General features: G+C 58.9%; 54 protein-coding genes, 6 tRNA genes and 1 pseudogene (1 of these 61 only partly in view). 45 read left to right on the forward strand and 16 right to left on the reverse strand.

Features of this window, described 5'->3' with window-relative positions:
• The first annotated feature begins 236 nt into the window (after window positions 1-236).
• From DWV20_RS03925 to DWV20_RS03950, 6 genes are all read left to right on the forward strand, one after another.
• Window positions 237-326, forward strand: a tRNA-Leu gene (locus DWV20_RS03925).
• Between the two features lie 59 nt (window positions 327-385).
• Window positions 386-2,731 (forward strand): GAF domain-containing SpoIIE family protein phosphatase, encoded by a 2,346-nt coding sequence (locus DWV20_RS03930; protein WP_118256418.1) that lies wholly within the window; start codon window positions 386-388, stop codon window positions 2,729-2,731.
• 81 nt (window positions 2,732-2,812) lie between these two features.
• Window positions 2,813-3,559, forward strand: a complete 747-nt coding sequence (locus tag DWV20_RS03935; RefSeq protein WP_117635453.1) for an anti-sigma factor antagonist — start codon at window positions 2,813-2,815, stop codon at window positions 3,557-3,559.
• A gap of 105 nt (window positions 3,560-3,664) precedes the next feature.
• Window positions 3,665-3,740 (forward strand) — tRNA-Gly (locus tag DWV20_RS03940).
• A gap of 35 nt (window positions 3,741-3,775) precedes the next feature.
• Window positions 3,776-3,849: transfer RNA gene (locus DWV20_RS03945), tRNA-Cys, on the forward strand.
• Between the two features lie 42 nt (window positions 3,850-3,891).
• Window positions 3,892-3,967: transfer RNA gene (locus DWV20_RS03950), tRNA-Gly, on the forward strand.
• 618 nt (window positions 3,968-4,585) lie between these two features.
• Here DWV20_RS03950 and DWV20_RS03955 read toward each other — a convergent pair.
• Window positions 4,586-5,707 carry an IS110 family transposase gene (locus tag DWV20_RS03955; protein WP_147346307.1) on the reverse strand — a complete coding sequence of 374 codons (1,122 nt, stop codon included), beginning with the start codon at window positions 5,705-5,707 and terminating at the stop codon, window positions 4,586-4,588.
• Between the two features lie 440 nt (window positions 5,708-6,147).
• Here DWV20_RS03955 and DWV20_RS10040 point away from each other — a divergent pair.
• The 9 genes and pseudogenes from DWV20_RS10040 to folB form a co-directional block, all read left to right on the forward strand.
• Window positions 6,148-6,981, forward strand: a pseudogene (locus DWV20_RS10040) (alpha-amylase family glycosyl hydrolase); the annotation flags it as partial.
• 506 nt (window positions 6,982-7,487) lie between these two features.
• Complete coding sequence (locus tag DWV20_RS10045; RefSeq protein ID WP_233539768.1) at window positions 7,488-7,778, forward strand: DUF3459 domain-containing protein; 291 nt, start codon at window positions 7,488-7,490, stop codon at window positions 7,776-7,778.
• A 143-nt stretch (window positions 7,779-7,921) separates the two neighbouring features.
• Window positions 7,922-7,997, forward strand: a tRNA-Gly gene (locus DWV20_RS03965).
• Window positions 7,998-8,000: 3 nt separating this feature from the next.
• Window positions 8,001-8,075, forward strand: a tRNA-Val gene (locus DWV20_RS03970).
• A gap of 680 nt (window positions 8,076-8,755) precedes the next feature.
• Window positions 8,756-10,978: an anaerobic ribonucleoside-triphosphate reductase gene (gene nrdD / locus DWV20_RS03975; protein ID WP_118256420.1), complete on the forward strand. Its 2,223-nt coding sequence runs from the start codon at window positions 8,756-8,758 to the stop codon at window positions 10,976-10,978.
• Window positions 10,979-11,404: 426 nt separating this feature from the next.
• Window positions 11,405-11,986 carry an anaerobic ribonucleoside-triphosphate reductase activating protein gene (gene nrdG / locus DWV20_RS03980; protein WP_118256421.1) on the forward strand — a complete coding sequence of 194 codons (582 nt, stop codon included), beginning with the start codon at window positions 11,405-11,407 and terminating at the stop codon, window positions 11,984-11,986.
• 66 nt (window positions 11,987-12,052) lie between these two features.
• The gene (folE, locus tag DWV20_RS03985) at window positions 12,053-12,610 is read left to right on the forward strand and encodes a GTP cyclohydrolase I FolE (protein ID WP_118256422.1); all 558 of its coding nucleotides are present in this window, start codon (window positions 12,053-12,055) and stop codon (window positions 12,608-12,610) included.
• A 2-nt stretch (window positions 12,611-12,612) separates the two neighbouring features.
• Complete coding sequence (locus DWV20_RS03990) at window positions 12,613-13,194, forward strand: HD domain-containing protein (RefSeq protein ID WP_199411440.1); 582 nt, start codon at window positions 12,613-12,615, stop codon at window positions 13,192-13,194.
• A 43-nt stretch (window positions 13,195-13,237) separates the two neighbouring features.
• Window positions 13,238-13,723, forward strand: coding sequence for a dihydroneopterin aldolase (gene folB / locus DWV20_RS03995; protein ID WP_117758571.1), 486 nt, complete (start codon window positions 13,238-13,240; stop codon window positions 13,721-13,723).
• Window positions 13,724-13,729: 6 nt separating this feature from the next.
• Here folB and DWV20_RS04000 read toward each other — a convergent pair whose 3' ends face one another.
• A complete protein-coding gene (locus tag DWV20_RS04000) occupies window positions 13,730-14,458 on the reverse strand; it encodes a M48 family metallopeptidase (protein ID WP_158566310.1) in 729 nt (242 codons plus the stop codon).
• 137 nt (window positions 14,459-14,595) lie between these two features.
• On the reverse strand, window positions 14,596-15,609 hold the full coding sequence (locus tag DWV20_RS04005; RefSeq protein ID WP_117758569.1) for a dipeptidase: 1,014 nt from the start codon (window positions 15,607-15,609) through the stop codon (window positions 14,596-14,598).
• A 120-nt stretch (window positions 15,610-15,729) separates the two neighbouring features.
• Here DWV20_RS04005 and DWV20_RS04010 point away from each other — a divergent pair, with 120 nt between their 5' ends.
• From DWV20_RS04010 to DWV20_RS04020, 3 genes are all read left to right on the forward strand, one after another.
• Window positions 15,730-16,158: a peptidylprolyl isomerase gene (locus tag DWV20_RS04010; RefSeq protein ID WP_035138874.1), complete on the forward strand. Its 429-nt coding sequence runs from the start codon at window positions 15,730-15,732 to the stop codon at window positions 16,156-16,158.
• A gap of 3 nt (window positions 16,159-16,161) precedes the next feature.
• Window positions 16,162-16,740: an urease accessory protein UreE gene (locus DWV20_RS04015; protein ID WP_117716538.1), complete on the forward strand. Its 579-nt coding sequence runs from the start codon at window positions 16,162-16,164 to the stop codon at window positions 16,738-16,740.
• 83 nt (window positions 16,741-16,823) lie between these two features.
• Complete coding sequence (locus tag DWV20_RS04020; RefSeq protein ID WP_118094503.1) at window positions 16,824-17,621, forward strand: HAD-IIB family hydrolase; 798 nt, start codon at window positions 16,824-16,826, stop codon at window positions 17,619-17,621.
• A gap of 15 nt (window positions 17,622-17,636) precedes the next feature.
• On the opposite strand, the gene DWV20_RS04025 is transcribed toward DWV20_RS04020, so the two are convergent.
• The 5 genes from DWV20_RS04025 to DWV20_RS04045 form a co-directional block, all read right to left on the reverse strand.
• Window positions 17,637-18,017: a Fur family transcriptional regulator gene (locus tag DWV20_RS04025; protein WP_099431458.1), complete on the reverse strand. Its 381-nt coding sequence runs from the start codon at window positions 18,015-18,017 to the stop codon at window positions 17,637-17,639.
• A 61-nt stretch (window positions 18,018-18,078) separates the two neighbouring features.
• The gene (locus tag DWV20_RS04030) at window positions 18,079-18,489 is read right to left on the reverse strand and encodes an acylphosphatase (RefSeq protein ID WP_118256424.1); all 411 of its coding nucleotides are present in this window, start codon (window positions 18,487-18,489) and stop codon (window positions 18,079-18,081) included.
• Window positions 18,490-18,491: 2 nt separating this feature from the next.
• Complete coding sequence (locus DWV20_RS04035; protein ID WP_118256425.1) at window positions 18,492-19,598, reverse strand: Gfo/Idh/MocA family protein; 1,107 nt, start codon at window positions 19,596-19,598, stop codon at window positions 18,492-18,494.
• A 75-nt stretch (window positions 19,599-19,673) separates the two neighbouring features.
• Window positions 19,674-20,159 carry a ribonuclease HI gene (gene rnhA / locus DWV20_RS04040; RefSeq protein ID WP_089572983.1) on the reverse strand — a complete coding sequence of 162 codons (486 nt, stop codon included), beginning with the start codon at window positions 20,157-20,159 and terminating at the stop codon, window positions 19,674-19,676.
• A gap of 99 nt (window positions 20,160-20,258) precedes the next feature.
• Window positions 20,259-21,161, reverse strand: a complete 903-nt coding sequence (locus DWV20_RS04045; protein ID WP_117735794.1) for a LysR family transcriptional regulator — start codon at window positions 21,159-21,161, stop codon at window positions 20,259-20,261.
• A gap of 272 nt (window positions 21,162-21,433) precedes the next feature.
• On the opposite strand from DWV20_RS04045, the gene DWV20_RS04050 reads away from it, so the two are divergent.
• The 3 genes from DWV20_RS04050 to DWV20_RS04060 all read left to right on the forward strand — a co-directional run bounded on the left by DWV20_RS04050 (window position 21,434) and on the right by DWV20_RS04060 (window position 24,227).
• Window positions 21,434-22,744 (forward strand): O-acetylhomoserine aminocarboxypropyltransferase/cysteine synthase family protein, encoded by a 1,311-nt coding sequence (locus DWV20_RS04050; protein WP_118256426.1) that lies wholly within the window; start codon window positions 21,434-21,436, stop codon window positions 22,742-22,744.
• Between the two features lie 312 nt (window positions 22,745-23,056).
• Complete coding sequence (locus DWV20_RS04055) at window positions 23,057-23,833, forward strand: hypothetical protein (protein WP_117583890.1); 777 nt, start codon at window positions 23,057-23,059, stop codon at window positions 23,831-23,833.
• A 187-nt stretch (window positions 23,834-24,020) separates the two neighbouring features.
• Window positions 24,021-24,227, forward strand: a complete 207-nt coding sequence (locus tag DWV20_RS04060) for a hypothetical protein (RefSeq protein WP_117766084.1) — start codon at window positions 24,021-24,023, stop codon at window positions 24,225-24,227.
• A gap of 107 nt (window positions 24,228-24,334) precedes the next feature.
• On the opposite strand, the gene DWV20_RS04065 is transcribed toward DWV20_RS04060, so the two are convergent.
• A complete protein-coding gene (locus tag DWV20_RS04065) occupies window positions 24,335-25,249 on the reverse strand; it encodes a ketopantoate reductase family protein (protein ID WP_233539769.1) in 915 nt (304 codons plus the stop codon).
• 261 nt (window positions 25,250-25,510) lie between these two features.
• Between DWV20_RS04065 and DWV20_RS04070 the strand changes: the two genes are divergently transcribed.
• From DWV20_RS04070 to DWV20_RS04090, 5 genes are all read left to right on the forward strand, one after another.
• Window positions 25,511-26,698, forward strand: a complete 1,188-nt coding sequence (locus tag DWV20_RS04070) for an aldo/keto reductase (protein ID WP_118256428.1) — start codon at window positions 25,511-25,513, stop codon at window positions 26,696-26,698.
• A 99-nt stretch (window positions 26,699-26,797) separates the two neighbouring features.
• Entirely contained in the window at window positions 26,798-27,664 is an 867-nt protein-coding gene (locus DWV20_RS04075) for a deoxyribonuclease IV (RefSeq protein ID WP_117716548.1), read from the forward strand.
• 147 nt (window positions 27,665-27,811) lie between these two features.
• Entirely contained in the window at window positions 27,812-28,672 is an 861-nt protein-coding gene (locus DWV20_RS04080) for an ABC transporter substrate-binding protein (RefSeq protein WP_117629739.1), read from the forward strand.
• Between the two features lie 116 nt (window positions 28,673-28,788).
• Window positions 28,789-30,150 (forward strand): ABC transporter permease subunit, encoded by a 1,362-nt coding sequence (locus DWV20_RS04085; RefSeq protein ID WP_233539770.1) that lies wholly within the window; start codon window positions 28,789-28,791, stop codon window positions 30,148-30,150.
• Window positions 30,151-30,162: 12 nt separating this feature from the next.
• Entirely contained in the window at window positions 30,163-30,915 is a 753-nt protein-coding gene (locus DWV20_RS04090; protein ID WP_118256430.1) for an amino acid ABC transporter ATP-binding protein, read from the forward strand.
• A 117-nt stretch (window positions 30,916-31,032) separates the two neighbouring features.
• Here the strand turns inward: DWV20_RS04090 and DWV20_RS04095 are convergent, their stop codons facing one another.
• Both DWV20_RS04095 and DWV20_RS04100 read right to left on the reverse strand, forming a co-directional pair.
• On the reverse strand, window positions 31,033-31,452 hold the full coding sequence (locus DWV20_RS04095; RefSeq protein ID WP_118256431.1) for a flavodoxin: 420 nt from the start codon (window positions 31,450-31,452) through the stop codon (window positions 31,033-31,035).
• Window positions 31,453-31,498: 46 nt separating this feature from the next.
• Window positions 31,499-32,203 carry a DUF3793 family protein gene (locus tag DWV20_RS04100; protein WP_158551283.1) on the reverse strand — a complete coding sequence of 235 codons (705 nt, stop codon included), beginning with the start codon at window positions 32,201-32,203 and terminating at the stop codon, window positions 31,499-31,501.
• 176 nt (window positions 32,204-32,379) lie between these two features.
• Between DWV20_RS04100 and DWV20_RS04105 the strand changes: the two genes are divergently transcribed.
• A complete protein-coding gene (locus DWV20_RS04105) occupies window positions 32,380-32,763 on the forward strand; it encodes a heavy-metal-associated domain-containing protein (RefSeq protein ID WP_117637468.1) in 384 nt (127 codons plus the stop codon).
• A 26-nt stretch (window positions 32,764-32,789) separates the two neighbouring features.
• On the opposite strand, the gene DWV20_RS04110 is transcribed toward DWV20_RS04105, so the two are convergent.
• Entirely contained in the window at window positions 32,790-33,215 is a 426-nt protein-coding gene (locus DWV20_RS04110) for a YolD-like family protein (RefSeq protein ID WP_233503154.1), read from the reverse strand.
• On the reverse strand, window positions 33,208-34,713 hold the full coding sequence (locus tag DWV20_RS04115; RefSeq protein ID WP_118256432.1) for a DNA repair protein: 1,506 nt from the start codon (window positions 34,711-34,713) through the stop codon (window positions 33,208-33,210). The genes DWV20_RS04110 and DWV20_RS04115 overlap by 8 nt, the downstream gene beginning before the upstream one ends.
• A gap of 244 nt (window positions 34,714-34,957) precedes the next feature.
• On the opposite strand from DWV20_RS04115, the gene DWV20_RS04120 reads away from it, so the two are divergent.
• The 15 genes from DWV20_RS04120 (at window position 34,958) to DWV20_RS04190 (ending at window position 50,698) form a co-directional block, all read left to right on the forward strand.
• Complete coding sequence (locus tag DWV20_RS04120; RefSeq protein WP_158566209.1) at window positions 34,958-35,461, forward strand: iron-containing alcohol dehydrogenase; 504 nt, start codon at window positions 34,958-34,960, stop codon at window positions 35,459-35,461.
• Between the two features lie 199 nt (window positions 35,462-35,660).
• Complete coding sequence (gene pgi / locus DWV20_RS04125) at window positions 35,661-37,355, forward strand: glucose-6-phosphate isomerase (protein WP_118256433.1); 1,695 nt, start codon at window positions 35,661-35,663, stop codon at window positions 37,353-37,355.
• Window positions 37,356-37,592: 237 nt separating this feature from the next.
• Complete coding sequence (locus DWV20_RS04130) at window positions 37,593-38,435, forward strand: Cof-type HAD-IIB family hydrolase (protein WP_199581783.1); 843 nt, start codon at window positions 37,593-37,595, stop codon at window positions 38,433-38,435.
• A 64-nt stretch (window positions 38,436-38,499) separates the two neighbouring features.
• Entirely contained in the window at window positions 38,500-39,159 is a 660-nt protein-coding gene (locus DWV20_RS04135) for an HAD family hydrolase (RefSeq protein ID WP_370448151.1), read from the forward strand.
• Between the two features lie 150 nt (window positions 39,160-39,309).
• Window positions 39,310-40,053, forward strand: a complete 744-nt coding sequence (locus DWV20_RS04140; protein ID WP_118256436.1) for a GntR family transcriptional regulator — start codon at window positions 39,310-39,312, stop codon at window positions 40,051-40,053.
• 218 nt (window positions 40,054-40,271) lie between these two features.
• Entirely contained in the window at window positions 40,272-41,735 is a 1,464-nt protein-coding gene (locus tag DWV20_RS04145) for a YfcC family protein (protein ID WP_118256437.1), read from the forward strand.
• A 9-nt stretch (window positions 41,736-41,744) separates the two neighbouring features.
• Window positions 41,745-43,328 (forward strand): amidohydrolase, encoded by a 1,584-nt coding sequence (locus tag DWV20_RS04150; protein WP_118256438.1) that lies wholly within the window; start codon window positions 41,745-41,747, stop codon window positions 43,326-43,328.
• A gap of 1 nt (window position 43,329) precedes the next feature.
• Window positions 43,330-44,181 (forward strand): sugar phosphate isomerase/epimerase, encoded by an 852-nt coding sequence (locus tag DWV20_RS04155; protein WP_117629752.1) that lies wholly within the window; start codon window positions 43,330-43,332, stop codon window positions 44,179-44,181.
• Window positions 44,182-44,243: 62 nt separating this feature from the next.
• Window positions 44,244-45,212 carry an SIS domain-containing protein gene (locus DWV20_RS04160; RefSeq protein ID WP_022094440.1) on the forward strand — a complete coding sequence of 323 codons (969 nt, stop codon included), beginning with the start codon at window positions 44,244-44,246 and terminating at the stop codon, window positions 45,210-45,212.
• 14 nt (window positions 45,213-45,226) lie between these two features.
• Window positions 45,227-46,090, forward strand: a complete 864-nt coding sequence (locus DWV20_RS04165) for a PfkB family carbohydrate kinase (protein ID WP_117716562.1) — start codon at window positions 45,227-45,229, stop codon at window positions 46,088-46,090.
• A gap of 121 nt (window positions 46,091-46,211) precedes the next feature.
• Complete coding sequence (frlD, locus tag DWV20_RS04170; protein WP_117637477.1) at window positions 46,212-47,012, forward strand: fructoselysine 6-kinase; 801 nt, start codon at window positions 46,212-46,214, stop codon at window positions 47,010-47,012.
• Window positions 47,013-47,039: 27 nt separating this feature from the next.
• Window positions 47,040-47,900 (forward strand): amidohydrolase family protein, encoded by an 861-nt coding sequence (locus DWV20_RS04175; protein ID WP_233508867.1) that lies wholly within the window; start codon window positions 47,040-47,042, stop codon window positions 47,898-47,900.
• A gap of 2 nt (window positions 47,901-47,902) precedes the next feature.
• Window positions 47,903-48,331 carry a secondary thiamine-phosphate synthase enzyme YjbQ gene (locus DWV20_RS04180; protein ID WP_117735290.1) on the forward strand — a complete coding sequence of 143 codons (429 nt, stop codon included), beginning with the start codon at window positions 47,903-47,905 and terminating at the stop codon, window positions 48,329-48,331.
• 33 nt (window positions 48,332-48,364) lie between these two features.
• Entirely contained in the window at window positions 48,365-49,174 is an 810-nt protein-coding gene (locus DWV20_RS04185) for a BtpA/SgcQ family protein (RefSeq protein WP_233539054.1), read from the forward strand.
• Window positions 49,175-49,180: 6 nt separating this feature from the next.
• On the forward strand, window positions 49,181-50,698 hold the full coding sequence (locus DWV20_RS04190) for an FGGY-family carbohydrate kinase (protein WP_118256440.1): 1,518 nt from the start codon (window positions 49,181-49,183) through the stop codon (window positions 50,696-50,698).
• Between the two features lie 79 nt (window positions 50,699-50,777).
• Here the strand turns inward: DWV20_RS04190 and DWV20_RS04195 are convergent, their stop codons facing one another.
• Both DWV20_RS04195 and DWV20_RS04200 read right to left on the reverse strand, forming a co-directional pair.
• Window positions 50,778-51,560 (reverse strand): TatD family hydrolase, encoded by a 783-nt coding sequence (locus DWV20_RS04195; protein ID WP_118256441.1) that lies wholly within the window; start codon window positions 51,558-51,560, stop codon window positions 50,778-50,780.
• A 14-nt stretch (window positions 51,561-51,574) separates the two neighbouring features.
• On the reverse strand, window positions 51,575-52,366 hold the full coding sequence (locus tag DWV20_RS04200) for a ThiF family adenylyltransferase (RefSeq protein WP_369832451.1): 792 nt from the start codon (window positions 52,364-52,366) through the stop codon (window positions 51,575-51,577).
• Between the two features lie 461 nt (window positions 52,367-52,827).
• On the opposite strand from DWV20_RS04200, the gene DWV20_RS04205 reads away from it, so the two are divergent.
• The 3 genes from DWV20_RS04205 (at window position 52,828) to ettA (ending at window position 55,667) form a co-directional block, all read left to right on the forward strand.
• On the forward strand, window positions 52,828-53,106 hold the full coding sequence (locus DWV20_RS04205; RefSeq protein ID WP_022094448.1) for an autorepressor SdpR family transcription factor: 279 nt from the start codon (window positions 52,828-52,830) through the stop codon (window positions 53,104-53,106).
• Window positions 53,099-53,803 (forward strand): SdpI family protein, encoded by a 705-nt coding sequence (locus DWV20_RS04210; protein WP_118256443.1) that lies wholly within the window; start codon window positions 53,099-53,101, stop codon window positions 53,801-53,803. The genes DWV20_RS04205 and DWV20_RS04210 overlap by 8 nt, the downstream gene beginning before the upstream one ends.
• Before the next feature lie 184 nt (window positions 53,804-53,987).
• The gene (ettA, locus tag DWV20_RS04215) at window positions 53,988-55,667 is read left to right on the forward strand and encodes an energy-dependent translational throttle protein EttA (protein WP_055251458.1); all 1,680 of its coding nucleotides are present in this window, start codon (window positions 53,988-53,990) and stop codon (window positions 55,665-55,667) included.
• A 214-nt stretch (window positions 55,668-55,881) separates the two neighbouring features.
• Here the strand turns inward: ettA and DWV20_RS04220 are convergent, their stop codons facing one another.
• Window positions 55,882-56,919 carry the 3' portion of a hypothetical protein gene (locus DWV20_RS04220; protein ID WP_118256444.1) on the reverse strand. The gene runs 258 nt beyond the window's last position, so 1,038 of the gene's 1,296 nt are visible here — the last part of the coding sequence; its start codon lies beyond the right edge, outside the window — the gene reads right to left on this strand; the stop codon is at window positions 55,882-55,884.

Genomic DNA, 56,919 nt, shown 5'->3' on the forward strand with positions numbered 1-56,919 from the left:
CGCAGGGGGCGGTACATTTTGTAGCGCGAAGCGCGGATAAAAATGTACCGCATGCCCGAGGACGCGCTGGGAAGCTGCCCCCATTCCGACCCGGACATACAGATCTACCAGCGCATTTACAAATTCGTAAACTTTTTTGAAAAAAGTGCTTGCACAGTTCTCGAATCATAGGTTATTATCTTCCTCGTTGAACGCGCGGGTCCAAGAAAACGAACCGCGAATCAACAACATAGCATGTCGGAGTGGCGGAATTGGCAGACGCGCTAGCTTGAGGTGCTAGTGACCGCTTTTTGGTCATGCGGGTTCAAGTCCCGCCTCCGACACCATCGCATTTGAGAAGCCTCTTCGGAGGCTTTTTTGTTACCGATAGACGGTGAGGTCCACGATGGAAACGCTTGAGCGCAACGAGTGGGCAGACGTTGCCCAACTGGTCGAGATCACGAGCGATGCTGTCATCATTTGTGAGCTCGACGGAACCATTCTGCATGTGAATAATCGCTTACTTGGTTTGATGTGCGAGGAACGCGCCGACGTCATCGGTGGAGATGTTAAAGACGTCCTGTATTCGTCCGCTTTTGAACGTGCGACGGAACATCGTCTACCATTTGAAACTGATGGCTCCGAGAACGAACTGATGCTCAAGCTGAGTGACGGCTCTTTTATTCCCGTCTTGGTTCGTGCGGGCTCCGTAACGCCTCCACGCATCTTTGGGCGCCGCGCACCACGTGTCCTGGTGGCGCTTCACAGTATCGAAGAGCAGTATTCCCACGATCGTCAGCTCAAACGTGCGCTTTCGGAGCTTAGGGTGGCGAATAAACGCCTTTCGGGTACCCTTTCGGTCATTATGAGTACCGTGGGCTCCAATGAGCTCCCCAGCTTGCTCGATATCGTTTTGAATCAGCTCGTCGGAACGCTCGATGCCTCTGGAGCTGCGATTTATTTTTCTGAGAGCGGCGGCTTTAAGCTTCGCGGTGTTTCCAAGGAGCTGCATGATAGCTACCTGCCCGAGTTTTTGCCGTATGGCGCTGGCATTCCGACGTATGTTCTTCGCGAGTCGCGTGCCTGCCGCCTGTCGATTCAGCAGGACCTTGAGGGCGACCGGGTTGCTTCGGGTATGTTCATGGATTTGGACAATCGTTCCAAACACTTGCTGCGCGTGCAGGATATGCCTCCGTATCGCAGTGAGATCTGTCTTCCCGTGTTTTACGGCACGCAGGTGCTCGGTGTGTTGGAGGTCGGTTGGAAACGTCCACAGGCGCCACTCGCCTATGACCTTAACGTGCTCGAGGTCATCTGCGATTACCTGTCTATTCAGATGGTCGGCATGGCGTCGAGCTTACGTTCGCGCCGCACGGCAGAACTTGGTCGTTCGCTCAACGTGCTGCGCGATGAGCTTTTTACCTATCTTGATGATCCCGTCGTCGCTTCGCGCGCGGTATCGTCGGAAATTTGCGCTGTGCTCAACTGTCATTTTTGCCCCGTGGAGTATGATGCGGGTCTCGAAACCTATGTCATCGATTTTGAGGGCGGCAGTCGCGTAGCGTTGCCGGGCGATCCGGAGTCGCTCTTCTTTTCTGTCACGACGCCGGCAGCGCGCCTGGGATCAGCTTCCGATGGGTTCGAGACGTCGGTGCTGGGCGGGACGAGCGCTGACGATCTCAAGCACGTGCGCCTAACGCGCGTGGATGAATCCACGCCTATGGGTGCATGGCTGAGAGCACACGGCCTGCCGTGTCAGGGACTGTACGTCGACTCCGGTATCGAGGCGGGGCGCTATCGCTCGGAGACGGATGACAAGCGAAACAACGATGCGATCGTTCACGCTGATGTCGCCAAGGGACCGACGACGCGTTTTTTGCTGCTCCGCGATGGCAGCCAGGAGCCAATCGACGACCTTGAGTACGACTACATGGTGCATTTGGCCCACGATTTTGAGCTGATCTATGAGGGTGAGTCTCAAAAGCGCGAGGAGCGTCATATCGCTCAGACGCTTCAGATCGGCATGAGAAATTCGCTTGGTGACGTTCCGGGAATCGCCGCCGATTCGGTGTACCTATCGGCAACGAATTCGGCGCTGGTCGGCGGTGACTTCTATACGCTTGTTCGTCTTCCCGACGATTGCGCCGTTATGATTTTGGGAGATGTGTCCGGCAAGGGAATCGAGGCGGCGTCGATGTCGGCGCTCGTCAAGACGGCGCTGACGGCCTATGCCTGGGAGGGTGCGGGGCCTGCTCGCATGGCTCGCTCGCTCAATAGTATGCTCATGGGCTTTTCGAGGGTCGAGACGTTTGTGACGGCGTTTATCGCCAAGATCGATCTTAAGGCGGGCCGAGCTACCTATTGCTCTGCGGGACATCCTCCCACTATGGTCATTCGGCCGTCGTCGACGCCGCTTGGTGGCGGCGAGACCTGCGGGGGAGAAGTGGAGCTCCTTGGGTGTCAATCGGGCGTGATCGGTGCCTTTGAGAGCATGGTGTACGAGACGGGCGTCTTTACGTTCGCTCCTGGTGACATGCTCTTTATGTATACCGACGGAACGATCGAAGCGCGCGATCGCTCTGGTGCTTTCTTTGGCGAGCAACGCCTTCGCGATCTTTTGCTCTCTGTTTCGGGTGAGGGCGTATCGGGAATCTGCGGTAAGGTCTTGAGCGAGCTTGACCGCTTTACCGAGTCGGCGCTGGACGATGATATCGCGTTGGTGTCCCTTGAGTTTTTACGGGGCCGATCGTAGGCTGCGACGCTTGAGGGGCGAAACCTACGCGGTTGTAGATATGTGTGCATCGAGCGAGCTCTTTTGGGGAACCATGGTCGTATGAATGAGTGGAATGACATAGCGGTTTTGACGCCACCGGGTGATGTCGACATCGCCTCGGTGCCCGCGCTGCGCCGACGGTTGGATAATTTGATCGACCGGGGCGTGCGCCGCGTTGTCATCAATTGCCAGGCCGTGGGCTTTATCGACTCGACGGGTTTGGCGTTTTTGCTTACACGCGCCAGAGAGCTCATGAGGCGAGAGGGCCTGCTTTCGCTCGTTAACGCCTCCGATGAGGTCATTCGCTTTTTGGAGATTGCCCGACTTGTCGACATCCTCCATGTTGCGGGCTTCGCTCGGGAGTCGATTCCTGCCATTCCGGTGGGGGAATTGCCTCGCTGGAGCAAGAGTGTCGAGGTACGCCAGGGTATCGAGAACCTTCCATACTATCGTCATCGTATTGCCGAGCTACTCGAATCGCTTCCCCTGAGGCGTGATGAGCGCTATGACGTCGCATTGGCATCGGGCGAGGCGCTGGGCAACGCGTATGACCATGCGGGTGGTATCGGATGCATCCTGACGGTTCAGGCCTATGGCGATCGTGTCGTGATTGAGGTTGTCGACCGTGGGGCGGGCTATTCGATCGACGGGTCGAGTGAACCGGTTACGACTGAGGAGCGCGGGCGTGGAATCAAGCTCATGCGCATGTTGGTCGACAACGTGGAGGTTGCCCGTCGTACTGATGGTGCCGGTACGCGCGTTCGGATGGTAAAGCTGTTTAGCGGAACATTGGAATCGTGCGCCTAGTAAATCGTTTTGGCATGTATATCTGCCAAGAGCATGTGGCGAACAACTTTTTTGAAAAAAGTACTTGCGTCTTTTGGGCAACTCGCGTAAATTAATAACCCGCAAGCGGACATGGCTCAGTTGGTAGAGCACAACCTTGCCAAGGTTGGGGTCGCGGGTTCGAGCCCCGTTGTCCGCTCCATTGCATTTCCGGACCGTCTCAAGCGGTCCTTTTTCGGCGAAGTGGCCAAGTGGTAAGGCAGAGGCCTGCAAAGCCTTTACCCCCGGTTCGAATCCGGGCTTCGCCTCCAGGCAACATCCGGGCGCTCCGGCGCCCGTTTTGTTTTACATATGCGGACATGGCTCAGTTGGTAGAGCACAACCTTGCCAAGGTTGGGGTCGCGGGTTCGAGCCCCGTTGTCCGCTCCAAACGCAACAGCCCGACTACTACGGTAGCCGGGCTTTTTCGTACCCATCGTATGGGCTCGAACCCGAGAGGGAGCGAGCGTTAAGCAAACGCGGAGCGTTTGTAGCGAGCTGGCGAGGACGCCGACAGGCGACCGAAGCCGGTGCGGATCCGCGAAGCGGATACGCAGACGCCCCGTTGTCCGCTCCAACTATCTTACGCGGTTCTAACGAACCGCGTTTTTTGTTGACGCTGCGCGGGCCCCGGGCACCCCATCTTGCCCCTCAATCGTCGGTCGCGTACATAAAGTACGCTTCCCTCCTCTTTCGCGGCAACCTGGGGCACCCGGAGCCCGCTCGCTCATATGACCCAATCCACTGTCAAGGGCCACAATGGCCCCGCCGACCGCTTGCAATCGGTCGGCGGGGCCTGCCGTTAAACCCGTCCCGGTCCGCCCCCGGCATGTCATCGACGCCTTCGGCTCAGTCTCATATCCGCGGATACCGCTCCGGCGGCCCGCAATCCTCTCCTTCGGCGGGGTTCCCCTAGTCTGTCTTCGCGCATGCGGCGGCCGCCGCGCGCACAGCGAGAACGGGGGTGTCCCCGAAGGCTGCCCGGCTCGCCGGGACGGGGGCTTATGTCTATTCCGCGCCCTCCCGGCACATCGTGCCGAGGGCCCACAGCCACCTCACGAGCTCGGCCGCGGTGGCCGCGTTCGCCTTCGCCTGCGGCATCCCGCGGGCGATCATCTCCTCGCGGCGGCGCAGGAGCCTCTCGGACCCCTTCCTCCCGTGCATCCTTATCTCGAGGGGCACGCCGGAGCCCTTGGGCATCAGCTTCGGCTGGTGGCCGGCCTGGGCATAGCACCAGGACCCCTCGACAGCCAGCTTCCTGACGAGCGCGTTGCCGGCCCCGCTGATTCCGCCGAGGCGCACGGAGTCCGCGCTCGACCTCTGCTTCGGGGCGAGGCCGAAGTAGGACGTCACCTGCCTGCCGGAGCGGAACCTCGAGAAGTCGCCGACCTCGGACGCGAAGGCGGCGGCGAGCGCGAACCCGCACCCCTTGATCGACTGGAGCGCCTCGACCTCGGCCGAGAGGGGGCCCGCCGCGACGGCGGCCCTGTATTCGGCGAGGAGGGCCTCCCTCGTCTCGTCGGCCGCCTCGACCTCGTTCCTCAGCGCCGCAAGCGCCCGGATGCCGCCGTCGTCGGCGGGGTGTATGCCGTCGAGCCACCTGAGGAAGCCGTACGTCCAGTACTTCCGGGGGTTGCCGGCCGGCGTCGTGCCGCCGTAGACATAGCCGCGGCGGGCTAGGAACGCCAGGAGCCGCTGCTTCGCCGCCGCGAGCCTCGCGGTCGCGGCGTCGTGGGCGGCGGCGAGGTCCCTGAGCCCCTCGATCTCGGGGGACGGCACCCATACCGGGGTGACGTCGTGCGACAGTATCGCCTTGGCCATCCTGGCCGCGTCGTTGCGGTCGTTCTTGGACGAGAGGTCGGCAGCCGACCTCGGGACCTTGGAGACGGCCGCGACGACGCAGTCGACGCCGAGCCCGGAGAGCTCCCTTTGCGGGGCGAAGCCGAGGTAGCCGCTCTCGTAGGCGGCGAGCGACGGGCCGGGGAAGCCCGACATCCACTCCGCGACCTCGCCCCAGGGGTTGCCGCGGAACCTCCTCGTCACGGCCTCGCCCGTCTCCGCGTCGAGCGCGCAGACGGTGGTGGACCTGAGGTGTACGTCCATTCCGAAGGCGGTAGAATATCTAGGCACGGGAGCCTCCCAACCTCGTTGCGGCGCGGCTGCGCCTCTGGCACTTCAACAACATTGTCGCAGCCCCGACCCGCGGTCACGAGCGGGGGCTCCTGTCGTTTCCGTGCCCCTGGATTGGGTCATAGTGTCTGTCGTGGCCGGGGGAGTAAGTCTTCCGTTCTTTTCACTAATCGATCGATTCGTCCCAGGAGGCTCGAGCCCGAGAGGGGGCGAGCGTTTGGGGCGTGGCTGCGGCGTTGATTGCCGTGAATGTCAGCTTTGGGCGTATCATCGTGGGCATCTCACAAAACCTCGTTGCAAGGGAGACACACCCCATGGCTACAGAAAAGTCCTCCTCGCGCTCATGGATGTCCGATGCCGCGATCTATCAGATTTACCCGCGCTCGTTTAAGGACTCGACTGGTTCGGGTTTGGGCGATATCGCGGGCATTACCCAGCAGATGGACTATCTTGAGCGGCTGGGTATCGAGGCCATCTGGCTGAGCCCGTTTTACCCATCGCCTCTTGTCGATGGCGGCTATGACGTGGCGGACTACTGCGATGTCGACCAACGTCTCGGCTCGCTTGACGACTTCGATGACATGATCGCCGCGGCTCACGCGCGCGGCATCAAGGTCATCGTCGACATCGTGCCCAACCATTCGTCCAACCAGCACCCCTGGTTCAAAGCCGCTCTTGCCGCCGGCCCCGGATCGCCCGAGCGCGCCCGCTATATCTTCCGTGATGGTCGCGGCGAGCATGGCGAGCTGCCTCCCACCAATTGGAATGCCAACTTTGGCGGCCCCGCCTGGACGCGTGTTGCGGACGGTCAGTGGTATCTGCACATGTTTACGCCCGAGCAGCCGGACTTTGACTGGTCATGCCCCGAGGTTCGCGCGTTCTTTTGCGACGTCCTGGCGTTTTGGAGCGATCGAGGCGTCGATGGCTTTCGCATTGATGTGGCGCACGGTCTCGCCAAGGATCTCGACCGCGATGATCTCGACCAGTGGCATCTCGCCGAGGGCGATGACATGGTTGACGACGGCACCCATCCGCTGTGGGATCGCAACGAGGTTCACGAGATCTATCGCGAGTGGCGCCGCGTGTTCGACCGCTATAATCCGCCGCGCAGCGCTGTTGCCGAGGCGTGGGTGCTGCCCGAGCGCCAGTATCTCTACGCGCGCCCCAGCGAGCTTGGCCAGACATTTAACTTTGAGTTCGCCAAGGCCACTTGGACCTATGATGACATGCACGCTGCAATCGAGGAGGGCTTGAAGGCAGCCATCGAATCCGATTCCGCCTCGACCTGGGTACTTTCCAACCACGACGTGCCTCGTGTGGCGACGCGCTTCGCCCTGCCGCAGATCAAGGCGACGCCCTGCCGCAGATCAAGGCGACGCGCTACCACCAGATTGCGCTCGACTGGCTCTTACGCGACGGGTCGTCTTATGACGAGGACCGTGAACTCGGCGAGCGCCGCGCGCGGGCGGCCCTTTTGCTTGAGCTGGCGCTTCCGGGCTCGGCATACGTGTATCAGGGTGAGGAGCTCGGCCTTTTTGAGGTGGCTGACATCCCGTGGGCTGCACTCGAAGATCCCACTGCGACCAATACGCACGGATCGAAGCGCGAGAAGGGGCGCGACGGCTGTCGTGTGCCCCTGCCGTGGGTGGCGACGGACGATCCCGCGCAGGGCGGATCGTTTGGATTTTCGCCGATGGACGCCGATGCGGCGCCCCATCTGCCGCAGCCTGCATGGTTTTCCGATTACGCTGCCGATAGGGAAGAGGCGGACCCGACATCGATGCTTGCGCTCTATCGTGACGCCCTCTGGCTGCGGCGCAAGCTGCGCGGGTGCGCTAACGATCTTGCGTGGCTCGATCTTGACGGGCGCACCGGCCTTGCGGATGGTGCCGAGGGCGCTGAGGGCGGCGTCATCGCCTATCGCCGCGACAACGGCTGGGCGTGTGTGACGAACTTCGGTGCAGCACCCGTGGAGCTGCCGGCGGGCAAGGTCCTGCTCACCTCATCACCGCTTGCAGACGGCAGACTTGCGCAGGACAGCTCTGCCTGGATCATGCTCGCTGAGTTGTAGGGGGCCTCTTGCGGCGAGTTTGCGTTTGCTCGCGCTTTCCGTGGTGGCTGATGTCTTCGCGAGGTTCGAGAGGGCGTCGCAAAACTTTTCAAAAAAAAGTTCTTGCATAGGATGCGGGTATCACGTAAGATTAATCCTCGTAAGCGGACATGGCTCAGTTGGTAGAGCACAACCTTGCCAAGGTTGGGGTCGCGGGTTCGAGCCCCGTTGTCCGCTCCATTTGGGCGTTTAGCTCAGGGGGAGAGCGCTTCCCTGACACGGAAGAGGTCAGAAGTTCAAATCTTCTAACGCCCACCAAATGTTCGCAGCCCAGAGGCTTAGCCTCTGGGCTGTTTTGTTTTGCTCGCCAAATGGGTCGCCAAATACGTCACCAAATTTCGAGTTTTTTGATCTTCTGGGATGCTTCTCAGTAGTCATCCGAGAAAACTCTCATCTTCTCTGTTTGCATACACATATCTTTCAAGGATTCGTGCCGCGGTTACATGGGGCTCGGCAAGGCACGACCGCAACATGTTGGTCAAGCATAATCTTTTGGATTCTTTTGGCGTGAGCGGCTTGGTTTTGGTAGGATTTGTCAGCGGCTTGACTAAGGGGGTTTTATAACTGCCATGCAGGTAGCCGTGTTGGTAACGTTTTACCGACTTGCCAAGAACCCCTCATAATTAATGCGTCTGCAAAATGACCAATTGCTTTGACCTGCTGAAACACTATATGTTGTGTTTGAACTAAAAAAAGAATACAGGATATAGATGCCTCTTTGTCGTATGATAGATGGCGGACAGAGAACGAGGACCTTATTTGCCCCATTTGGATAGATCTTTGAGCCGCTTGATCGGCCGCGAGGATTGTCCGCATGAGGACCTATGGTTTATCGAGAACACAGATTGCGCGACGGCGCCGCAAGACAGGGGCAAGCCCTGCCGGGCATCGTTTGGCTCTGAAGCGCAATGAGACTACGACGCGAAAGAGGCAAGAGGATGAAGATCATCAAGCGCAGCGGCACCGAGGTTGTCTTTGACATCGATAAGATCGTCAATGCGATTCGCGCCGCAAACTTGGAGGTCGAGGAGAGCTCTCGTCTAACCGACCGCCAGGTGGTTTATGCGGCGCAAAACGTCGCCGAGGCATGCGAGAACGCGGGCCACACCGTTTCGGTCGAGGAGATCCAGGATTTGGTCGAGGACGAGATCATGCGTCTCGACTGCTACGAGGTCGCCCGCCACTACATCATCTATCGCTATGTTCAGAGCCTGAAGCGCCAGAAGAACACGACCGATGACAAGATCCTGTCGTTGATCGAGTGCAATAACGAAGAGGTCAAGCAGGAGAACTCTAACAAGAACCCGACCGTCAACTCCGTTCAGCGCGACTACATGGCCGGCGAGATTTCCAAGGACCTGACTCAGCGCGTGCTGCTGCCCCAGGAGATCGTGGATGCCCACAACGAGGGCCTGATCCACTTCCACGATTCCGACTACTTTGCCCAGCACATGCATAACTGCGACCTGGTGAACCTGGAGGATATGCTCCAGAACGGCACCGTTATCTCGGGCACGCTGATCGAGAAGCCGCATAGCTTCTCGACTGCCTGCAACATCGCGACGCAGATTATCGCCCAGGTTGCTTCTTCCCAGTACGGCGGCCAGTCTATTTCGCTGACCCATCTCGCCCCCTTTGTTGAGGTGAGCCGTCAAAAGATTCGCGGCGAGGTTGCCCGCGAGCTCGAGGAGCTCGGTGTTTCGGCATCTGCCGAAAAGGTCCGTGAGGTCGTTGAGGACCGTCTGCGTGACGAGATCCGTCGCGGCGTCCAGACGATTCAGTATCAGGTCGTGACCCTTATGACCACCAATGGCCAGGCGCCGTTCGTGACGGTCTTTATGTATCTCAATGAGGCCCGTACGCCCCAGGAGAAGCACGACCTTGCCATGATCGTGGAGGAGACGCTTCGTCAACGCTATGAGGGCGTTAAGAACGAAGCCGGTGTGTGGATTACCCCGGCATTCCCCAAGCTTATCTATGTACTCGAGGACGATAACGTTCACGAGAATTCCCCGTACTTCTACCTGACCCAGCTTGCTGCCAAGTGCACCGCCAAGCGCATGGTGCCCGACTACATCTCCGAGAAGAAGATGCGCGAGCTCAAGCTGTCGAAGGGCGAGACCGTCGGCAACGGCGATTGCTACACCTGCATGGGTTGCCGCAGCTTCTTGACGCCCGACCGCTCGGGCAACGGCTTTAACAATGTCGCCAACGCGCTGAACTATGACCCGACCAAACCCAAGTACTATGGCCGCTTTAACCAGGGTGTTGTGACCATCAACCTGCCCGATGTCGCGCTGAGCTCGCATCAGGACATGGACAAGTTCTGGAAGATCTTCGACGAGCGCCTTGAGCTGTGCCACCGTGCTCTGCTGTGCCGTCATGAGCGCCTGATGGGCACGCTTTCGGATGCCGCGCCGATTCTTTGGCAGTACGGTGCCCTAGCGCGTCTGAAGAAGGGCGAGACGATCGATAAGTTGCTCGTGGGCGGATACTCTACCATCAGCCTTGGCTATGCCGGCCTGTATGAGTGCGTCAAGTACATGACGGGCCACAGCCACACCGAGAAGGAAGGCACGCCGTTTGCCATGGCCGTCATGCAGCGCATGAACGACAAGTGCGCGGAGTGGAAGGCCGAAAGCGATATCGATTTCTCGCTGTACGGTACGCCGTTGGAGTCGACGACCTACAAGTTCGCCAAGTGCCTGCAGCGCCGTTTTGGTATTATCCCGGGCGTGACGGACAAGGGCTACATTACCAACAGCTATCACGTCCACGTGTCCGAGGAGATCGATGCCTTCGATAAGCTTAAGTTTGAGGGCATGTTCCAGCAGCTTTCGCCGGGCGGTGCTATCTCTTACGTTGAGGTTCCCAACATGCAGGACAACCTCAAGGCTGTCATTCGCGTGATGCAGTACATCTACGACAACATCATGTACGCCGAGCTCAACACCAAGAGCGACTACTGCCAGGTGTGCGGCTACGATGGCGAGATCAAGATTGTTGAGGACGATGGCAAGCTGGTGTGGGAGTGCCCCAACTGCGGCAACCGCGACCAGGAGAAAATGAACGTCGCTCGTCGTACGTGCGGCTACATCGGTACCCAGTTCTGGAACCAGGGCCGAACCGAGGAGATCCGCGACCGCGTGCTGCATCTCTAATAACCATCCCAGGCTGCCCTGTAGCGAGGCCCCGGACCTTTACTCGCTATTTCGGACAGTCCTGGCTCACGACGGAGGCGCCACTGGCGCCTCCTGTTCGTGCGGAACTCATATCGAGCAAAGGTCCGGGGCCTCGCTACAGGGCAGCCAAGTTGATGTAGCTGAGATGCAGCGCGCAGTCTGCTCACTCCTCGAAGTTCTTAGCGGAAATAAGTCGAGTTGCAGCTGCGATTTACTTGCGATGGTGGTTGAGCCGCAACCCAGTTTTTATTGGACCTCGAACCCTATGCTCGATGTTCGCTTCGTTCATTGAGTTACCCTTTGCATGAGGCCGGGACATATCGTCCCGCCCGCAGTTTCGCAGGCCGCAGGCCGAGAATGTTTGAGGACGGGATGATATGTCCCGGCCTCCCGGGAGAGTTACCTATGAACTACGCGAACATTAAGTATTTCGACATTGCTGATGGAGAAGGCGTTCGTACTTCTCTGTTTGTAAGCGGGTGCCGTCGTGGGTGCAAGAATTGCTTTAACTCTGTTGCGTGGGACTTTGCTGCGGGTGAGCCGTTCGATCGTGCCGTCGAGGACAAGATTATCAAGAGTCTCGATCATCCCTTTATCGATGGTCTGACGATTCTGGGCGGCGAGCCCATGGAGCCCGAGAATCAGGCGGGGCTCGTTGAGTTTGTCGAGCGTGTTCGCGCGGCCTATCCAGTGGGGTCGGGGAAGACCATTTGGTGCTTTACCGGTGACGTGCTCGAGGAGCTTATGCCGGGTGGTCGTCATCATACCGAGGTGACGGACCGCATCTTTGCCTGCCTCGACATGTTGGTGGACGGCCCGTTTGTTCAGGACCTGTACGATATCACGCTGCGCTTTAGGGGCTCGAGCAACCAGCGCGTGATCGATATGAACGCTACGCGCGCCCGTGCTGAGCGCGAGGGCGTTGCGCTTTGTGATGCGGTTGAACTTTGGCGCGATGATCCGGTCTATTCGACCCATACTATGTAGCTTGTGGTCGATGCCGGAGGGCGTGGTACCATAGCGCAAACGTGAAATCGGAAAAGTGAGGCCCAGATGGTCGATCAGGAAAAAGTCGAGGCCGCCATTAAGCTGTTGCTTGAGGGCATAGGCGAGGATCCAACTCGTGAGGGCCTGCTGGAGACCCCGGCGCGCGTTGCCCGTATGTATGGCGAGATCGCCGGCGGTGTGGACCAGAGTGCCGAGGAGCACCTGTCCAAAACCTTTGCCGTCGCTTCGAACGATTTGGTTATCGAGCGCGACATCACGTTCTACTCGCTGTGCGAACATCATCTGCTGCCGTTTTATGGCAAGGCCGCCATTGGTTATATCCCTAACGGTCGGGTGGCCGGGCTTTCCAAGCTTGCTCGCACGATTGAGGTTTATGCCCGCCGTCTGCAGCTGCAGGAGCAGCTGTGTGCGCAGGTTGCCGATGCCCTCATGGAGTATCTCGCTCCCCAGGGAGCGATTGTGTTGATGGAGGCCGAGCATATGTGCATGACGATGCGTGGCGTGCAAAAGCCCGGCACCAAGACCGTGACGCTCGCTCGCCGCGGCGTCTTTGAGACCGATCCCGCGCTCGAGGAGCGTTTCTTTAGGATGCTGGACCGCTAACCATGAGAGTCGTCAACGACTTTACATCGAAGACCGATGAGGGGACGTCGCGTCGCGGCTTTATGGCTTCGGGCCTGGCCCCCTTTGGCGCCATGCCTCGCATTGATTACATTTGTACCAACGGGCTGTTCCGGCGGCACCTGGGCAACATTGCACAGTTGGAATCGGGGCGCATCTTCTGCCGCCACGGTATTGACCATCTGCTCGATGTCGCTCGCATTATGTGGATCAAGAATCTCGAGGAGCAGCTCGAATTTGACCGCGAGGTCATCTACGCCACGGCACTTCTTCACGATATCGGCAAAGATGAACAGTATGAATCGGGTATATCCCATGATGTTGCAAGCGAACGCGTCGCTGATGCGATCCTCGGTGGCATGCCCGATGACATGGCGTTTGAGCCGGCCGATGCCGCAGCCATTAAGACGGCCATTCTGGGCCATCGAAAGCTGCGCGTGAACAGCCAACCGCTTGAGCGTCTGCTCTATGCAGCCGACAAAGCGTCGCGCGCCTGCTTTGCATGCCCCGCGCGCAATGCTTGCAACTGGAGCGATGATAAAAAGAACCTGTCGATTCGCGTGTAGTTGATTTGCGCGGTCGGGGTTCTAAACGAAGGAGACGATCGCGATGAGTAACAAGAAACTGCCCGAGAATGCCACCAAGACTGAAGGCGCCGAGCTCGCTCGCCGTGGAAGGGGCGAAATATCCACCGCAACGGCGGTGCCTCACGTGAGCTATGACGATCTGCGCCATGCCGATCGTATTGCCATTGACGGCCTTGAGGTTTTTGCCAACCATGGCGTGTATCCCGAGGAGAACGCGCTGGGTCAGAAGTTCATCGTTTCTCTGGTGCTCTATGCCGACCTGCGCGCGGCGGGGGAGCACGATAACCTGGATGCCTCGATTGACTACGGCTCGGTGTGCCACGATGTTGATGGCTATCTGCGCGAGCATACGTTTAAACTCATCGAGGCGGCAGCCGAGGGGACGGCCCAGATGCTGCTGCGCCGTTATCCCTCGCTGCTTGGTGTGCGCATAAAGCTCGATAAACCGTGGGCGCCTGTCGGCTTGCCGCTGGCAAGCTGCGGCGTCGAGATCGAGCGCGTGCGCTAGTCGACGCTAGAGCTTGTTGAGGGGTGGCTGCTTGAGCCGCTGCGACAGAGCTCTATTGTTAGGGCAGTACGTGTCGAGCAGGGCGTGAAACCGCTGGTTGTGGCTTGGCTCGAGCAAGTGGACGAGCTCATGGGCGACAACCATGTCGAGGCATTCGACGGGGTAGGCGGCGAGCTCGCGCGCGATGCGAATGGCGCCGGTTTTGGGTGTGCAGGAGCCCCAACGCGTTTTCATGCTGCGCACGGAGACGCGGGCCACGGTGACGCCCATTGCGATTTCGTACGCGTGCACGATGTCGCGTAGCGCTGCGGTGACCTCGGACGCGTAGAGCTGGTCGATGTGGGCTTGGAGCTCGTCGGACGTTAGGCCGTCGAGGATTGCGCGCCGCTTGGCCTGTGGGCTTTCGTCCGATTCGTCGGTACCCATAAAACTTGCGAAGGTGGCCTGCTTGGGTCGCGGTGCGGGCGATGCAAAGTTGTGATCGAGTGCGTCCTGTACCGTGATGGGCTTGCCCCAAAGTGCAATGATGGACGATGGGCTGAGCGGCTCTCGCGCTGTCGCCTGACGTTGCTCACGTTGGGCAAGTCGGCTGATAATCCAGGCGCTGTTGCGCTTCACAAACGCTTCGATGCGCTCGCGACCGGCACCGAGCGGTGCGCTGGCGTGGACCTCACCGCTCGATGTGACGCGTAGGTTGAAGTTCTTGACGCGTTTTTTGGTAACGATGACGGGCAAGGCCGTCCCATCCGGTCGGGATACGGAAATCGTAAATTGCTGCGTCAAATGTGATCCTTCAGATTGGGGGGGGCGGGCCGGCATGTCGACCGCTCGGCATGCCGGCCCGCTCAAGGGATGCGAAAATAATTGCGCTCTTAATAACGCTCAAAGAAAGCAAGCGCGTTGTCGCTGCAGAGCTTCTGCATCACGGTCTTGCCAAAATGCTTGGAAAGCATGTTCTGGAATTCGGGCATCTTGCTGGCATCGGAGAGGAAAGCGGGCACCGTGGCGCCGTCCCAGTCGCCGCCGAGCGCGATGACGTCCTCGCCGCCCAGGTCGAGCCAGTGCTCGATATGTGCCGCCAGCTGGTCGAAGGTGACGTCTGCGGCGGTTTTGTCGGTTGCGTCGTTGGAAAGGAACTCGCTGCAGTAGTTGAGGCCGACGATGCCACCCATGTCGCGAATGGTGCGGAACTGGTCGTCGGTGAGGTTGCGCTTGACGCCGCAGACGGTGCGGGAGTTGGAGTGGCTGGCGACGAAGGGGCGCGTGGCATGGGCGACAACCTCGTCAAAGCACTCATCGTTGAGGTGGGAGACGTCGAGCACCATGCCGGCGTGCTCCATCTGCGTAAGCGCCTCGATACCGGCGGCGGTGAGACCGGCGTGGGTGTCGTGGCCGCTCGCGAGCGGTCCCTGCGCATTCCAGCTGAGTGACGACATGAGTACGCCCAGGCTCTTGAGCACCTCGATCAGCGCGGGGTCCTCGGCAAAGAACGTGGCGTTTTCGATGGTGTGGATGCAGGCGACCTTGCCGTCTTTGAGCGCGGGGCGAATGTCTGCGGCGTTGCGTACGTTGACCATGCGGTCGTGGTTGAGCATTGCTTGGCCGCTCATGTGTGCCATGATCTGCGCCTGGAAGCGCGCGGCGTGGGCGGTGGGAATCTCGTCGGGGACAAACGTGGCGAAGCACTGTGCCCACGGCGTGTTGCCGATCTTTGCGAGCGAGATGGCGCAGGCGTTGCCCTCGATGAGGTCGAAATCTTGCGGATGCGTTTCGTCGCCGGGGAAATAACCGTCGGTGCCGGCGGTAAAGCGCAGGTCGAGATCGAGCGTGGCCCAGCCGATGCGGTCGGCGGTGTCGCAGTGTAGGTCAAATACGGGATATGCCATGGTTCCTCCGGTTGCAGCGTTTCTTTGCAAACTGTCCTTGAATTGTATGACTAGGGTATAGTTAGCGCCATATGTTCACGGCGGCCCGCGTTGTGCGCCGCCCTTATCACGGAGGTTACCATGTCCAACCAGGGCAAGAAGGTCAAGACTCATTATCGCGGCACGCTCGACGACGGCACGCAGTTCGATAGCTCCTACGATCGCGGCGAGCCGCTGGAGTTCACCTGCGGCGCCGGCCAGATGATCAAGGGCTTCGACGCCGCTGTTGTCGACATGCAGGTGGGCGAGAAGAAGACCGTGCACATTCCTGCTGCCGATGCCTACGGCGAGCACAATCCCGAGATGGTTCTGACCTTCCCGGCCGAGCAGGTTCCCAACATCGAGCAGATCGAGAAGGGCATGAAGCTCTTCCTGTCCACGCCGAGCGGCATGCCCGTTCCCGCCGTCGTCATTGACGTGACGCCCGAGGCTGTGACGCTCGACGCCAACCACGAGTTGGCCGGCAAGGACCTCAACTTTGATATCGAGCTCGTTGAGGTCGAGGGTTAGAGTATGCCTGAACGCCTGGTTTCGACGACATGCTTGGGAAATCTCAACGATCCGTCCTATGAACTCCTGCTTCGCCGGAAGTTGGGCGGCGTCTTTGAAGTTGACGAGCTGCTGCTCGATTGGGACCAGGCCGATGTATGCGCGTTTGTGGGCGTGACGGAGCTGGGGCGCACGATTGATGTTCGGCTGGATGCTACCGACGGCGGTCGTCTTGCCGATGGCGACGTGCTCGCCATTGACCGTTCGGGCATGGTGCCCGTGGCGGTTGTCGTGCGCCTGCGCAGCGCCGAGGTTTATTTGGTCGAAGTCGACCGCATGGATCCGATTGCGCTCGCGCATGCGTGCTGGGAGATCGGCAACATGCATGCGCCGCTCTTCCGGGGCGACTCGGACGAGCATACCGTGCGCATGTATACGCCGGTGCAGCCTGTTTTGGGCCGTATGCTCCGGGGTGTCGAGAGTGTTCGGCTCTCGGTGGTTACCCGCGAACTCGATGCGGACCGACGCTTTGCATCGAGCGCGGCGGATGTCGTCGTGAGCATGGCTCCCGACTTTACCATCGTAAAAAAGACGCGCGGCTAAGCGCGCGTATGCGCAAGACGGGCTTTGAGGGGCGACCAATCAAAGTCCGTCTTGCTGTTGATAGGAGGCTTTGGGGGAAGCATATGGGTCTTGAGGGAATCAAGCTGATTGCATGCGATTTGGACGGCACGTTGCTGCATCCGGGGGAGCGCGAGCCGCGTTCCGAGGCCTTTGAGCTCATTGATGAGCTGCATCGTCGCGGTATCGTGTTTATGCCGGCGAGCGGCCGTCAATATGCGAGCTTGCGCTACCTGTTTGCCCCGGTGGCCGATGAACTCGCCTATGTATGCGAAAACGGAGCCCTGGTGATGAGCGAGGGGCGTGCCGTTGTCAAGCGTTCCATGGAGCGTAGCCTTGCTATGGATATCGCGAATGCCGTGGTTGCGTATCCCCATGCCGACGTGACCCTTTCGTGTGAGGGGCACCTCTACACCATGGGCGGCAACGATGCGTTTGTTGACCACCTGCGTTATGAGGTCCACTGCGATGTGGCGGTAGTCGACCGTCCCGAAGACATCGACGAGGACGTCATTAAGATTGCCTTCCAGACGCCCGAGGCGGAGCAGCAGGCGGCGCTGGAGTATTTCGAGCGCCACTTTAGCGATCGAGTCGATGTCATGACATCGGGAACCGAATGGACGGACTTTATCGGTTTCGATTCGGGCAAGGGCTCCGCGCTTGCCGATTACGGTCACGCCCTGGGGATTTCGCCCGATGAGATGATGGCGTTTGGCGACAATGAGAACGATCGTGACATGCTCAACGTGGTGGGCCATCCCTATCTGATGGAGAGCTGCAACCCCAGCATGCGCGGCATCAACGACCGCGTCCGCTACGCGCGCACGGTCGAAGAAGAACTGCGTCGTCTACTTGCTGTGTAGGCATGTCCCAAACATCTACCGGCAGTCGGGGCAGAGACCCTCGAAGATGGTGTAGTGCGATGTGACGTGCCAGCCGATTTGCTCGGATGCCTTGGCGTCGAGCTGGGCATCGAAGGGGAGCGGTACGTCGATGACGCGGCTGCACGAGGTGCAGATGATATGTGCGTGCGGCTCGATCGTGCGATCGAAGCGGCTGCCGCCCGGCGTCTTGATGGAGAGGATCTCGCCGGCGTCGGCCAAGAGATTGAGATTGCGGTAGACCGTACCACGGCTGATTTTGTCATCCTGCGCGCGCACGACGTTGTAAATTTCGTCGGCGGTGGGATGGTTATAGCTTTGGCGCACGGCGTCGAGAACCAGCTTTCGCTGCTTGGTATTCCTTCTTTGCACCGCCATGCGCCTCGCCTCTTTTCTATCAACGGTCGTAGGTAAATGATACCGTATTTAGCACACAATACTAATAACGAGGAATGAAACCGTCTTCATTGGCAAGTGGGGCTCGGGTCTGGGCGTCTACGAGGCGAAAACGCGTTCCCATGCGCTCGTAGGAGGCATGAAGCGCCTCGAGATGAGATAGGATGTTTGCCGGAGCCCCCTGTATCTCCATCTCGACTGAGCCGTCTTCCATGTTGCGCACCCAGCCGGTGAGTGCGCGTGCCTGCGCGAGGTTGGTGTTGGTAAAGCGAAAACCGACGCCCTGGACTTGCCCCTCCCAGCGCAGGAAATAGCGCAGGGGAGCGTCTTGAGTGGCCTCGTCGCTTGCGAGCACAGTAAGCCTGCGGCGCAGCTCGAGCTCGACGTTTGATGGTTTTTGAGGCTCTCGACTGCCGCCGGTGACGCTGGAGAAGAACGTTTCGAAGAAGCCCATCGCTAGGCCTGCTTGACTGAATCAGCGGGAAAGGTAATGCCGGCCTGCTGGCGCACGGCATCCATGATACGCAGCGAGACAAGCGTGACATCGCGATAGTGGCCAAGCTCATGGCGCCCGGCAGGCGTTTCCCAGATCTCGTCCTTAATGCTATCGATGCCGACGATGGCGGTGATAAAGTCGGCGAGCTCGTACTCCATGGTGTTGCTCGATTTGGGCAGGTTGAGCGCGCGCCCGTTGTCGCCTTGCTCGCGCGGCGCCTCGGTCGCCGATCCGCGCACGACGTCGCCGCGATAATCGATGCGTACGTTGCGGGGCGTGGACAGATGGTCAATCTGGATAGTGCCACGCTCGCCTTCGATCTGCGATGGCAGCAGGTCATTCGTAATTTTGGAGTGCGCAAGCTCGACGGAGATGCGGCCACCGCCGTAGCTGGCGAGGATGGAACCGCAGCCGTCGATGGGGCCGTGCGTGAGCTGTCGCGTGGTGGGGTCGAGCAGAGTAGTCATGCTCGTAAGGCCGGAGGGCATGCCGAAAATCTCGACCATGGGCTCGACGGTGTAGACGCCGATGTCCATGAGGGAGCCCGATGCCATATTGCAATCGAAGATGTTGCTGGCGCGTCCTGCGAGGATTTCGTTGTAGCGCGAGGAGTACTTGCCAAAGCGCAGTGAGGCGCGGCGAATGGGCGCAATTTCGCCCAGAGCGTCCTCGATGGCGTGGAAAGCGAGGTCGTGGAGCGGGCGCATGGCCTCGAGGGCCACGACACCTGCTGCCTCGGCAGCGCGGAAGACTTCCAGCGCCTGCGCTTCGGTGGCGCAGAAGGGCTTTTCGACGATAACGTGCTTGCCGCCGGCGATGCAGGCGAGCGCCTGCTCGTAATGGAGCGCGTTGGGGCTGCCGATGTAGACGGCGTCGACGTCGGCGGCGGATGCGAGCTCGTCGAGTGCAGTGAAGTTGCGCTCGCCGCCGCGCTCAGTGGTAAAGGCAGCGCCGCGCTCGGCGTTGCGCGAGAGCGTGCCTACGAATACAGCCTGGTCGTTTGCATTGACGACTTGGATAAAGTCGTCGGTGATCATGGATGTGCCGATGGTCGCTATGCGCAGCATGTGTCCCCCTCGTGCCGTTCGGTTTACAGGATGAGTGTAGCGCGAGGGGGCAGGAAATAGCGTGCGAAAACGCCGTTACAGGTCGCTCTCGTTAAAGCCGGCGTCGATATCGAGGTTGCTGCCGTCGGCCGCCGTGGTGGCAAGCTCGTCGCAGCGCTCATTGAGCTCATGGCCGGCGTGACCCTTAACCCAGATGAACTCAACCTTATGCTTGCTTTTGGCGGTGAGTAGGCGCTCCCACAGGTCGCGGTTCTTGACGGGCTGCTTGTTGGCGGTTTTCCACCCGCGCTTTTTCCAGCCGTCGATCCAGTGCTTGTTAAAGGCGTTGACGACGTACTGCGAATCGGAATGGACTTCGACCTCGCAGGGGCGGTTGAGTGCCTCGAGCGCCACGATAACGGCCATGAGCTCCATGCGGTTGTTGGTGGTCTTGGCGTAGCCGCGCGAAAGCTCGGAGGTAAAGGTCTTGCCGGCGGGGTTGGTGTATTTGAGCACGGCGCCGTAGCCGCCGCGTCCCGGATTTGATCGGGCCGAGCCGTCGGTATAGATGATGACCTTCACGGGCTTCCTTTCTTTGAGTGCATTTCATGTGAGTGACCATTGTAGCGCCATGCCCGCCGGGGGCCAGCAATCTACGATTTCTACCCCGTCTTCCGACTGTTAGCTGGCATGGATGATGCGGTTGAGCTCGTCGAGGTATTGCTGCAAGAGGAGAGAGGGCTTGCGCTCGTCGTGCATGATGTAGCCAACGTGCATCGTTGGGGCGTCTGCTAACGGGATCGATGCCATACCCCATTGCATTTCATTGGAGAGGACTCCGGTCGACAGGGTGTAACCGTTCGACGTGATAAGTAAGTTGGTAAGTGTTCCGCGGTCCGAGATTCGTATGTTGCGGTCGCAAGGGATATAGCTAAAAGGTTCCTCGGCGTAATAGAAGGAGTTTGAGGTTCCCTGCTCAAAGCTGTAGCGCGTATAGGGCGCGAGGTCGGCAAGGGACAGTTGAGGGCGGCGTGCGAGCGGATGGCGTTCGCTCACGAAGACGTGGACCGTCGCGTCGAAGAGGGGATGGAAGCTTGCGCGGGCATCGGCGAAGGCCTTCTGCAGAACGCGAGCGTTAAAGTCATCCAGATACAGAATGCCGATATCGCTGCGAAACGCACGGACGTCATCGATGATCTGCGATGTGGTGGTCTCGCGCATGATGAACTCGAACTTGCTGTCGCGGCAGCGCTCGACCACGTTGACAAAGGCCTCGACCGAAAAGGCGTAGTGCTGGGCGGAAATGGCGAGGCGGGCTTGCGGGGTGCCGCCGTCCTCGTAGCGTGCCTCGAGCATGTCGGCCTGCTCTACGACCTGGCGCGCATAGCCCAAAAGCTCGGTGCCGTCGTTGGTGAGCGTGACGCCGCGGCTGGAGCGCGTAAAGATCTCCAGATGGAGTTCCTGTTCCAGGCTTTTGACGGCGTTTGAGATGTTGGACTGAGCGGTATAGAGGCGCTGAGCTGCGGCGTTGATTGAGCCGGACTCTGCCACGGCGATCAGAAAACGAAGCTGCTGAAGGGTCATCGACGCCATCCTTTCGATAGTTATCTATAAAACAGATAACAAGTTAGCGCTTTTTAGTGATTGACCGAGGAAGACAATGCCCGTACTATTCAAAACACACAAAGGCGGTAGGTTATTAAGCCGACTACGGAATCGGGACGCGAAAGGAGGCCCGCATATGAATTGCTTACCAAGACGAATGCCGGGCTCCTGTTTGCGCCCGTCGGCGTGATCAGGAGACAGCGACTTACTTCTCTCTTTTTACTTACTTTCGTTCGATCAAGGAGATCATCATGAGCCAGTTCATCAACAACCCCGAGCACACCTTTGGTTTCGATACCCTGCAGCTGCACGTTGGCCAGGAGAGTGCCGATCCCGCATCCGACTCCCGTGCCGTGCCGATCTACCAGACCACGAGCTATGTGTTCCGCAACTCCCAGCACGCCGCCGACCGCTTTGGTCTTGCCGACGCCGGTAACATCTACGGCCGTCTGACCAACTCCACCCAGGGCGTCTTCGAGGACCGTATCGCCGCGCTCGAGGGCGGCGTGGCAGGTCTTGCCGTCGCCTCCGGCGCTGCTGCCATCACCTATACCCTGCAGGCTCTTGCCCAGGCTGGTGACCACGTGGTGGCTCAGAAGACCATCTACGGTGGCTCCTACAACCTGCTGGAGCATACGCTCTCCCAGTTTGGCGTCGAGACCACGTTTGTCGATGCCCATAACCTGGAAGAGGTTGAGGGTGCCATCAAGGACAGCACCACGGTCATCTATCTCGAGACGCTCGGCAACCCCAACTCCGACATCCCCAACATCGACGCCATCTCCGAGATTGCCAAGAAGCACGGTCTGCCGGTTGTCGTCGACAACACCTTCGGCACCCCGTATCTGTTCCGTCCGCTGGAGCACGGCGCCAACATCGTCGTCCACTCCGCAACCAAGTTCATCGGCGGCCACGGTACCTCGCTGGGCGGTGTGATCGTCGACGGCGGTAACTTCGATTGGAAGGCGAGTGGCAAGTACGCCCAGATCGCTGAGCCCAACCCCTCCTACCATGGTGTTTCGTTTGCCGAGGCTGCCGGTCCCGCCGCCTTCGCAACCTATGTCCGCGCTATCCTGCTGCGTGACGAGGGCGCCTGCATCAGCCCGTTCAACGCCTGGGTTCTGCTCCAGGGCACCGAGACTCTGTCGCTGCGCGTTGACCGCCATGTCGAGAACACCAAGAAGGTCGTTGAGTTCCTGGCTGGTGACAGCCACGTCGCCAAGGTGAATCACCCGAGCCTGCCTGAGCACCCCGATCACGAGCTCTATCAGAAGTACTTCCCCCGTGGCGGTGCCTCGATCTTTACCTTTGAGATTAAGGGTGGCCAGGAGGCTGCATGGAAGTTCATCGATCATCTGCAGGTGTTCTCGCTGCTCGCCAACGTGGCCGACGTCAAGTCGCTCGTCGTGCACCCGGCTACCACCACGCACTCCCAGCTCTCTGCCGAGGAGCTCGCCGAGCAGAACATCACGCCCTCCACGATCCGTCTTTCCATCGGTACCGAGAACGCCGAGGATATCATTTGGGATCTGAAGCAGGCCTTTGCCGCGCTGGACGAGTAAGGCGACTTGTGCAAGGACCCCTTGCGACTCGATAGGTATAACTGCATAAAATGCCTGCTCAAGGCGCCTGTGCGAACAATGGTTGCACGGGCGTCGTTTTTGCATAGAGAGGGTGCAAAAACAGGGTTTTTGACACGCTTTATGCAATCGAGATGTGGAAAACTCCTGTTGAGAGGATGTGAGTTTTACGCAATTGACGTGCGCCTTTTGAGTAAAACCGCAGGTCGCGATTTGCTCGGGGTACTATGCAGCGCGATTAAATCACACGCAGCTCAAACGCAGCAAAAACGCACTACGGAGGTTTCCAGCTACATGAGGATCGATTCACGAAAACCGAAAGCCGCCGCCCTTTCCGCCGCTCTGACCGTGGCACTTTTGGCGGGCGCCGGCGCAACTGATGCCCACGCGGCAACACTATCCGATACGGTCGGATCTGCGCCGTCCGAGGCGACGCTGGTGCAGCCCGTCGACTACCGCGGCGACGGTTATGGCTCTATGCAGGAGTGGAACGCCTCGATGGGGGCAAAGCGCGATTCCCTGGAGATGCGCGCTCAGATCATTATGAATATGTATGGCGACTATGCTACCGATGACGAGCGCGCTGTGTTGCAGGGTTGCATCGACGGTGCGGGTAGCCTGTTGACGATGGGGGAAGTCGACGCCAAGTCGACCGAGCTCGACGAGCTTCGCTCCACGCTTGAGGATGCCAAGCGCGAGGCGCTCGAGGCTGCCGCAGCCGAAGCCGAGGCCGCTGAGGCCGTTCAGGCTTCGTATTACAACGCCGGCTCCGGCTCGTCTTATACGTCTGCTGCGTATTACGCGAACGGCTCGGGTCTGACGCGCTCGAGCGGCGTCAATAACTATAACGGCCGCCGCGAGACTTATTACAGCAGCAACGTGTTGTATCACCACCGCACGGGCGAGTGGACGCAGGATTCCGAGGGCTTTTGGCGCGATTCCGATGGTTACTACGTCGTTGCCGCGGGCGATAAGGCCCAAGGCTCTACGTTTACCGGTTCCAAGGGCGAGTGCAAGGTCTATGACTCCGGCTGCGCTGCCGGAACCACCGACTACTACACTGGCTGGTAATCTGCCATAAGCCAATAGGACATGACGGGCGGGCGTCTTTACCGAGCCTTTGGGCAACGTAAGGGCGTTCGTTTTTTGTGCGTGCTTGAGTTAACAGAGCGCTTACCGTGGCAGTACGCCGCGCATATGGGCGCGGGGCACACTAGTTCATGAGAAATAAGGTCTTTCTCTTGGAGGAAGTGGTCTTGTGAACGCTCGAGATATCGCCGTTGCCGTCGTCGCATTGGTGCTTGGTTGCCTTGGTCCTACGGCCGCGCTCATTGCGGGCGTGCAGGGGTCATGCGGGGCTGCTCCAATCGTGGTCGGCGCGCTGATTGCGGCCGCGCTGCTGGGAAGTGCGGGTGTAGTCCTTTGTCGCGACGATGAGGGCCAGGCCTCGGAGTCGCAGCTCTGACCGTCGGGACATCGACTACTGGTTATAGATGAAGATGAAAGCCGCCGTAAGGGGAGTGCCCTTGCGGCGGCTTTGCTGTTGAGTCTGTTGACGTGGTGAGTCGGGCGCTACCAGCTTGCCTCGATATCGCGAATGCGCTGATAGAGCCATTCGTTCTGCGGTGCCTGGATATCGTGCTTGGCCGCCAGACGGCAGATGATGCCGGCGAACTCCTCGACCTCGGTTTTGCGCCGCGCGACGCGGTCTTGCGCCATCGAGGGCATGCCGGCGGGATCGATTCCTTCGATGAGGTGCACCATCTGCGTCAGGTCTGCCTCGGTCAGCTCAACGCCCTCGGCGTTGGCGACCGCAAGCGTTTCGCGCATGGCGGAAACAAGGCAGCGACGCTGCTCGGAGCCCGGCTCCGTGGCACTTCCGTACGTGCCGCCGTAGGCCATGCAGGTCTGGTTGATGCCGTCGTTGAGCATGAGTTTGGCCCACATGCGGTGCGCAATGTCGCTCTCGACGGTGTGTGCGATGCCGCAGCGCGTGTAGAGCTCGTCGATTGCGGTGATGGCTGCGGGATCCGTACCGGCCGCCGCGCCAAAGCGGATTTCGCCCGTGTTGGTAAAGGTGAGCTCTCCGTTGAGAAACACAGCGTCCATGCCCTGGCAAATACCAAGAACGGTATGCTCCCAGCCAAAGCGCTCGGCAATCTTTTGCTCGCTCGTGATGCCGTTGCACAGCGAGGCGATGAGCGTATTGGGTCCCACGACGCGCTCCATAGTCTTGAGTGCTTGGTCGAGACCGGTGGTCTTGACCGTCAGGATGACCAGATCGGCGGGCGTTGCCTTGCTGGCGCGGACGGACTTGAGCGCACAGGGCTTGCCGTTGACGGTGAGCGCATCGTTTGCGTGACGCTCAAAACGGGCGTCATCCATAACGTATTCGACGGCGTCATTGCCGAGGGCCTTGGCAATCATGCTGCCGCAGAGCAGGCCGACGCCGCCCTTGCCGATAAAGGCGATCTTGTTGATCTGCATGCGAATCATCTCCCCATATAAAAGGCGCCCGCGTAAGGGGCGCCTGATGGATTGTATGCCGCCGGACCATGCTGCGTGCACCGGATGGCCGTATTTGTTTGTTGCTCCTTTCATCGGGCTTTTTGCTGATGTTAAAGCGGTGTCGTGACGGCTCGATTTCTGCTGCGTTACGATACGTTCTCGATTGCGATTCCACGATGTTTCGGTCGCGTGACCATTGTGTTTCGTCTTGCCGGGGCGCTGATGGCGAAAGGAGGGGCCGTGCAATACCGCGTTGACCCCAAAAGTGGTAACCGAATATCTGCTCTGGGTCTGGGCTGCATGAGATTTCCCGGTGCGCCGGGACACCCCGATGCGAAGACGGCCGATGCCATCATTTCCCGTGCGGTGGAACAGGGGATTAATTATCTGGATACTGCGTATCTTTATCCCGGTAACGAGGTGTGCGTGGGCGCCTCACTTGAGCGCTTGGGGCTGCGTGACCGGGTGTTGCTGGCGACTAAGTTGCCGCACGCTTCGTGCAAATGTGCGGAGGATTTCGACCGCTTTTTTGACGAGCAACTGCACCGTTTGCGGACCGACCATATCGACTACTACCTTATGCACAACATTACCTCGCCCGCCCAGTGGGAGCGCGTGGTGGCGTTGGGCATCGAGGACTGGATTGCGCACCAAAAGGCTGCGGGGCGTATTCGCCAGATAGGTTTTTCGTATCACGGCAGTGCGGCGGACTTCCTGACGATGCTCGACGCGTATGACTGGGATTTTTGCCAGATTCAGTACAACTACGCTGGAGAGCGCTACCAAGCGGGAACGGCGGGACTTATAGCAGCCGCCGAGTGCGGGCTCGCGGTGTTTGTGATGGAGCCGCTTTTGGGCGGACGCCTGGCGGGCAAGCTGCCTCCGCGGGCCCGCGCCGTGCTCGATGACGTACGCGATCCGTACCTGAAGACGCCGGCTGCTTGGGGCCTTTCGTGGGTGTGGAACCATCCTCAGGTCACGATGCTGCTTTCGGGCATGACCGATACCGCGCAGGTGGACGAGAACGCGGCATTGGCGGATCGCGCACTGCCGAATTCGATGACGACAGAGCAGCTCGATACCATCGCGCGTGTGCTGGGAGAGTTTGAGAAATCGAATCGCGTGCCCTGTACGGGCTGCGGCTACTGCATGCCGTGTCCCAAAGGCATCAATATCCCTGGGTGTTTCGCCGCCTACAACGCAAGCTATGCGCACAGCTGGTTTACGGGCCTGTCGCAGTATTTTACGGCGAGCGCGGTGCGGACGAGTGAGCCCAAGTTGGTGAGCAATTGCGTCAAATGCGGCAAATGCGCACGTCACTGCCCGCAGCACATCGATATTCCTGAGCGTCTCGACGATGTGCGCCGACGTTTCCAGCCTGGCCTCGTAACGGCCGCGCTTAAAGCCTTTTGCAAAACGCGTTCCTGATGCCCCTTTTTATAAGTTGCGGTGGAATAGTTCCTGTTTGCGGCAGAATAGGGCATCGACAGGAACTATTTCACCGCAACTGATGAGGGGGAGCTGGAGATGCTGACGATTGGGTGTCATCTTTCGACGACGAAGGGCTATCGGGCGATGGGGGAGACGGCGCTATCCATTGGCGCCAACACCTTTGCATTCTTCACGCGCAACCCGCGCGGCGGCAAGGCGAAAGATCTTGACATGGATGACGTGGCGGCCCTGCGCGAGCTTATGGAGAAAAACGACTTTGGCCCGCTTGTGGCTCATGCCCCCTATACCTACAACCCCTGTTCTGCCAAAGAGCGGGCACGCGAGTTTGCCTTGGAGGCAATGGCCGAGGACTTGCAGCGTCTGGAAGCGCTGCCCGGCAACTACTACAACTTCCACCCCGGCGCGCATGTGGGGCAGGGGACTGATGCCGGCATTCAGATGATCGTCGACACCTTGTGTCAGGTGATGTTTGAGGGGCAGCAGACGACGGTGCTGCTCGAGACCATGGCGGGAAAGGGTACCGAGGTGGGCCGTAGCTTTGAAGAGCTGGCGCGCATTATCGAGGGTGCTGCCGCCAGGCGTCCAGAGCTATCGGACAAGCTGGGCGTGTGTCTGGACACCTGCCATGTGAGCGATGCCGGCTACGACATCATCCATGATCTGGACGGCGTACTCGACGAGTTCGACCGCGTGGTGGGTATCGACCGCTTGCGTGCCGTACACATCAACGATTCGAAGAACCCCAGTGGTGCCCATAAAGATCGTCACGAGTGCATCGGCAAGGGCTACCTTGGCAGCGAGGAGTTTGGCGGCGGTATGCAGGTTATGCAGAATATTGTATCGAATGGCCGCTTGCGCGCATTGCCATTCATTTTGGAGACACCGAACGAACTTGCAGGTTATGCGGCTGAAATCAAACTGTTAAGGTCATTGCAGCAGTAATGACTGTCATAAAGTGGAGTGTTCCATTCACGTTATGGGTTTGTTTCAATCAGTTTTCTAATTGCGGATTCTTCCAAACGGGCGCATAATATCCAACAGTTTTTGCAGACCTCTGAATCAAACGGGGTCACCGGAAGGAGACTGATTATGAAGCTGAAGAAGCTTGGCGCATTTGCCGCCACGGGCGCCATGGCACTCGCCCTCGCACTGACGGGCTGCGGCTCGTCCAACGCCACCTCTGGTTCTGATGCCGGTTCCAGCAGCTCTGACGACGCTAAGGTCGAGAAGGTCGACGGCTCCAAGGAGTACGCGCTCGTCAAGGACGGTACGCTGACCGTCGGCACCTCTGCCGAGTACGCTCCGTTTGAGTACAAGGATGACAACGGCGATTATCAGGGCTTTGACCTTGAGCTTATCAAGGCTATCGGCGACAAGCTGGGCCTGGATGTCGAGTACGTCAACAATGACTTTGACACGCTGGTTCCGGGTGTCGCTTCGGGCGCCAAGTATGACGTTTCCATCGCGGCTATCACCGACACGCCCGAGCGTGAGAAGGAAGTCACTTTCTCCGATTCCTACTACATGGACGATCAGGCTATCGTGACCAAGGTCGATAACACCGACATCACGGCCGACAACTACAGCGAGAAGCTCAACAACGCCGACGCTACCATCATCGTCCAGTCTGGATCGACCGCCGAGGCCTTTGCTCAGGAAAACTTCCCCAAGGCTAAGATCGTTCCCTACAAGGACGCCACCGAGTGCTTCAGCGCCCTGCAGTCCGATAAGGGCGATGCCGTAGTCACCAACCGCTCCGTTGCCAGCCAGCTGACCGCCGAGCAGTTCAACACCTGCCAGACCATCAAGCAGGTCAGCACCGGCGAGGAGTACGCCATCGCCATCAACCAGGGCAACACCAAGCTCAAGGACGACATCAACCAGGCCATCAAGGACCTGACCGACGACGGTACCGTTGACGCCCTCATGGCTAAGTACAACATCAAGTAAATTAATGCTTGATTGCGCGCGGGCCCTTTCCGTTTTGCGGAGAGGGCCTTTGCGCCTCTCTTGACGGAGAGCGTTTCCGTCTCGTTTTGTCGGCAACTTCTACGATAGGAGCCACCTTGTCTCGACTGAACAAAGGGGCCACGGAGCAGCGTTTTTCACTGCCCGCCTTGCTCCAAAAGCTATCCTGCGTCATGGCCGTGGCGCTCGCGCTGGTGTGCGCGGGGGCATATGCGCCCACGACCGCCCAGGCGCTTGAGACCGCAAAGATTACTGCCCGACCCAACACCGGTTCGGGCAGCGCTGTGGTCGGCGGCACCGAGACGCGCATTACCTGGGAAGTTCAGGCCGATGCCGACGAGGAGCTGAGCGGTCTTTCGCTGACGTTTGTCGACGGCACGACGTTTGGTACCGATGACACGCGATTGACGATGCTCTCGGGCGAGGACCTCATGGATCGTACGCCCATGAAGCCCACGTGCAAGGCTGACGGCCAGACGCTCAAGATCGACTTTGGCGAGACGGCGCCTGCCGGAGGCTTTTTCCGTGTCGAGGTTTACGGCGTGACGTTTCCCGTCGAGGGCGGCGATGAGGCCTTCAGCGGCACCTATACGCTCGCCGACGGTTCGACCAAGAAGATTTCTAAGATTCCTTCCGTCGAGATTAAGGGCGTGACGGCATTCGATAACTTCCTGGCCGACCTTAAGGAGCAGCCGTGGGTCGAGGCATGGAATTCCAACATGTTCCTTCGCCTGTTCCTGAACCCGGTCATTTTGGTCCAGAGCCTGCCGATCGTCTTCAAAGGCTTCCTCATGTCGCTCTCGATCGTGCTCGTGGCGTTTCCGCTGGCAATTCCCTTTGGCTTTGCCTTGTCGCTCATGCGCATCTCCAAGTCGCGCATCCTGCGTTGCCTTGCCGGCATCTATGTGAATATCATCCGCGGTACGCCGGCGTTCCTGCAGATCTACATCGCGTTCTTCGGTCTGCCGCTGGCCGGCGTCAAGGTTGACGACTATGTGCTGGGCGTCATCGTCATGGCCATGAACTCGTCCGCCTACCTGTGCGAGATCTTCCGCGCCGGTATTCAGTCGATCCCCAAGGGCCAGAACGAGGCCGCGCGCTCGCTGGGCATGAACGCCTTCCAGACGCTGCTCTACGTTATGATTCCGCAGACGTTCCGCAATGTCCTGCCTACACTGACCAGTGAGTTCATCCTGCTTTACAAGGATACGTCGCTGCTCGCGGCCGTGGGCGTGGTCGAGATCGTCATGAACGCCCGTACCATCGTGGCCACGACGGGTTCCATTACGCCGTATGTGGTTGCCGCGCTGTTCTACCTGGTCATCACCCTGCCGCTTGCTCGCTTGGTGAGCGGTCTTGAGGCGAGGCTTCTGGGGACGACCGAAACCAAGAAGAAGCGTCCCGCCAAGAGCGCTGGACAGGTCGTCGCGACGCCCGCCGACCACATCGCCGGTCTGTAAGGAGGTCCTATCATGAGCGAAACCAATAACTCGAACGAGGTCGTCGTCAGCATCAAGAACCTCCAGAAGGCCTTCGGCGATAACGTGGTCCTGCGCGATATCGATCTGGATGTGCACAAGGGCGAGGTCGTCGTAGTCCTGGGTCCTTCGGGCTCGGGCAAGTCGACGATGCTTCGCTGCATCAATCGTCTGGAGCATCCCACGAGCGGCTCGATCGTCGTTGAGGGCGTGGACGTTTGCGCCAAGGGCGTCGACCTTAACAAGGTACGTACGCATCTGGGTATGGTGTTCCAGCAGTTCAATTTGTTCCCGCACCTGTCAGTCAAAAAGAACGTCATGCTCGCACAGCAAAAGGTACTCAAGCGCAGCAAGGAAGAGGCCGAGAAAATCGCTATCGAGGAGCTGACCAAGGTCGATCTTGCCGAGCGCATCGACTTTATGCCGAGCCAGCTCTCGGGTGGCCAGCAGCAGCGCGTTGCCATCGCCCGCGCCCTGTCGATGAACCCTCACGTTATGCTCTTTGACGAGGCCACGTCGGCGCTCGACCCCGAGCTGGTTCGCGACGTTCTTGGCGTTATGCGCGATCTTGCACGTGACGGTATGACCATGATCGTCGTGACGCATGAGATGGGCTTTGCCCGCGACGTCGCCGACCGCGTCGTCTTTATGGACGGCGGCGTTATCGTGGAAGAGGGTACGCCGAGCGAGGTCTTCGACCACCCCAAGAGCGAGCGCACCAAGGCGTTCTTGGGAAATATCTCGTAGCCGCTTTATATGACTGACATAACAGAAAACGGGAGCCGGATGTGATCCGGCTCCCGTTTTTGTTGGGATGCGAATGTGTTTTGGTGCAGAGCTCGTTATGGGCGGAGCTCATTGCCGCTAGGCGAGCTCGGCTCCAAGGGCGCGGCAGGCCGCCTCGCCCTCGTCGTCGGGCGCGTCGTAGCAGATGGTGGAGTCCACGACGTTGACGCCGGTCTCGTCGGCGTCGGCCTTCCAGTTGTCCATCCACTCGCCTTCGGCCCACGAATAGGAGCCAAAGAGGACGACCTTCTTGTCGCCGAGAGTCTCCTTGACCTCGTCCCACATCGGCTGGAACTCATCGTACTCGAGTTCCTCGGAGCCCATGGCGGGACAGCCGAAGGCGAAGGCATCATATTCGGCGGCCTTGTCGGCAGAGAAGTCGGCGCAGGGGATGACCTCGGTCTCGGCACCCGCGGACGTGGCGCCTTCGGCGACGAGGTTTGCCATGGCCTCGGTATTGCCCGTGCCACTCCAATAGACGACGGCGATCTTGCTCATATGTTTTCCTTTCGGTTGTGCGGCGTGCGGCCGCGTTTTGTATGCTCTATCGGGTTGCCTGGACAAGTTGTCCCAGGGTGCAGCCCTGTTGATAGATGTACGTAAGGTATTGCGTGCATGCGCGATAGGAATCGAAGGTCGTGAGCGCCTGCTCAACGTTTGTGTATACCTTCCATGCGCCAAAGACCTTATAGTTTTCGCCGTGCTGGACGATAAACTGATGGACATCTTCGTAGGGATAGCCCAAAAAATAGCCAATTTCGTGGGGGAACTCGCACATGCACCCCGTATCGCAGTGCCTATTTCGCGCGAGTGCGCAGACGCTGCTGTCATAGGCGCTTTCTGCGGCATTGCTGCTTGCCAGCGTGATGCGCGCGGCGAGATGCACCAGGGATGCGGGCAGGTTGTGGACATCGTAACCTTCGGCGGTAAGCGCCGTCGTGGCGCGGGGGTCGGAGAGGTATCGCATGAGGTCCGCAGGGCGGTACACATAGATGAGCGCTCCGCAGGGGCGCCAGACCAAAACGCTCATATGGATCCCGAGTGGCTGGAGCTCGCGGTTGCATTGGGCAATGACCGCGAGCAGGCGAGAGCGTCGCTCTTCGATATGGGCGGCGCCGGGTTTTCCGCCTTGGTTGGCGTAAACGCCGGGATAGGTAAAGAGCGAGGCCGGCTTGATACCTGCGAGCGTAGGGGAGCAGTTGCGCACGACAGCCGTTTGGTATGTTGGGATGTCAATGGTTCGAGTCACGATGCTCCTTTCGGGTCCTCAGTTGTTAGCCTAGGAAAACTTATACACGAAAGTAAGCCAAGGTCAACAAAAAAGTTTGAAGCGGGAAACTAATTGACCGAACCGACACGAGTTTGGAGTAAGATGGGAACACCCCATGGGGGTATAGGTATAAGAGTTTGGAGAAAGGGGATCGCATGGAAGACTTGCTAAACCCTGCAAATATCATCGTGCTTGCCGCGATTGTCGTCGGCATGTTCTTTGGCCTGCGGCGTATTGTCGCTTCGACACACGGAAAGAGCTGCTGCAGCGATGGCACGAGCGGTAAGAAGGCCAAGAAGGTAGTGGTTGCGGATACCGATCCGTCCCACTACCCCTATAGCGATGAGCTGCTCATCGGCGGCATGAGCTGCGATGGCTGCGCTCAGAATGTGGCCAATGCCCTCAATGCGCTGAATGGTGTGTGGGCAACGGTAACGTACGCGGACCACACGGCGCGCGTGCGCTCCAAGCGGCCAATCGATCGCGGTGCTCTCGTGGCGGCCGTGAAGGATGCGGGTTACTACGTCATGACGCTGTAAGCGCCGCCTTGGATGCACTTCCTTGTCTAGGCTCGTCCGCGCAGTTCGATGTCAAGAATGTCATCGAAATCGATGGCGATGTCTTTGAGCTTGAGGAGCTTGAAGGCAGGGAGTACCTCGTCGAGGATGCCGGTGCGGGAGCGATAGCCGTACGTATCGTAATAGGTGACGCGGACTAGGTCGCCACGTTTGAGGCCCTCGAGCTTTTTCGAAAGCTCGAGGGCTTTTTCTTCCGTGAGTTCACATTTTGGTTCGGCGGTGATCTCTTGCTTGCGCACGAGTTCGTAATATCCCGTGAGGGCGGCAAAGGGCATAAACTGCGCGGCACGGCCGGCACGGACGGCGCCGTTAGCGGTGAGCTTGGGGTCGGCGGAGCGACGTCTTCCCTCGGGGTCCGCTAGGCGTTCAAAAGGTGTCGGTGGCCGCATCGGCTGCTGTTGGGGCTTAGGCACGGTGCCCTCCTACCTGATCGTTGCGTTCGCGTGCGGTGGCACCGGCGGTAAAGCTCAGTCCCTTAACCAGCGCGTTCTTGCCGTATTTGCCTTTTACAGCCAGCACGGCACGGGCCAGCTCGCGCTCGCGCTCATCGGCCTCGACATCGCTAAATAGATCGATGGTGGCAAACTCCTCCGGCATGAGGTTGCCAAATCCCAGGTTGATGCGCTTGACTGGTCGTTTGGGATCGACAGTCTGCGCCCAGAGCTCATCGAAATAGCCCATGATCTTCTTAAACGAATTGGTGCGCTCGGGCAGCTTGCGCGAGGCGTTGGAGTGCGCTAAGAGTGCGGCATAGCCACCGCGCGGTTTGCCGCCATGCTCTCCCACAAAGATGCCATCGATAGCCTGCGCCTCCCGCACCAGGCGGCGCCGTTCGTCATCGCGCTGGACGGGCTTGGGCGCACGGGGCGCGAGCTCAGGGCCGGCGGTTGCGGTGGGTTCGATGCTCGACGTGCTCGAGCGTAGGTGTCCGCATCCGTCCACATATTGCGCTGTACCGCTGGCGTCGAGGCGGCGTATGTCAGCTCGTTCGCTCGCATAACCCACAAAGAGCGAGATGCTGTCGCAGACCACGTGCTTATCGACTAGGTCCAACACGGCGTTGTCGACCATCTCGCGCAAGACGGTGTAGGCCTGCTCATAGGCATAGCCCTTCGAGAGCACCTGCCCTGTGGTGGTCGAGGTCGCTTGCGGGCGATAAGCTTGGATATCGGCGATGGTTGTCGGCTCACGCCCGAAGGCGTGGTCGATGAGATATTCGGCATTGACGCCGAGCTCGTCGTAAAGCAGGTTTTCGTCGAGCGCCGCGACGCCCATCAGATCGTAGACGCCGTATTTCTCGAGGCGGGCTGCCACGCCGGGACCGATGCCCCAGATATCGGTGATGGGACGATGGGGCCAGATCTCCTTGCGAAAGGTCTCGTCGTCGAGTATGCCGATGCGGCTGGGTACGTGCTTGGCGGTAATGTCGAGCGCTACCTTGGCCTGGAATAGGTTGGGGCCGATGCCGACCGTCGCCGTGATGCCGGTGCGCGCGAGGACCTCGTCGCGCAGCGTGCAGGCGAACCCTTCCGCATCGGTGTGATAGAGGTCCAGATATGGCGTCACGTCGATAAAGCACTCGTCAATTGAGTAGACGTGAATGTCTTGCGGACTGACGTATTCCAGGTAGATACCGTAGATCCGCGCCGACACCTCCATGTAGTGCTGCATGCGCGGTACGGCCTTGATGCAGTCGATGCCGTCGGGAATCTCGAACAGACGGCAGCGATTGTGTATCCCGAGGTCCTTCATAGCCTGCGTGATAGCGAGACAGATAGTCGTGCGTCCGCGCGATTCGTCGGCAACGACCAGGTTGGTGGTGAGCGGATCGAGCCCACGATCGACGCACTCGACGCTGGCATAAAACGTCTTGAGGTCGATGCAGATGTAGGTGTGCTGCTCGTGCGCCATCCGAGCCCTCCCATCAAACACATGTTCTTATCGAATACCTGTTCGATAATACCTGCTCGACCGGACACCGTCAAAATCTGTCCCTTTTTGGCAGGTATGGTCGTGCGGCTGCATCGGGTTTTAACGCAGCTCTAAAGAGTGCGAAACAGCTCGGAAAACCTCGCTTCGTAGCATGGGTCTAACGATTGATACCGCCTATACGCACGGAAGGGTTGTGGGAAAGATGGTCAATTATGGGTTTGGTATGCCGACGCGCCTTGTTGCGGATGGAGACGTGGCTCGCTGGTGCGGACGATTGGTCGCTCACTACGGTGGCACCAAGGCGCTGGTTGTGCTGGGTGGTGACAAGCACACGCGTGATGAGCTCGTTTCGGCGGCGCTCGGCTCGCTCGACCGGGCCCTGCTCGAGCGCGTACTCTTTCGCTGTGGCTCGGTTGGAGGCGATGGGGGAGGCGAGCTGGTCAACGAGGCCGTGGCCCTGGCGACCGACGAGGGCGTGGACTTTGTCCTGGCGATCGGTGATGCCGATACAGCCGGCTTTGCGCGCGAGCTCGCCCGCCGCATGGCGGCGCTCGATGCCGGTGAGGACGGTTTTGTCCCCTATGGATGCATTGTCTCGGAGGGCAAGGTGCCCGCTACGGTGGGAGCCGGCGAGGCTCCCGTTTTTGCCATCATCGCGCCCGAGCTGCTGGAGGGCATCGGGTCTCCCTTGCGCGAGCTGCTTGGTAGCGTGTGCGCCGCGGCATAATACCTGCCAGGAAGGGACAGGTTTATTTTGGTAGGTAAAGCGTTTGACCTGCCAAAATAAACCTGTCCCTTTTTGGTCGGTTGCCGTTTGGGGGCCGATTGGCAACGCTCGCTGATTATAGTCTTGACCTGCGCTAGAATAGTGGCATCTGAATGTCCGGGCGCATGGAGGCGTGCGCCCGTATGCTGAGGAGGACTCTATGGCAACTGTTGCCGCACCTATCGATGCTACGTCGACTGCCGCTTGGAAGGCGCTCGAGGCTCATCAGGAGAAGCTCGAGGCCGAGGGCATCGACCTCAAGGCCTGGTTCGCCGCCGATGCCGAGCGCGTGAACAAGCTGAGCTTTGACGCCGGTGACCTGCACTTCGATCTGTCCAAGAACCTGGTGACCGATGAGACCGTCAAGCTGCTGTGCGATCTTGCCCGCGAGGTGAAGCTCGAGGAGCGCCGCGACGCCATGTTCTCCGGCGAGCACATCAACACCACCGAGGACCGCGCCGTCCTGCACACCGCGCTGCGCCGTCCGGCAAGCGAGAAGGGCCAGCTTATCGTCGACGGCCAGGATGTCGTCGCCGACGTGCACGAGGTCCTCGATCGCATGTATGCCTTCGCCGAGCGCGTGCGCTCCGGTGAGTGGAAGGGCGTTACCGGCAAGAAGATCGAGCACCTGGTGTCTATCGGCATCGGCGGCTCCGATTTGGGCCCGGTCATGGCTTACGAGGCCCTGCGTCCCTATGCCGACGCCGGTATCGACTGCCGCTATATCTCCAACATTGACCCCAACGATCAGGCAGAGAAGCTTCGCGGCCTGGATCCCGAGACCACGCTCGTGATCATCGTGTCCAAGACCTTCACTACGCTCGAGACCCTCACCAACGCCCGCGAGGTCAAGACCTGGATGCTCGAGCAGCTCAAGGCTCAGGGCGCCATCGACGGTTCCGATGAGCAGAACGCCGACGCCGTTGCCAAGCACTTCGTCGCCGTTTCCACCGCACTCGAGAAGGTCGAGGCCTTCGGTATCGACCCCGCCAACGCCTTCGGTTTCTGGAACTGGGTCGGCGGCCGCTACTCCGTCGACTCCGCCGTGGGCCTGTCGCTGATCGTCGTGCTCGGCCCCGAGCGTTTCCAGCAGTTCCTTGAGGGCTTCCACGCCATCGACGAGTACTTCTGCAACACGCCGCTCGAGAACAACGCCGTCGCGCTGATGGGTCTGCTCAACGTCTGGTACGTCAACTTCTTCGGTTCCAAGAGCCACGCCGTGCTGCCGTACTGCCAGTACCTGCATCGTTTCCCGGCCTACCTGCAGCAGCTCACCATGGAGTCCAACGGCAAGCATGTCCGCTGGGACGGCAGCGCCGTGACCTCCGACACCGGTGAGATTTTCTGGGGCGAGCCCGGCACCAACGGCCAGCATGCCTTCTACCAGCTGCTGCACCAGGGCACCGTGGTGGTTCCGGCCGATTTCATCGCCTTCGCCAATACCGCCAACCCTGCGACCGATAGCGGTCAGGACGTGCACGAGCTGTTCCTGGGCAACTTCCTGGCCCAGACCAAGGCACTCGCCTTTGGCAAGACGGCCGACGAGGTTCGTGCCGAGGGTACGCCCGAGCAGATCGTCCCGGCTCGCTGCTTTGAGGGCAACCGCCCGACGACCTCGATCTTTGGCGACACGCTGACCCCGTTCGCGCTCGGCGAGCTCATCGCCCTGTACGAGCACATCACGTTTGTCGAGGGTACGGTCTGGGGCATCGACTCCTACGACCAGTGGGGCGTTGAGCTGGGCAAGCAGCTTGCCAAGCAGATCACCCCTGCCTTCCACGACGACGCCGCCAAGGCCGAGCAGGACGCTTCGACCCAGGCGCTCATCGAGTTCTATCGCGCGCACCGTAAGTAGGATTCGCTGCGAAAACTAACGCATAGCCGACAAGGGCCCGTATCCGTTGGGATGCAGGCCCTTTGCTATCTGGATAGAATGGAATGTATCGGGAGGCGCCTCGACGGGCATCGCAATCGTCGAAGGCACGCCGTTCATGTTTGGGACAATGTGACATTTTTCCCGTTGCAAACAGCGCCGCCGTGGGTGTTCTGTATGATGGCTCAGACAAGGTTGCTCAATGACAGGGAGGCACATATGGCAATCAAAGCCATCGCAATGGATATCGACGGTACGCTCACCAACGACCAAAAGGTCATCAGCCCGCGTACGCGCGAGAAGCTGCTCGCGGCGCAGGAGTCGGGCATTAAGCTCATCTTGGCTTCGGGCCGTCCCGCATGGGGGCTGCACGCCTTGGCGCAGGAGCTCGACCTTCAAAGCCATGACGGTCTGCTAGTTGCCTTTAATGGCGCGCATGTGGTCGATGCCCAGACCGACGAGGTGCTGTTCGATCAGGCTATGCCTGCCGACGAATTGCATCGCCTGATTGATCACCTGCGTAATTTTGACGTGATCCCTATGATTTCGCTTGGTCGCGATTTGCACGTCGAGGACTCGTACCATTGCATGATCACGCTGCCTGACGGCTCGCAGAAAAACATCGTCAAATACGAGCGCGATGCGTGCGACCTTAAGATTCGCGAGGTCGAGAGCTTGCATGAGGTCGTGGACACTTATCCCGTGGACAAGCTGCTGACGGCGGGCGATCCGGCCTACCTGCAGGCGCATTACGAGGAGATGTATGCGCCCTTTAAGCAGACGCTTTCGGGCATGTTTACGGCCGACTGGTACTTTGAGTACACGGCGCCCGGTATCGACAAGGCCCGTGCGCTCGAGGGTGCCCTGCCCAAGCTCGGCATCGATGCCAGTGAGGTTGTATCGTTTGGCGACGGCCAGAACGACAAGTCCATGATTGAGTGGGCCGGCACCGGTGTTGCCATGGGTAACGCCGTCGATGAGGTTAAGGCTGTAGCCCAGATGGTGACCGCCGATAACAACGAAGATGGCATTGCGGTGGCGTTGGATAAGCTGCTGGGTTAGAATCGCCGATTAATGCATGGCTCGGGCGCCTGCTCGCGGGCGCCCTTTTGTTAGGGAGGGTGCCGTGTCCGCATTTCCGTTCGACGCCGTTATCTTTGACATGGACGGCGTCATTGTCGATACCGAGTATTACTACCTGGGCGAGACTGCCGCGTTTGCCAAGGAGCTTGGGTTGAATCTGACCCAAAAGGAGTTGAACGGGCAGGTTGGTACCTCACATCAGTTCTTCCTGCATATGCTGGTCGATTGGTTTGAGCGCGCCGGTAAAGGGCACTTCACTGGCGAGGAAGCGTTGGCCCGTTGGGACGAGTGGGCGCATAAGCGTCCGCGTGACTACCAGGCTTTGATTAACCCAGGCGCCGTGGATACGATTCGAGAGCTGCCGCGCCGCGGCGTTCGCGTGGCGCTTGCCAGCTCGTCTCCCATGGTTAGCATCGAGGAAGTGCTCAACGCATGCGGGCTGTCGGATGCCTTTGAGTACGTGGTGAGCGGCGAGCAGTTTAAGGAGAGCAAGCCCGAGCCCGACATCTACCTGCATGCGCTGGACCTGCTGGGGCTGCCCGCGAATCGCTGCTGCTGCGTTGAGGATTCCGTTCCGGGCATTACCGCGGGTAAGCGAGCCGGCCTGACGGTCATTGCCAAGCGCGAGGAGCGCTTTGGCTTTAGCCAGGATGCCGCGGACAAGATTATCGACCAGCTGCCGGAGCTGCTCACGCTTTCTTAGGAGCGCGGTAGTTGCGCGTTTTTCGGGTCTGATGAGTAAATAGCCGACATTTTGGTGCGACACCTAGCATACTTTAAGATAATGCGGGCTTAAGGACTTGTTGAATGCCCCTAAGCCCGTTTTAGACGAAATTGTGCTTGGAGAGGGTATATGCCACCGACTGAAGGGCTAACTGACGGCAAAGCAGCGATACCGCTGTACCAACAGGTTATCGATATCATCAAAAACGAAATCAACTCCGGTGCCTACAAGGCAGGTGCACGGATACCCAACGAATTCGAATTGGCTGAGAGCTATAAAGTTGGCCGCGTCACCGTGCGACGCGCTATTGAGGAGCTCGTCCAACAGGGCTATCTAACGAAGCGACAGGGGAAAGGCACGTTTGTCAATGCTCCCAAGCTCAAGCGCAAGATTCGCCAGAAGGATGACGTCCAGAGTTTTTCGGACGCATGCCGCGTTAACGGAATGGAACCGGGGGCGCGTGTCATTTCGAGAAAAATACTGCCGGCGGATTCTACCGAAGCACGGTTCTTTGGTGTTCCCGTTGGAACTGACTTGATCTGCGTTGAGCGCGTGCGTACTGCCGATGGCGTCCCTGTCATGCTCGAGAACAACATATATGTTTACGAGGACAACGCCTATCTATCAACGGCACCTCTATCGAACCAATCCATTTTTGAGTTCGTGCGCAACCGGACGGGCCGCACGCCCGCGTTTACCGACCCATGCACGCTTGAGATCGCGTGCGCGTCGCCCGAGGTCGCTCGGTTGTTGGCAGTTCCCGTTGGCGAACCCTTGTTTTATATGGAAGCCTTCTTTTTCGATGAGCAGCGGCGGCCGTTTATCATCGGTCGTCAGCGGATCGTTGGGTCTCGCTACGTTTTTGACATCTAGGACATTGCGTATGGAAACGCCCGGTGAATCATCTCACCGGGCGTTTTCATACCGTTCACGGCGCAAACGCAACCGTTCAACCGCGTTGCGGCAATCAGTTTGAAATTATCTTGATGACGAGAAAAGCTGCTGGTAATCTATAGAACGTCATAGAACGTTTGCCTTGTGCAAACGTTGAAGCGAGATGCGATGCAGTCTCGAGTTCTTTGGAGGTATCTATGTCAGATACGAAGGCGAAGAAGACAAACAGACGTTTTAAGTTCAAATTACCGCATGTCTATACGATCATGTTCTTGCTGATCGTTGTCTTTGCGGTCTTGACTTGGATCGTTCCCTCTGGTCAGTATCAGCGCAAGATGATTTCGACAGCGGCGGGCGAGCGTGAAGTCGCCGTTGCTGGAACCTATGAACAGGTCGATAAGAACTACACCGATTCCGAGACCGGCGAGACCATCAATCTGGGTCAGGATATCTTCGCGGTCCTGCAAGCGCCCACTAAGGGCATCCAGGAGGCTGCCGACGTCGTTGCGTTCGTCTTATTGATTGGCGGATCGTTCGCAATCATCACCAAGACCAACGCTTTGAATGCCGGCATGAGCCGTGTGATTAAAAAGCTCAAGAACAAGGACATCCTCATCATTCCCATCACGATGACGTTGCTGTCCATTTGCGGCACCACGTTTGGTATGTCTGAGGAAGCCCTGCCGTTCTATGCCATCTTCATTCCCATCATGATGGGTATCGGTTATGACTCGATGACGGCATTCATCATCTGCTTCCTTGGTCCTAACCTGGGATATTGCGCTTCGACCATCGATCCGTTTAATGTTTTGATCGCCCAGGGCATCATTGGCATCGAGGGCAATCCGCAACTGTGGCTGCGCGCCGTTTCTTGGGTCATCTTCACTGCCGTCGGTATCGCATGGGCCATGCGCTACGCCATGCGCGTCAAGAAAAACCCCGAGTCGTCCATTACGTACGAGGACGATAAGCTCAAGCGTATCGAGTTTTCCGTGACCGATGCCTCCATCGAGGAAGAGTTCACTACCCGTCAGAAGCTCGTGCTTATCGATTTTGCTTGCGGTATGGGCATTATCGTCTGGGGTCTTGTTACCCAGGGTTGGTACATGAATGAGATTTCCGCCGTGTTCCTTGGCATGGGCTTGCTTGCCGGTATCCTGGGCGGTCTTGACCAGCAGACGATTGCCGAGGAGTTCGTTAAAGGTCTCGCCGACTTTGCGTACGCCGCCATCGTTATCGGTATCGCTCGCGGTATTCTGGTCATCGCCGAGGGCGGCATGATCATCGACACCATCCTCCAGGCGCTCGCTACTGCGCTCGCCGGTGCGCCCGCCGCCGTCTACACCACGTTTATGTATATCGTCCTTGGCCTGCTCTCTTTGCTGGTTCCCTCGAGTTCTGGCCTGGCGGCACTCACCATGCCCGTTATGGGCCCCCTGACCGAGCTCATGGGCCTCAATCCCGAGGCGGCCGTTACCGCGCTCCAGTTTGCCAACCAGACCATCAACACCATCAGTCCCGTGGCGGGCATGACGGTTGCCGGCCTTGGCGTGGCTAAGATTTCGTTTGGCCAATGGTGGAAGACCATTTGGAAGTTCTTCATCTTCATGGTCGTCTTTGGCCTGATCGTAACGGCAATTTCTGGCATGCTTCCGGCGTAGGTGGTTGTGATGTCTGATCGTTTGACGGTCCTGACGTCTAAGAGCGTCTTTACCGGTACGGGGGACCTGCCGTTTGAAGGTTTCGTAGCGGTCCGTGGCAATCGAATTGAGGCTGTTGGCACCAAGTGTGAGTTAGCTTCGTATTTGACCCAGGCGGACGAGGTAGTTGACCTGGGCGACCGCACCGTCATGCCTGGCCTGATCGATGTGCATACCTTCTATACAGGCTGGGCGCTGCGGACGTTGGGGCCTGATCTGTCCGGCATCGCTGATGCCAAAGAGGCCGTGTCGCTCTTGCGTGCATGGAAAGAAGATCATCCGGATTGCGCGGCGGCTTTTGGCCACAACCTACCCGAAACGTTGGCATCGGATGCCGAGAACGCAAATACGGCGGCTGTGTTTGACGATTGTTTTGGCGATATCCCTGTCGTCTGCTTTACACCGGGTGCGGAGACCTGCGTTCTCAATGCTGCCGCCAGTGCGCGATACGGCTTCACACCCCAGGCGTGCTATGCCGAGAAGATCTGGCGCATGATGAGCGATTTCCTCGCGCTGCCCGAGGTACGTGCGGGGTATTCGGACTACATGAGCATGCTTAACGAGCGCGGCGTTACCGCCATCAAGGAGATGGCGTTTGATGACTACTACGGTTTTGCCGACGAAATGGCTCGCCGTGAAGAATCTGGTGAGCTGACGGTTCGCGTCTCTATGATGTCGCAGCCGGTGGGTGCCGGTGCAAATCTGTCGTATGCTCGCGAGGCACGAGAGCGCTTTCGGGGACCGTTCGTTCGTTTTTCTGGCTTCAACCGTATGACCGATCGCGGCGTATGGGCGGGGCTTGCCGAGATGATTGACCCCTATGAGGACACGGCCGATGCGGGAGCTGCCGGCAAGACGGTTGTCGAGGAGCCCGAGTGGGATCTGATTGAGAACGAGCTGCGCGCAATTGATGCTGACGGCTTCCGATATTCCTTGCATTGCCAGGGCGATGGCGCCGTTCGTCGCACCGTGGCGCTCTATGCCTCGCTGCCTCGAGACGAGCATGGACGGTTGCTTCGCCGCCATGCGATTACCGATCTCGAGAACTCTGATCCGACCGATCTTGTCGAGTTTGGCAAGTTAGGTGGAATTTGCGAGGTCTATCCGCAGATTTTGACGCTGGACCGGCGCGAGGATTGCCTGTCGATGATGCGTCGACAAATTGGCGAGACGCGACTTTTGCACAGCTGGAATCGCCACGGCATGGAAGATTCCGGATGCACGGTGTGCTGTGGTACGGATTTGCCACTGCTGATTCCGAGCCTGGGCGAGTCAATCTACAGCGCGTGCGGTGGATACTTCGACGATGGGCTGCCCGTGAATGAGGCCAACGCGCTGACGCTTGTCGAGCTCTTGCGTGCTTGGACTGCCGGGGGCGCGTACGATCTGATGCGCGAAGACGAACTGGGTACGCTTGAGGTCGGCAAGCTTGCCGATATCTGCGTGCTCGATCGGGATGTGTTCGACCTCGATTATCGCGACGCACGCGATCTTTCGGTTGATATGACGATGTCGGACGGACAAATCGTGTTCGATCGAAATAAGGAGGCATAAGATGTCTGAATCCAAACCGACGCTGCGCCGCGAACAGATTGCGGGCATGAATATCCACTACATCATGTGGTCGCTCGATTACTTCCTTGATGTGCAGCAGCGTTTGGGCTTTGAGTCCATTGAGCTGTGGTGTGCGGAGCCGCATGTGACGCTCGACCACACGGGCTACTTTGAGGCTGAGGTCCTGGCGAAAAAGGCTGCAGACCGTGGGCTTAGGTATCGTACTCTGTGCCCCGAGAATGTTGTCTATCCTTGGCAGTACTGCGCACGCAAACCGCTGCATGAACAGCGCAGCCTGGCGTACTTTAAGCACGGCATTGAGCTTGCCGAGGTACTTGGGTGCGACCGTATGTCCGTCAACTCGGGCTGGGGCGACTGGGACGAGGACCGCGAGGAAGCCTGGAAGCGCAGCCGCGAGCACTTGTCCATTCTGGCGGAGTATGCCGGTGAGCACGGTCTGGTGCTTACGATGGAAAGCCTGCGTCCCGAGGAGAGCAACCTTGTAACGACGGTTTCCGATGCGAAGCGCATGATTGACGAGGTCGCGAGCCCGTACTTACAGCCCATGGTTGATACAACCGCGATGGGCGTTGCGGGCGAGACGCTCGAGGACTGGTTTGCCGCCTTTGGTGATGGGGCAATTCACGAGATGCACTTTATCGACGGTGACCCGTATGGCCATCTGGTGTGGGGCGATGGCAAGCACGATATGGACGCCTTCGTCGCCACGCTTAATGCCCATGGTTTCGATGGCATGCTGGGCCAGGAAATCACGGACGGGCGTTACTACGATGACCCGGCGGCGGCAGATGCCAAGAACATGGCCGCATTCGAGAAATATCTGATTGACTAAACCAACTATCGGCCACGCAGCCAACGTCATTGATTGCGGACCAAACAAGAAAGGAACTGGATATGAACGCACACGATCTGATCAAAGAGGCAATTGCCGAGAAGGGCAAGTTCGACAGCGTCTACTGGATTGCTTGCGGTGGCTCCATGATCGATTTGATCCCGGCTCATGAGCTTCTGCAGCGCGAGGCAACCACCTTCACTTCGTATATCTATACGGCTCGCGAGTTTGATATCATGCGCCCGCGCCGCTTGGGTGAGAAATCCCTGGTCATTGCTTGCAGCCACAGTGGCAACACCCCCGAGGTCGTCGAGGGCTGTGAGATTGCCCTTGCTGCCGGCGCTACGGTGATCGCCCAGACCGACAACGCTGGATCCAAGATTGACTCCGGCAAGTGGACCACGTGGGTCTACCCGTGGGGCGAGGGCGTGCCGCAGGCCGAGGTCCCCGCTGGCATTTCGCTGTCGCTTGCGGCCGAGCTGCTCGATCAGCAGGAGGGCTACGCCGATCTTGCCGATATGTATGCCGGTATCGCCGAGATGGATAAGATTCTTCCCCCGGCACGTGAGAAGGTAAATGCCGAGCTAGGCGATCGTTTTGCCAAGCTTTGCCAGGAGCACGAGTTCTTCTACATTCTGGGCAGCGGTCCCAACTTTAGCCAGACCTACGGTTTCGCTATCTGCTCTCTTATGGAGATGCAGTGGCAGCACTGCAGCTACATCCACTCTGCCGAGTACTTCCACGGCCCCTTCGAGGCTACTCAGGATGGCGTTTTTTACTTCCTGCAGATGGGCTCCAGCGAGTGCCGTGCCATGGACGAGCGCGCCCTTGCGTTCCTTAAGACGCATACCGATACGCTGATGGTGCTCGATGCCAAGGAGTACGGTATGGAAGCCGTGCCGGCGAGCGTCCGTGCCTATCTGGACCCGGTGCTGTTCTACGCCATGAACTGCGAGCTGCGTGCTGCACGCGGCAAGGTGTTTGATCACGATCCCGATTTCCGTCGCTATATGGGTGTTGTCGAGTACTAGAAGGGGCAAAGGCCATGGCATTTAACGTTAACGCGCTCGGATTTGGCGACAACGTCGTCGATCGCTACGAGCATATCCACACCATGTATCCCGGCGGCAATGCGGTGAACTTCGCCGTTTATGCCAAGAAATGCGGTGCCGCACGCTCTGCATACATGGGCATTTTTGGCAATGACGCCGCTGCCGAGCATGTCATTACAAGCCTCGAGGATGAGGGTATCGAGCTTGACAAGTGCGAGCAGATGATTGGCGAGAACGGAGCGGCTCGCGTGACCGTCGTTGACGGTGACCGTGTCTTCCTCGGCTCCAACGAGGGCGGTATCCGTGGCGATGCGCGCTATGTTCTCGATCGCTTTGACCTTTCGTACATGAAGCAGTTCGATGTGGTTCATTCGGGCAACTATTGCTTCACCGAGCGCGAGCTGCCCAAGTTGAAGGCTGCGGGCGTCACGGTCTCTTTTGACTTTTCGGACGACTCCACCGACGAGTACTACGAGCAGATTGCGCCCTATGTCGATTTTGCTTTCTTTAGTGCGGCGGATGCCGCGAGTGAGGACGAGATTCGCGAGCGTCTGGCATGGGTGAAGGATCTGGGTCCGCGTTTTGTGTCGGCTACGGCGGGCGCCGAGGGCTGCATCGCTTACGACGGCGAGCGTTATTACCGCCAGCTGGCTAAACCGGTAACGGACATGAAGGACACCATGGGGGCGGGCGACTCGTTCCTCACCTCGTTTTTGATGTGCTATCTCGATTCCGCCAAGCGTGGTGAGGGTGGCGCCGAGGCCATCGAGCGCGCGCTCGACTTTGCTGCCGGGTTTGCCTCGACCGTGTGCGGCATGGAAGGTTCTTGGGGCCACGGAGCACCAATCGTCGAATAGCTTAAGAAAGCGTACGGCGGTCTGGCTATGAGGCCTTGGACAGCCGATGCAAAACAATAAGCGAAACGCGAAAAGGGGGCTCGCCATGTGGTGGGTCCCCTTTTGAACATTGGAGAAGACCATGGGTATTAAAGCGTGTGCGGCTGGTTTTTGCTGTGCGGACGTCTATCAAAACATCGGCGTGTTCTATCCGACTGGTAATGGCATTGACTGGGGTATCCATCTTGCACGAATGGGCGTTTCGGTATCCGCCGTGTCGGTTGTCGGCAAGGACGAGTACGGAGACAAGATGAGAGAGGCGCTGGCCGCCGAGGGGTTTGATATCTCTCATCTGCGGGTGGAGGATGGCGACACCTCGGTGATGCTCATGGCATTGAAAGACGGCGTCGATCGCGTGCATCTCGAGGCAATCGATGGCGTAATGGAGACATATCGTCCGAATGAAGATGACCGGGCGTTTATCCTAGAGCATGACATCATTCATACCGACCTGTTTGGCAATTGTTTGGACCTCCTGCCCGAGTGGCATGATGCGGGCAAGACGGTGGTTATGGACTTCTCGGTGTTCAGCCAGGATCCCGAATATGCCTGCGAGAATCATTTTCCCTACGTTGACTACGCATTTATGTCGTTTGAAGATGACACTCCGGAGCTGCGGGACTGGGTACGTCACGCGCAGGAATTGGGGCCGCGCGTTGCGGTTGCCACGCTTGGCGAGAAGGGAAGCATTGCCTATGACGGTGAGCGCTTCTATGAGTGCGGGATCGTGCCGGCGGAGAAGGTCGTTAATACCGTGGGTGCCGGCGACTCGTATATCGCCGGGTTTACCAAGGGCGTGATCGATGGCCTTGATATTCCGGCGTGTATGAAGGCGGGCGCTGAGCTGTCGTCCCGAGTGATCGGTTCGTTTGAGCCGTACTAGGGTCAAATGCTTGGAAAGGAGTACGAAATGGTTATCGACATGTTGGTCCATCCTATGCTCTACGGCGAGATCTGTACGCCGGGTGATGAGCCTGATGGATTCGGTTTTTGGTCACGAGAATTTGGTATGGGGCATATGGGCCCCATGGATTGGGATGAGCTTCAAGTCGAGATGGACGTCTGCGATGTGCAGAAGAGCGTGCTCATGCCGCTCGATGTAACCACGGCATGCGGAGGGCACTTTGGCACCAATGACCAGATTGCCATGCTGGTTGCCGCACATCCCGATCGTCTGTGGGGATTTGCGAGCGTAGACCCGCAGGTGAGCGGTGCCGCAGACGAATTGGAGCGCGCCTTTACCGAGTTGGGGGCAAAGGGGCTTTGCCTGCATCCTGCAAAGCAGGGTTTTGCCCCCGATGATGCTGTGGCCGAGCCGCTTTACGAACTGTGCGAGCGCTATAACAAGCCGGTGGTTTTCCATGCCGGTATGTCTTGGGAGCCGGGCGCAGAGCTCTCGCGCAGTAACCCGCTTGCATTTGAGCACACAATCGCAACGCATCCAAATGTGCGTTTTAGTTTGACCCATTTTGGCTGGCCCTGGGTGCGCGAGACCGTGGCGATGCTGCTCAAGTATCCCAACTGCTACGCGGACACCTCTATCACTTACATCGATTCGCCCGAGGAGATGATGCAGCGTCTTTTCACGGTCGATATGGGGCCGCTGTGGTATGAGCGCGCGCTATCGCACCAAGTGATGTTCGCCAGCAATACGCCGCGCTTCCGTGCATTCAAACTCAAGCGGGCGCTCGATACCGTGCCCATGCGCGATGATGCGCGAGAAAGGCTCTACTGGGGTAATGCCCTGCGTTTTCTTGAAGGGGATGAGTGAACATGGTGACGCTCGAGACATTGAGCTATCTATCGACTGCTCCGGACCAGTTCATCGATATTACCGAGGACGTGCACGCTGCCATCGAACGCAGCTCGGTGACCAATGGCTTGGCGGCGATTATTTTGTCGCATACGACCTGCGGAATCGTGGTAAACGAGGGGCTGCCCTGCGTGGAGACGGATCTTATGGAGACGCTTGATCGCATCGCCCCGCTAGATGCCCCCTATGCGCATGCACACTTCCTGCCGAGCTATGGAGCCACCGGCAACAACTCCTGTGGGCATATCAAGAGCATGATTTGTGGAAACAGCTGCTTCTTTCCCGTCCAAGATGGCCACATCGTGTGTGGAGGTGCGCAGAACATCTATCTTGCGGAGTTTGACGGTCCGCAGAAGCGAAAAGTGTACGTCGAGGTGCTGGGGGAGTAACGTCCCTGCAATAACCCTATGAAGGAGCACGCTATGTCGTTTCTAACCTCGATGTTCAAGACCGAAAAGCCGGTTATCGGAATGCTGCACCTGCGTCCTCTGCCGGGCGATCCACTGTATTACCCGGGCGGAAGCGTGTCGCAGGTCGTGGAAGCCGCCAAGCGCGATCTCGAAGCGTTGCAACGGGGCGGTGTCGATGGCATTTTGATTACCAATGAGCTCTCGATGCCCTATGAGCAGCACGTTTCTCCCTCAACCCTTGCATCGATGGGCTATGTAATCGGGGTTCTGTCCCATGATTTGTCGACCCCTTGGGGAGCTGAAGCTATTTACGATGGTGATGCCACAATCGAGCTGTGCGCTGCCGTCGATGCGCAGTTCACGCGCTGCAATTTTTGCGGTGCCTGGGCCGGTGATCTCGGGCTGATTAACCGAGATTTCGCTCACACCATGCGTCGCAAGACGGCGCTGCGCCTGGACGACCTCAAGCTTTTTCACTTCATCACGAGCGAGGGGGAGGTTTATCTCAACGACCGCACGACTGCGGACATTGCCGATTCACTTCTCTTTAATTGCCTACCGGATGCGATGGTCATCGGCGGTTCGGCTGCCGGTCGTGGTGCTTCGGGCGAGCTTGCCGATGAGGTCCGCGAGCGTGTTGGCGAAGTGCCTGTGGTATGTGGCACCGGTTGTCGCGAAAATACCGTGGCTGACGTATTTGCTCACTACGATGGCGCGTTTGTCGGCACCTGCTTAAAGCGCGACGGAAAGCTGGATGCCCCGGTTGATGTTGAGCGGGTAGTTCGTTTTATGGCTGCCGCTCGTACGGCGCGAGGGGAGTAGGCACCTATGGCGTTCTATCTGGGTATTGATATTGGGACAAGCGCCTCTAAAGGCGTTTTAATCGATGATCGATGCAATATCGTTTGCCAGGCCTCTTGTGGACACGAGACGGACAACCCGCGTGATGGATGGTACCAGCATGATGCGGAGGCAGTTTGGTGGGGAGATTTTTGCCGCTTGTCGCGCGAGCTGGTGGTGCGATCGGGGGTTAATGCGGCGCAGATTGGATGCGTGGGCCTTTCCGCATTGGGTTGCGACTGCGTACCGGTCGATACCGAGTGCAACGCGCTGGCACCCGCGATTTTATATGGAGTCGATGCACGTTCGAAGCCGCAGATTGACGAGCTTCTTTCCGAATATGGGCCAGATCGCGCACGCGAGCTTTTCGGGCACGATCCCTGTTCGTCAGATATTGCTCCAAAGATCTTGTGGTTTAAGGAGAATATGCCCGAGGTGCACGAACGTGCCGCGAAGTTCCTGACGGCGTCATCGTTTCTGTGCGCGAAGTTGACGGGGCGTTTTACGGTGGACCGTTATTTGGCGGAGGATTTTCTTCCCCTATACGATCGCTACACTTGGAAGGTTGATGCTCGGGAATGTGCTCGTTTCTGCCGGCCTGACCAGATGGCGGAGGTAATGTCGGCTACCGATATTGCCGGGGTGATTACGCAGCGTGCGGCTGAGGCGACGGGGCTCGTGGCAGGGACACCTGTCTTGGTGGGAACGGGCGACTCTGGTGCCGAGGCCATTTCGACGGGTGTATTCCGTCCCGGCGATATGATGGTTCAGTTGGGGAGCACGGCGTATTTCATCTACTTAGCTGATCATATGGTCGATGATGCTCGCCTGTGGCCAGGGACGTTTATCATTCCCGGAACTTACGGGATCTGCGCGGGGACCAATACAGCGGGTGCACTCACATCGTGGCTGCGCCAAGAGCTGTATCGCGACGCGGTAGAGGCCGAGGGCCACGGTGGCCCCGATGCATATTCGGTTATGGCGCATGATGCCGCCGATGTGGCGCCGGGTGCCGATGGGCTCCTGTGTCTGCCGTACTTTGCGGGGGAGCGTACTCCGCTCAACGATCCCGAGGCGCGTGGCGTCTTCTTTGGCCTGACCGGAAGGCATACGCGAGCCCATATGGTTCGCGCCGCCTTGGAAGGCGTCGCGTATACCGTTGCATCCCATGTCGACATTATCGAGCGAGAGCATGGACTGCCAATTGGGCGCATTATGCTTGTCGGAGGTGGAACCAAGAATCCAATTTGGATGCAAGCTATCGCCGACGTATGCGGGCGCGAGGTCTCGGTTGCCAAGGTTACGGTGGGCGCATGCTTCGGTGATGCTATTATGGCAGCTCTCGCAGGTGGCGCCTATACATCATGGGATGAACTCGCCCGAGTCCTTGGCGTTGCGCAAACAATCGTGCCCGATATGACTGCCCACGAGCTATATGCGTCGCGTCGTCATATCTTTGACGAATTGTATACACGCAACCGTGATCTCATGCACGAATTGGTGTAATGCCGCCGAACTGTACCGCCTTCCAATAAGGACTGCGTTGTGCGATTCGCATGTCCCTTGGCATTTTTGCCCACAGGGGTTAGCGAAGGTCAAAAACAGAGCGCGCATTTGCTAAAACTGCCGATTCGATGTGCTTTATGTCACATTTTTTGAGCGAGGCGATGCGTTCTGAGGTCCTTGTGAGCGATCTGATGAGCGATTGCGCGCTTGTTTCTGTGTTTGGCTCGGCCGGCGCATCGGTCTCGAGCAGTAGACGGTCGAGTGGAATCTGTCGTGTGTATTCGCGTCCTCGTTTAGATGCGAGCATGCGTTCGTTGACGGAAAAATAGCAGCCCGCATTACGCGCGCGGACGAGTTCGTCCGAAGTGCCGCTAAACCAGTGGAAGATGATAACGGGGGAGTCGGAGTTTGGGATGAGTAGTCCATGCGATTCGAGGACGTCCAGTACGGTTCCCGCCGAACGAACGGCGTGAATTGATATTACGCGCCCGGTAAGAGGATGCTGCACGAGCGCATCGCAGAGCCGGTCAAATGTCTGTATTTGTAGCGGTTCGCTTCCGGCAAAGCGCGCGGAAAAGTCGAGTCCTACCTCGCCGATATAGCGCTCTTGGTCAGCGACTTCGCAAAGCAGATTGACTTCGGCAGGACCACATCGTCCGTCGGCGAGCCACCAGGGATGGAGGCCGATGCCGGCAAAAATATTTGAACGGCTACAGGCGCGCTTCTTGGCGCGTGCAAAGTCGTGCGGATCGACGCCGCAGTCAAATAGAACCAGGCCCAGCGCCGTTGCCTCATCGGCAACGGCGTCCGGGTGAGCCATTAAATCGAGATGACAGTGCACATCAAACAGCTGCAGCTTCATCGTGGCGCACCCTGCTAGTCCAAGCGCTGGCCATCGGCGCGCACGCGCTCGCACCCGCGCCCGCTAATCTGGCGGATAACCTCGCCGGCAATCATCTGACCCATGATGGGCGGCATAAAGCTGGCGGTTCCCAGCTCGGTGCGCTCGTGGATGTTGGAAGGATCGCGGGGCTGTGTCTTAACCGATTCCTCGCAGCTAAACAGTACGTGTAGGCTCTTGATTCCGCGCTTCTTACATTCTTTGCGCATAATGCGGCTCATGGGGTCACGTACCGTATCGAAGATGTCGGCAAAGCGGAGGCACTCGGGATGGAGCTTGTTGGCCCCGCCCATGGAACTAACCAAACGAATGCCGTGGTCCTGAGCATATTTGGCAATGGTGAGCTTGGCCGAGATGGTGTCGATGGCGTCGACGACGTAGTCGAGCTTGCCGCCCGTCTGCTCCAAAACGCTCGCGAAGAAATCATCGATGTTGTCGCTCAGCAGGTATTCGGTACGCTTGATGACGGTGGCGGCAGGATTGATATCGTGGATCATGGCTTCCATCACGTCAACCTTGCGCTTGCCGACGGTGCTATGAAAGGCGATGGCCTGGCGATTGATATTGCTGGGCGCGATGATGTCCTTGTCCAGAATGACGAAATGACCAATGCCGCCACGGGCAAGTGCCTCGCAGCAGTTAGAGCCCACACCTCCGCAGCCGAGTACCAGCACCGTGGCATCGGCGAGCTTGTCGAGTGCCTCGCGGCCCATGATGATTTCGAGCTTGGTGTCGCGTGTCTCGACGAGTGCAGCAGTTTCGGTCATAGACATCCTCCGATGGGGAAGCGAATCGTGTTTTAGCTATCGCCATTATAGGTATTATCGCGATTCCATTTGAGCCCTAGGGGCTTGTTGAAATGAGGCAGTGATTCGCATAAGATGAAGCAGATGGCACCCGTTGCAGCGGGTTGGCCAACTCCCAAACACGTTTGTAGCGTGAGAAGTGGCCGTCTTCGCATTACGCGGGGGCGGCTATTTCATTCGACCTCCAATGTGGATGCCGAGCTCCACAGCCGCGATTACAAGCAACAACAACGTCAGGACATCGTTAATACTCATAGTCCATCTCCTTCTTGGGAAGAGGGAGCTGGCCCATCTGCTTCTGGACCCATTGTATCTAAAAACGAACGAATGTTCTATACATAACATTGCTATTAGATAATTAGACAAACATCTAAATATCGAGTATAGTGTGCACGTCGCGAGAGATAGCGAGAGGAGGTTCTATGCCGGGAGAAGGTTTTAAGGCGCTGGCGGATCCAACGCGGCGGCGCATTTTAGAACTGCTGCGCGAGGGCAATTGCACGGCGGGGGAGCTCGCCGAGCATTTCGACATAAGCAAACCGTCGCTCAGCCATCATCTGGCAACGCTTAAAAACGCCGGGCTGGTGACCGATGAGCGCCATGGCCAAAACATCGTTTACAGCTTAAATACCACCGTCATGCAGGACTTGATTGGCTGGTTTATGGGCTTTACAAACACTGAAGGTGATAAGGATGAATAACGAAAACAAGGGCATTCACGTCACGGGGGTATCGTCGCGCGTGTGGATTGCACTGGTCGCTCTGTGCGTTGCCAATGTCGCAGCGCATCTGATAGTGATGCCGAGCCTGCCGGCGCAGATTCCCACGCACTGGGGCGCGAATGGCGCCGTCGACGGTTGGGGCCCTAGCTGGATGGCCTCCGCGCTCGGCGTGCTGCCTCTGGCGCTTCTCGCAATGTTCTGCGTGGTGCCGCGCATCGATCCCAAAGGTGAGGCATATCGAACCTCGGGTAAGTTCTATCAGGGCTTCGTAATTGCCTTCACCTTGTTCATGTGCGCCATAAGCTGGCTGGGAGAGCTTACGGTCTGGGGCGTGGTGCCGGCGGTCGGTTCGGTCAACGTGCTGATTTCCGGTGCTGTCGGTTTGCTGTTCATCGGCGTAGGCAACTACTTGCCGCGTGTGAAGCAGAACTATACGCTCGGTATCAAGACGCCCTGGGCGCTTGCCGATCCCGAGAACTGGCGCCGTACGCAGCGCTTTGGCGGTGCCTGCTTTATGGTGCTGGGTGTTGGCCTGATTGTGATGGGCGTGGCGGGCAGCGTGCTTTCGAGTGAAGTCGTCGCCGCGGTGATTGCGGCTCTGGCGTTTGGTTCGGCCGGAGCTGCCTACGCCTATTCGTATCTGCTGTGGCGTAAATCGCAGCGAGCCGTTCGCTAAGGTTGCGGAAAACTAGCGTACGCAGTTCATAGTATGTTCCGGGGGACTTTTCCCAGGTAGTATTAGGGGGTGTGGGCAACCATGCCCCTTTTTCGTTAAGTTTCAGAGCTGGTTTTCTCATTTCGTTTCCACTAAAGCGAATCAAGAATAGGGAAACAGCAGGTAGAAAGGATAGGACAGACATATGGCGGAGTTTATCTACCAGATGTATCAGGCTCGCAAGGCCCATGGCGACAAGGTAATCCTTGACGACGTGACCCTGAGCTTCTACCCCGGTGCCAAGATCGGCGTTGTGGGTCCCAACGGCATGGGCAAGTCGACCCTGCTCAAGATCATGGCCGGTATCGAGGAAGTCTCCAACGGCGATGCCAGGCTTACCCCCGGCTACACCGTGGGCATCCTGCAGCAGGAGCCGCCGCTCGATGACGACAAGACCGTCATCGAGAACGTGCGCATGGCGTTTGGCGATATGATTGCCAAGGTCGATCGCTTCAACAAGATCGGCGAGGAGATGTGCGACCCGGATTGCGATATGGACGCCCTCATGGCCGAGATGGGCAAGCTCCAGGACGAGATCGACGCCGCCGACGGCTGGGATATCGATTCCAAGCTCGGTCAGGCCATGGACGCCCTGCAGCTGCCCGATTCCGACATGCCGGTCAACGTGCTTTCCGGCGGCGAGCGCCGTCGCGTGGCCCTGTGCAAGCTGCTACTCGAGGCTCCCGACCTGCTGCTGCTCGACGAGCCCACGAACCACCTGGACGCTGAGTCGATCCTGTGGCTCGAGCACTTCCTGCATAACTACCAGGGCGCGGTGCTTGCCGTCACACACGATCGCTACTTCCTGGATAACGTTGCCGAGTGGATCTGCGAGGTCGACCGCGGTCACCTTTATCCCTACAAGGGCAATTACTCCACGTATCTGGAGACCAAGGCCGCGCGTATCGAGGCCCAGGGCAACCGTGACGCCAAGCTCGCCAAGCGCATGGAGGCCGAGCTCGAGTGGGTACGCAGCTCGCCCAAGGCTCGCCAGGCCAAGAACAAGGCCCGTCTGGCTCGCTACGAGGAGATGGAGGCCGAGGCCCGCGCAAGCCAGAAGCTCGACTGGACCGACATCCGCATCCCTGTGGGCCCGCGTCTGGGCAACAAGGTGCTCGAGGCCCATCACCTGCACAAGGAGTTCGATGGCCGCGTGCTCATCGATGACCTTTCGTTCACCCTGCCGCGCAACGGCATTGTGGGCGTTATCGGCCCCAACGGTGTCGGTAAGACCACGCTCTTCAAGACCATCGTGGGTTTGGAGCCGCTGACTTCGGGCGAGCTCGAGGTGGGCGAGACCGTCAAGATTTCTTACGTCGACCAGAACCGTTCCGGCATCGACCCCGATAAGAACCTATGGGAGGTCGTCTCGGACGGCCTGGACCACATGATGGTCGGCGAGACCGAGGTTCCGAGCCGTGCTTATGTGGCGAGCTTTGGCTTTAAGGGCCAGGACCAGCAGAAGCGCGCTGGCGTACTCTCCGGTGGCGAGCGCAACCGTCTGAACCTGGCGCTCACGCTCAAGCAGGGCGGCAACCTGCTGCTCCTCGACGAGCCTACGAACGACCTCGACGTCGAGACGCTGTCCTCGCTCGAAGCGGCGCTGCTCGAGTTCCCGGGCTGCTCGGTGGTCATTAGCCACGACCGTATGTTCCTAGACCGCGTTGCCACGCACATCCTGGCGTGGGAGGGCACCGACGAGAACCCGGGCAACTGGTATTGGTTCGAGGGCAACTTCGAGGCCTATCAGGCCAACCGCATCGAGCGCCTGGGCGAGGACGCAGCCCAGCCGCATCGTATCCACCGTAAGCTGACGCGCGACTAGATCGTTACGCGGTTTTCCAAACCGCGTAACTGCTCGACGCTGCGCGGGTCGCAAGCACCCCATCTTGCCGTTCAAGCCGTCGCTCGCGTACCGAAGTACGCGTCGCTCCTCTTTCACGGCAACCTGGGGCACTTGCGGCCCGCTCGCTGTTGGTTACGCAACATCAACAAATAAAAACGGCTCAAATCCTGATTTGGATTTGAGCCGTTTGTCGTTACTGCTCGGGTTCTTCGACTTTATCGATGGCCCAGGTGGATCCGAGGCCACCGGTGGTGTTGCGGCGGACGCGCACGGTAACTTCGTGGCGCTCGCCGGCCTGCGTGTAGCGCAGGGGGAAGCTTGCGCGGTTTCGCGCGGCCTCGATGGTACCGCGCTCGCGGGCGATCCAGTAGTACTCGCCGACGATGCCGAGGGTGTCGGCGCCGTAGGGGAGATAGGTCGACAGCTGGTGTAGCAACGGACCGGGGCAGAAGACCTCGGTTGCGAAATCGACGGGGAAGTCCTCGGGGATGGCGGGCGCTACGGGTGCGAGGGCCGGTACCATCGTCGGTGCGAAGGCCTGCTCATTGACGGGCGTCACCTCGATGACGGGCGCGGGTTCGGCGCCGAGTACTGATTCGGTGTCCGCTTTCGGCATCGCCGCGGAATCTGCGGGCTCGACGATGGCAGGTGCGTCTGCGGTCGCGGTGTCGAACTCGACTTGCGGAGCGCTCTGATTCTCGATGCTCGGCTTTGTCTCGACCGGCGTGGATGCCATGGTGGTGATGCCGGCGTTTGCGTTCTCGGGGTCATAGACGACCGTGAGCGAGATGGCGGGCTGCGGTGCCTCGGGCTCCGGCGTCGACTCGGTAGCGTCTTGATCTGCGGGCTCGTCGGACTGATCGTCCTCGGCCTTGTCACCAAAGACATCGCTGTTTTGGAATGCAGACGTCTCGGGCTGGTCAGCGGCTTCTTCGGTTGTCGACTTGGGAGCTTCGTTGAGCTCCGCAGTGGTTTCCTGCTCAGATATGACTTCGGGATCGTTCGTGGCGGTGATTTCGGTTTCTGCTGTTACCTCAATAGCGACTTCGATCTCTGCCTCGGGCTCGGGCTCCGGCACGGCTTCAACCATGGTTTCTGGCTTGGGATGTTTAACGTGCTTGGGACGCACGGCCTTGAGGTCCTTCTCGCCGCGCTTTTTCTTTTTGTAGGACTGCTTGGCTCCCTTGGCTGCCTTGGGCTTGTCCTCGCCCTTGGCAAGGGCGGCATCCCA

Source organism: Collinsella sp. AF02-46-1 (assembly GCF_003465825.1).
In the GTDB taxonomy this organism is placed as follows: domain Bacteria; phylum Actinomycetota; class Coriobacteriia; order Coriobacteriales; family Coriobacteriaceae; genus Collinsella.

Coding starts and splice junctions, on each gene's coding strand:
- ettA (WP_055251458.1), top strand. CDS start 53,988: ATGGCGGAGTTTATCTACCAGATGTATCAGGCTCGCAAGGCCCATGGC.
- DWV20_RS04130 (WP_199581783.1), top strand. CDS start 37,593: ATGGCAATCAAAGCCATCGCAATGGATATCGACGGTACGCTCACCAAC.
- DWV20_RS04010 (WP_035138874.1), top strand. CDS start 15,730: ATGTCCAACCAGGGCAAGAAGGTCAAGACTCATTATCGCGGCACGCTC.
- DWV20_RS04205 (WP_022094448.1), top strand. CDS start 52,828: ATGCCGGGAGAAGGTTTTAAGGCGCTGGCGGATCCAACGCGGCGGCGC.
- folB (WP_117758571.1), top strand. CDS start 13,238: ATGAGTAACAAGAAACTGCCCGAGAATGCCACCAAGACTGAAGGCGCC.
- DWV20_RS04090 (WP_118256430.1), top strand. CDS start 30,163: ATGAGCGAAACCAATAACTCGAACGAGGTCGTCGTCAGCATCAAGAAC.
- DWV20_RS04015 (WP_117716538.1), top strand. CDS start 16,162: ATGCCTGAACGCCTGGTTTCGACGACATGCTTGGGAAATCTCAACGAT.
- DWV20_RS04195 (WP_118256441.1), bottom strand. CDS start 51,560: ATGAAGCTGCAGCTGTTTGATGTGCACTGTCATCTCGATTTAATGGCT.
- DWV20_RS04155 (WP_117629752.1), top strand. CDS start 43,330: ATGTCTGAATCCAAACCGACGCTGCGCCGCGAACAGATTGCGGGCATG.
- DWV20_RS04160 (WP_022094440.1), top strand. CDS start 44,244: ATGAACGCACACGATCTGATCAAAGAGGCAATTGCCGAGAAGGGCAAG.
- DWV20_RS04020 (WP_118094503.1), top strand. CDS start 16,824: ATGGGTCTTGAGGGAATCAAGCTGATTGCATGCGATTTGGACGGCACG.
- DWV20_RS04185 (WP_233539054.1), top strand. CDS start 48,365: ATGTCGTTTCTAACCTCGATGTTCAAGACCGAAAAGCCGGTTATCGGA.
- DWV20_RS03990 (WP_199411440.1), top strand. CDS start 12,613: ATGAGAGTCGTCAACGACTTTACATCGAAGACCGATGAGGGGACGTCG.
- DWV20_RS04120 (WP_158566209.1), top strand. CDS start 34,958: ATGCCGACGCGCCTTGTTGCGGATGGAGACGTGGCTCGCTGGTGCGGA.
- nrdG (WP_118256421.1), top strand. CDS start 11,405: ATGAACTACGCGAACATTAAGTATTTCGACATTGCTGATGGAGAAGGC.
- DWV20_RS04095 (WP_118256431.1), bottom strand. CDS start 31,452: ATGAGCAAGATCGCCGTCGTCTATTGGAGTGGCACGGGCAATACCGAG.
- nrdD (WP_118256420.1), top strand. CDS start 8,756: ATGAAGATCATCAAGCGCAGCGGCACCGAGGTTGTCTTTGACATCGAT.
- DWV20_RS04055 (WP_117583890.1), top strand. CDS start 23,057: ATGAGGATCGATTCACGAAAACCGAAAGCCGCCGCCCTTTCCGCCGCT.
- DWV20_RS04075 (WP_117716548.1), top strand. CDS start 26,798: ATGCTGACGATTGGGTGTCATCTTTCGACGACGAAGGGCTATCGGGCG.
- DWV20_RS04210 (WP_118256443.1), top strand. CDS start 53,099: ATGAATAACGAAAACAAGGGCATTCACGTCACGGGGGTATCGTCGCGC.
- DWV20_RS03930 (WP_118256418.1), top strand. CDS start 386: ATGGAAACGCTTGAGCGCAACGAGTGGGCAGACGTTGCCCAACTGGTC.
- DWV20_RS04165 (WP_117716562.1), top strand. CDS start 45,227: ATGGCATTTAACGTTAACGCGCTCGGATTTGGCGACAACGTCGTCGAT.
- DWV20_RS04190 (WP_118256440.1), top strand. CDS start 49,181: ATGGCGTTCTATCTGGGTATTGATATTGGGACAAGCGCCTCTAAAGGC.
- DWV20_RS04175 (WP_233508867.1), top strand. CDS start 47,040: ATGGTTATCGACATGTTGGTCCATCCTATGCTCTACGGCGAGATCTGT.
- DWV20_RS04115 (WP_118256432.1), bottom strand. CDS start 34,713: ATGGCGCACGAGCAGCACACCTACATCTGCATCGACCTCAAGACGTTT.
- frlD (WP_117637477.1), top strand. CDS start 46,212: ATGGGTATTAAAGCGTGTGCGGCTGGTTTTTGCTGTGCGGACGTCTAT.
- DWV20_RS10045 (WP_233539768.1), top strand. CDS start 7,488: ATGCTTGCGCTCTATCGTGACGCCCTCTGGCTGCGGCGCAAGCTGCGC.
- DWV20_RS04080 (WP_117629739.1), top strand. CDS start 27,812: ATGAAGCTGAAGAAGCTTGGCGCATTTGCCGCCACGGGCGCCATGGCA.
- pgi (WP_118256433.1), top strand. CDS start 35,661: ATGGCAACTGTTGCCGCACCTATCGATGCTACGTCGACTGCCGCTTGG.
- DWV20_RS04180 (WP_117735290.1), top strand. CDS start 47,903: ATGGTGACGCTCGAGACATTGAGCTATCTATCGACTGCTCCGGACCAG.
- DWV20_RS04145 (WP_118256437.1), top strand. CDS start 40,272: ATGTCAGATACGAAGGCGAAGAAGACAAACAGACGTTTTAAGTTCAAA.
- DWV20_RS04105 (WP_117637468.1), top strand. CDS start 32,380: ATGGAAGACTTGCTAAACCCTGCAAATATCATCGTGCTTGCCGCGATT.
- DWV20_RS04150 (WP_118256438.1), top strand. CDS start 41,745: ATGTCTGATCGTTTGACGGTCCTGACGTCTAAGAGCGTCTTTACCGGT.
- DWV20_RS04200 (WP_369832451.1), bottom strand. CDS start 52,366: ATGACCGAAACTGCTGCACTCGTCGAGACACGCGACACCAAGCTCGAA.
- DWV20_RS04035 (WP_118256425.1), bottom strand. CDS start 19,598: ATGCTGCGCATAGCGACCATCGGCACATCCATGATCACCGACGACTTT.
- DWV20_RS04065 (WP_233539769.1), bottom strand. CDS start 25,249: ATGCAGATCAACAAGATCGCCTTTATCGGCAAGGGCGGCGTCGGCCTG.
- DWV20_RS04045 (WP_117735794.1), bottom strand. CDS start 21,161: ATGACCCTTCAGCAGCTTCGTTTTCTGATCGCCGTGGCAGAGTCCGGC.
- DWV20_RS04025 (WP_099431458.1), bottom strand. CDS start 18,017: ATGGCGGTGCAAAGAAGGAATACCAAGCAGCGAAAGCTGGTTCTCGAC.
- DWV20_RS04050 (WP_118256426.1), top strand. CDS start 21,434: ATGAGCCAGTTCATCAACAACCCCGAGCACACCTTTGGTTTCGATACC.
- DWV20_RS04140 (WP_118256436.1), top strand. CDS start 39,310: ATGCCACCGACTGAAGGGCTAACTGACGGCAAAGCAGCGATACCGCTG.
- folE (WP_118256422.1), top strand. CDS start 12,053: ATGGTCGATCAGGAAAAAGTCGAGGCCGCCATTAAGCTGTTGCTTGAG.
- DWV20_RS03935 (WP_117635453.1), top strand. CDS start 2,813: ATGAATGAGTGGAATGACATAGCGGTTTTGACGCCACCGGGTGATGTC.
- DWV20_RS04030 (WP_118256424.1), bottom strand. CDS start 18,489: ATGGGCTTCTTCGAAACGTTCTTCTCCAGCGTCACCGGCGGCAGTCGA.
- DWV20_RS04005 (WP_117758569.1), bottom strand. CDS start 15,609: ATGGCATATCCCGTATTTGACCTACACTGCGACACCGCCGACCGCATC.